Raw genomic sequence first — 57,671 nt, 5'->3', positions numbered from 1 at the left:
TCTATTATTTCTCCCTCAGTAATTTCTTCACATCTACATATTATTCTTCCATAAGTAGGTTGCTTTTTTATTAACTCATTCTTTTCAGATGATAATAAGTCTGTAAAACGAACATTTGTTCTTGCCCCGGTAAAACTATCATTTTTTATTAATTTCAGCCCAGAATTTAACAGTATTTTAACTACATCTTCAGCTATTGCAGGTGCTGATGATAATCCTGGAGATTTAATTCCTGCTATATCTATAAATCCTCTTACTTGACTATCTTCACCTATTATAAAATCATCTATATCTGAAGTAGCTCTAAGGCCTGAAAAATTTCTTATACTTTCTCTAAAATTAATCTTATTAGTAGTTTTTATTGAAGCCTTTCTTATATAAGACAATCCTTCACTTGTAGTGCTTAATGATTCCTTATCTTCTAAATCTACTGCATTTGGACCAACTAAAAGATTGCCATGTACTGTAGGTGTTACTAATATTCCTTTTCCTAATCTTGATGGGCATTGAAAAATTGTATGATTTACTATGGTTCCTTGACTCTTATCCATTACAAAATATTCGCCCTTTCTAGGAACAATTTTAAATTTTTCTTTACATATCATATTATGAATTTTATCCGCATAAACTCCAGCTGCATTTACAACATATCTACTTTTAATTTCTTTACCATCCTTAGTTTTAATAATAAAATTATTATTCTTAATTATAGAAACTACTTCACTTTCTAAAATTACTTCTCCACCATTTTGATAACCATTTTCCATAAGAGCTATAGTATATTCAAATGGTCCTACTATTCCTGATGTAGGCGCATATAAAGCGCCTATAATGTCTTTAGATATATTAGGTTCAAGTAATAATACTTCATCTCTACTTAATATTTTTAAATTCTTAACACCGTTATTTTTTCCATTGATGAAGAGGGTATTAATAAGATTTAGCTCTTCATTATTAAAAGCTAAAACTAATGATCCTATTCTCTTAAAAGGAACAGATAATTCTTTACAAAGACTTTCAAACATTTCATTACCTTTAACATTATATTTTGCCATTAAACTACCAACTCTTGGATCATAACCTGCATGTATAATTGCTGAATTTGCTTTAGTTGCTCCCATTGCCACATCATTTTCTTTTTCAACTACTGCAATCTTTAAATTATATTTAGTTAACTCTCTAAATATAGATGCACCTATAACCCCAGCTCCAATTATCACCACATCATACATAAAATTCACTCCCTTTTATAAATATATAAAACAAAAAAAATCAAGACAAAAACAAGAAGATTTAATCCTCTGTTTTTTGTCTTGACCTAAACTATTACACTTCTATTAATTTTATTTATATTATAATCCTTTTATGATTATTTGCTAATTATTCATCCCAATGTTGAGCTCTACTAACAGCCTTTTTCCATCCATTATATAACTTTTCTCTCTCTTCAACTTCCATATTAGGATTATAATTTTCACCTCCATACCAATTTTCTGATATTTCTTCAATAGTATTAAAATATCCCACCGCTAATCCTGCTAAATATGCAGCACCAAGGGCTGTAGTTTCTGTTATTATAGGCTTACATACCTCAATATTAGTTATATCTGATTGAAACTGCATTAACAACTTATTTTTACTAGCTCCACCATCAACTTTTAAAGTATTAATCTTAAATCCGGCATCCTCTTCCATTGCATTTATTAAATCTCTAACTTGATAAGCAATAGACTCAAGAGCTGCCCTAATTATATGATTCTTATTTGAACCTCTAGTTAATCCAAAAATAGATCCTCTTGCATACATATCCCAATAGGGAGCTCCAAGTCCTACAAATGCTGGAACTACATAAACTCCACCATTATTTTTTACCTTTTTAGCGAAATATTCAGAATCCTGGGCATCAGCTAACATTCCCATCTCATCTCTAAGCCACTGAATTATGGCACCTCCCATAAAAACCGAGCCTTCTAAAGCATAATTTACCTTACCATTTAATCCTATTGCTATAGTAGTTAAAAGGCCATTTTTACTTTCTACTAGCTCTTCCCCGGTATTCATCAACAAGAAACATCCTGTTCCATATGTATTTTTAGCATCCCCTTTATTAAAAGCTGCTTGACCAAAAAGAGCCGCTTGTTGATCTCCTGCTATTCCAGCTATAGGTACCTTAATATTATCCTCTCCACCTAAATTAACATATCCATATATTTCTGAAGAACTTCTTACTTCAGGTAACATAGACATTGGAATATTAAGCTTATCCAATATTTTTTTATCCCATTTTAACTCCTTAATATTAAAAAGCATAGTTCTTGAAGCATTAGTATAATCGGTTACATGAACTCTGCCATTTGTAAGTTTCCAAAGTAGCCAAGTATCAACAGTTCCAAAAAGCAATTGACCTTTTTCTGCTTTTGCTCTAGCACCCTCTACATTATCTAATATCCATTTAACCTTTGTTGCTGAAAAATATGCATCTATTAATAATCCTGTATTTTCTTTAATATATTTATCAAATCCATCACTCTTTAATTTTTCACAAATATCTGCAGTTCGTCTACATTGCCAAACTATAGCATTATATATAGGTTCGCCAGTTTGTTTGTCCCAAACTATTGCAGTTTCTCTCTGATTAGTTATTCCTATTGCTGCGATCTGTTCTGGTGTTATATTAGTTTTAGCTAAAACCTCTTGTAAAACACCATATTGCGATGCCCAAATTTCCATTGGATCATGTTCAACCCACCCCTCTTTAGGATATATTTGATTAAATTCCTTTTGAGCCATTCCATATATATTTTGTTCTTTATCAAATATTATTGCTCTTGAACTTGTAGTACCTTGATCTAAAGCTAAAACGTATCTTTCCATACCCTTACCTCCTAAGTAAATGCTAATACTGATAATAATAGCATATTTTTATTTTTCTATAAAGTTTTATTAAATATAACTTTATAATACTAAAGACTATATTATTTTATTTTACTTTAACTTAAAGTCTTTCAAATAAATTAATATAGCCTCTTATAATCTTATTTTTTTAAGTTATCTATATTTTTTAAATTACTTAAATTTATATCTAATATATTAATTCTAAATTCAAAACATCCGTTACTAGTATTTAATGTACTAATGTCTAATTTTTCTAATTTAATTCCATATGTGTCAGTACAATAAACTTGAACTATCTTTTCAATATCAATTGTTAACACTTTATTCTTTAAATTCATACCTTCAATATCATTTATAGATTTAGTTAAAAGTGCTATAGAACCTTTAACTAATGGATTGGAAGAACTCTTATTAGAAATTTGGAAACTATTAATATCGATATAAATTATATTATTCTTAAAGCTAGATATTGTCATTGAAGTATCAAAGTCAATATTTAATCCAACTAACTTGTACACTCCACTAATATTAATTGTATTTCCTAAATCTATTTTTTTTATTATTGTTTTATCCTGTAAAGTAATTAGATTTAATATATCATCTTTTGATAAATTTAATACTAAATTCTTTAATTTCATTTATTTTATCCCTCTAAATAATAAAATTTATTCATAAAATTATATTCTTTAGTTAAAATTTAATTCCTACATTTTTACAATATATATTTACACATCTTTATAAGATAAAAATAAACTATTATATATACCTTTTCTTTTTAAACAATAAGGGGATGATACATTGGAAAACTTTAAAGACTTGACTCTAAATGATAAAGATTTATTTACTAGTTATTTAAGGAATTTTTACAATAAATCTTATGAATACTCCTTTACTGCTCTATATTTATGGCGAGATTTATGTAAAACTAAATACTCTATAATAAATAACTGCTTAATAATAAAAAAAGAAACTAATTATGGGACATTTTTTATGATGCCAATAGGCTATAAAACTTCAACACTTCAAAATCTAATTCTTAAATTAAAAGACTTATCTACTAATGATAATATCTATTTATTAGGAGATATAGAAGATAGTTTTATTTATGATTTAAAAGCATTTACTAATTTACCTTTTAAAATCATTGAAAATAGAGATACATTCGAATATATATATTTAACCAATGATTTATTAAATTTAGAAGGTAAAAAATATCATCAGAAAAAAAATCATTATAATGCTTTTATAAAATCCTATAATTACACAATTACTTCTATTGATAATAAGGAAAAAATAAATGATTGCTTAGAGCTACTATCAAACTGGCATTCAAAAAAAGCTTCTCTATGTAATGAACTTCAAATAGAAACTAAGGAAATAACTGACTTACTCTATAACCTTAAATATCTAAATTTGTATTCTATCGCTGTTTATGTTGAAAATTCCTTAGTTGGATTTTCAATTGGTGAAATTTTAAAAGATACTGCTATAATTCACATTGAAAGATGTAATATTGATTATAAAGGAGTCTATGCATTTATAAATAGAGAGTTTATAAAAAAATATTTTTCAAAAACAATCTATATAAATAGACAAGAAGATTGTGGTTGTATAGGTTTAAGAAAATCTAAACTTTCGTATAAACCATTATATTTATTAAAAAAATCTTTAATAATAATTTAAAAGGAAGCTGATATTTTCAGCTTCCTAAATATATATTAATTATCTTAAAACAGCTCCTAATTTGTGCTCTAAAGCTTTAAGAATTTTATCATGAACTTTAGATATATCTTTATCTTCTAAAGTTTTCTTTTCATCTCTATATGCAATTGCATAAGCTATTGATTTCTTTCCTTCTGGTATTTGAGCACCTTTGTATATATCAAATAACTGAACCTTTTCTACTAAGTTTCCACCAGCTTTTCTTATTGTTTCTTCTATTTCGGCAACTAATATAGAATCATCGCAAAGTAAGGCAATATCTCTAGTTACAGCTGGGAACTTTGGTAATGGTTTATAAGTTTTTACTGTAGTTGAAGCTTCAAATAAAGCATCTAAATCTAATTCAGCTACATAGCAATCTACATCTATTCCATAGTTTTCTATTACATCTGGATGAACTTCTCCAAATACTCCAGCTTTCTTATTTCTTACCATAAGAGCAGCTGTTTTTCCTGGATGATAGCTTGGGTTTTCACTTTCTCTAATATATTTAGCCTTAGCTATTCCTAATCCATCAATTATATTTTCAACTATTCCTTTAAGATCTAAGTAATCGCAATCACCATAAATACCTATAGTTAAAACATTCTTCTCAGTAGGTAATTGTTTTTCATCTTCATTTGGTAAATATACTCTACCAATCTCAAATAATCTTACATAGTCGTTATTTCTTGAATAATTTCTTCCTAAGGATTCCATCATTGAAGGTAATGTAGTTGTTCTCATTACACTATAATCTTCTCCTAGTGGATTCTTTATTTTAACAACATTTCTAAGTTCACTATCTGCTGGTATGTTAACTTTATCAAATACCTTAGGAGATACAAATGAGTAACTAATAGATTGGTTAACACCGCTACCTACCATTATTTCTATAACTTTATCAGTTAATAATTCATTTTTATATTTTGGTTCTCTTTCTGTTGAAACCTTAAATATAGTAGTAGGAATCTTATCATATCCATAAATTCTAGCAATTTCTTCTGCTATATCTTCCTTTATAGCAATATCTATTCTAAATGTTGGAATAGTTATATTTAAATCATCACCATTTAATTCAGTTTTTAAATCTAATGAATCTAAAGCTTCCTTCATTTCTTCCTTAGATATATCTGTTCCTAAGAATTTATTTATCCATGTAGAGTTTACAGTTATAGAACCTTCTTCTTTTATAGAATTATAAACATCGATAGTTCCTTCCATAACTTCACCGCAACCTAATTCACATATTAATGCACAAGCTCTATCTATTGCAAGTTTAGCTAAATTTGGATCTATATCTTTATCAAATCTTGAAGAACTTTCTGATCTTAAGTTTAACTTTTTAGAGCTAACTCTTATATTAGTTCCTTCAAAGTTTGCAGATTCAAATATTACTTCTGTAGTATCATCTTGAATTTCAGAATTTAATCCACCCATTATTCCAGCTATAGCTACAGACTTAGAACCATCTTTTATCATTAAGATACTTGAATCTAATTCTCTTTCTATTTCATCTAAAGTTGTAAACTTTTCTCCATCTTGAGCTCTTTCAACAACTATAGTCTTACTTTCTATTTGTCTTGCATCAAAAGCGTGCATTGGTTGACCTAGTTCTAACATAACAAAGTTAGTTATATCAACTATATTATTTATAGGTCTAACTCCTGCTTCTAAAAGTCTTTCTTGCATCCATCCTGGTGATTGCTCAACCTTAACATTTTTAACACCTTTAGCCATGTATCTTCTACATAACTCATCTTTAATCTCAACTTTTAATTCATGATTAATATTAGCAGAGCATTTAGTTACGTAATTAAAGTTTGGCATCTTGTAAGATGTTCTTAAAGTTGCAGCTGTTTCTCTAGCCATTCCTACCATGCTTAAACAATCTGGTCTATTAGATGTTATTTCAAAATCTAATATTGCCTTATTTAATCCTAAGTATTCTTTAATATCCATTCCTAATGGAGCATCAGCCGGTAAAATCATTAAGCCATGTACTGGTTCATCTCCAGCAATTCCAAGTTCTTCTTCAGAACAGAACATACCATTAGATACTACACCTCTCATTTTACCCTTCTTAATTTCAGTCCCATCAGCTAAAATAGACTTATGAAGAGCAACTGGTACTATATCTTGTTCTTTCATATTAGTTGCAGCTGTAACTATTTGGATTTCTTCTTCTTGACCTATATTAACTTGACAAACATTTAATCTATCTGCATCTGGATGCTTTTCTATTTTTGTAATTTTACCAGTAACAACATTTTTTATATTATCACCTTGTATAATAACCTCTTCTAGCGCTGATCCTGAAAGAGTTAATTTATCTCCTAATGTATGTGGATCTACGTTTACTTCAGCGTAGTCCTTTAGCCAATTATATGGTACTTTCATCTTACTTTACCTCCTAATTAAAATTGATTTAAAAATCTCATATCACTTTCGTATAATGCTCTTATATCATCAATACCATACTTAAGCATAACCATTCTATCTACACCAAATCCAAAAGCAAATCCGCTATAAACTTCTGGATCAATTCCACAATTTCTTAAAACATTAGGGTGAACCATTCCACATCCTAATATTTCAATCCAACCGCTTCCTTTACATACTCTACAACCTTTTCCTTCACAAACGAAGCAAGTTGCATCCATTTCAGCTGAAGGTTCAGTAAATGGGAAGTGGTGTGGTCTAAACTTAGTTACAACCTTATCCCCAAACATTTTTTTAGCAAATAACTCTAATGTTCCTTTTAAATCTGCAAAAGTAACTCCCTTGTCAATTACTAATCCTTCCATTTGATAGAATATTGGTGAATGTGTAGCATCTACAGCATCTGATCTATAAACCTTACCTGGAGATATCATCTTTATTGGAGGTTCTTGATTTTCCATTGTTCTAATTTGAATTGGAGAAGTTTGAGTTCTTAAAACTATATTATCATTTATATAGAAAGTATCTTGCTCACTTCTTGCTGGATGATCCTTAGGTATATTTAAAGCTTCAAAATTATAATGATCTAATTCAACCTCAGGACCATCTTCTACTGTGAATCCCATTGAAATAAATATCTCTTTCATGCTTTCTAGTGTTAAATCTAAAGGATGTCTCTTACCAATAACATTTCTTTTACCAGGAAGAGATATATCTATAACTTCACTTGCAAGTTTAGCATTTTTTTCTATTTCCTTTATTTTCTTAATAGCTTCCTCTAATTTCTCTTCAACTTCGCTTTTTGCTTCATTAACTAGCTTCCCAACTACTGGTCTTTCTTCTGGACTTAATGATCCCATTCCTCTTAATATTGTAGTAAGTTCACCTTTTTTTCCAAGATATTTTACTCTTATTTCTTCTAATGCTCCACTGTTTTCTGCAGCAGATATTTCATTAAAAGCAGCTTCTTTAATTGCTAATAATTTTTCTTGCATTTTTGTTCTCCCTTCTTATTAATTCTTAATTTTAATGGGGCTATTTCATCTGATATTAAAGATACACCAATTATAATATAACAACCTTTCCCAATCATTCATTAACATGTAAGTATCCTTTTGAAATTTGGTATAAAAAAAGGATATTCAGCCCCACAAAGGGACGGAATATCCGCGTTACCACCCTAATTGATATTCTATATAATAATAAAATACCCATCTTAATTAAATAACGGCTTTAACCGCTAACTACTACTATAATTTCACAGTTAGGACTCCTGAGGGAACTTCAATATAACTTTATATAAAAAGACTTCCAGTCTAAGGCCTTTTCTCCCTGTATACTCCACTATATCTACTTTCTCATTCACTGTCTTTCAATATTTATTTACAATTTATTATACAAATAACCAATATTTTTTTCAATACCTTATTTTAAATTTATTTTATAATAAACTTTGTCTTACTTTCTCGAATAATATTATAGAAGTTGCAACACCTACATTTAATGATTCTGCTCCACCAGGCATAGGAATTTTTACCTTTTTATCTGCAAGTTCAAAAATCTCTTTACTTATACCATTTCCTTCATTTCCAACAGATAATATAACCTTTCCTTTTAAATCTTCATCAAAAAAATTCTTTGACTCATCTAAAGATGTAGCTACTAAACTAAACCCTTCACCTTTTAACCTTTTTAATAAACTTAAATCATTATCATAAATTATTGGTATATAAAATATAGATCCCATTGTTGATCTAATTGTTTTATCATTATATATATCAACTGTACCTTTTGTTAAAATAATTGCATTTACTCCAGCTGCATGAGCCGTTCTAATGATAGTTCCTAAATTTCCTGGGTCCTGAACTTTATCACATAGCAAATAAAAATCTCCATTCATATCACTTATTGAATTATTTATATTAGCTATTGCAACTATTCCTTGAGTATTTTCCGTTGAAGATAATTGAGAAAATAATTCATTTTTCATTTCATATATTTTAATGTTATCCATATATTCATTTAGATAATCTTCTACTTTCTCTTTTCCACTTTCATTTACTATTATATAATCTATATTACAATTTGCTTTAAATGCTTCTTGAACTAATCTAAAACCTTCTATAATATATTTATTTTCCTTTGTTCTATGCTTTCTCTCCTTTAACTTCTTTGTATATTTAAATAATGTGTTGTCTTTACTTTCAATGACTATCAAATTTTCACCTCTTATTTTTTTCTAATTAAAATATCTTCTAAATTACTTAAATCATCAGCAGATCCAATAGCAACTATAATATCGTCCTCAGACAATATATCCTCAGCCTTTGGAGAAATATCTATATCTTCTCCTCTTTTTATTGCCATAATATTAATTCCATAACTACTTCTTAATTTAAGCTCTTTTAATGTTTTACCATTCCATTCGTTAAGTACCCTTAGCTCCATAATACTATAATCAGGAGATAATTCAATAAAGTCTAAAATACTAGCTGAAACTAGATTGTGAGCTACTCTTACTCCCATATCTTTTTCAGGTAATACAACTCTATCTGCACCTATTTTATATAATACCTTTGCATGTAAGTCACTTTGACCTTTTGCAATTATATACTTAACTCCTAACTCCTTAACTAATAAAGTTATCATTACACTTGCTTGTATATTAGATCCAATAGTAACTACAGCAACATCAAAATTTCTTAACCCTAAAGTTTTTAATGCACTTTCATCAGTTGCATCCATTTGGACTGCATGAGTTACAGAATCTGAGATTTCTTGTACAGAATCTTCATCCATATCAATTGCTAAAACATCATGACCTAAAGAGTATAAAGTCTTTGCAACTGATTCTCCAAATCTACCTAATCCAATAACTACAAACTGTTTATTATTTGCCATGCTTATTCCCCTAACCTATCAAAATTTTTCCTTCTGGATATTTAATACCTGTATTTCTTTTCTTTCTTGTTATAGATAATACTACAGTTAATGGACCAACTCTTCCTAAATACATCATAAAAATTATTAATACTTTTCCTATATTACTTAATTCAGAAGTTAGACCTAATGTTAATCCTGCAGTTCCGAAAGCCGATACAGTTTCGTAAAATAATGCTATAAAACTTACTCCTTTTTCCGTATAAGATAATAACATAGTCACTACTATTACTAAACTTAATCCAATAAATATTAATGTAAATGCTTTATACACTAAATCCTTACTAAATCTTCTTTTAAATACCTCTGCATCTTCTCTTCCTTGAATTACACATACTATAGTTACAATTAAAATTCCTATAGTAGTTGTCTTTATTCCACCAGCAGTTGATCCTGGTGAACCACCAATAAACATTAAAATTATAGTTAAAAACTTTCCAGCTGTAGTCATACCATCTGTAGGAATACTATTAAATCCAGCTGTTCTTGGTGTAACTGATGCAAAAAATGAATTCATAACCTTATCAATAAAAGACATATCTGCTATAGTGTTAATATTATTATTTTCAAATAAAAACATCAATAAAGTTCCACCTACTACTAACACTACAGTCATTAATATTACCATTTTTGAATGAAGAGAAACCTTTCTTAAACTTTTACTGCTATATAATTCACTCCATACAGTAAATCCTAATCCACCAATTATAATTAATGCTGACGCTACCAGTATTACAACTGCATTAGAATTATAAGATGTTAAACTATTAAATTTGCCTAGAATATCAAATCCTGCATTACAGAATGCAGATATAGAATGAAATATACTATAAAATATTCCTTTTCCTAATCCATATTCTGGAACAAATTGAGTAGAAAACAATAATGCGCCAAAAAACTGAACAGAAACTGTAAATATTAATACATATCGCACCATTTTAACTAATCCCTGTATATTAAATGTGTTCATAGCATCTTGTAATATTAATCTTTCCCTTAAGGTAATCTTTTTCCCTAAAATAATAGCAATTAATGTTGTAAAAGACATAAATCCTAACCCACCAATTTCTATTAATATCATTATAACCGTTTGTCCAAATGCATTCCAATACGTACCTGTGTCTACTACTATTAACCCAGTAACACAAACAGCTGATGTAGCAGTAAATAACGCATCTAAAAAGTTAGTACTTTCTCCTTTAGTTGTAGAGATAGGCAAAGTTAAGATTAATGCCCCTACTAATATTACTCCTAAGAATCCTAACGCTAAAATTTGAACTCCTCTAAGTTTAACATTCTTTTTAAAGTTCCAATTCATTGCATCACCTCCTAATTACAATAACTCTTATACTATTTTGTTCTTTTTCCCGTTTTTTATTATAATGAAGTTCACCATGTATTTTACCATCTTTACATCTATTTTCATAGATATTCCATATTAAAATGTAAAAATTCCAATATATCATATTAAATTATAAAAGGGTTGTTTATAATTTATAACAACCCTAATTTTTTCAAATTTATTATATTTATTTAAATTTTAATTTTAGATTGTATGCAATTTTCACAACCTGCACAATAAAAAACCCTATCACCAAATACATTAACTATAGTTTCGATAAATTCTGTATTTATGCAATTTTCTTTGTGATGTATTATTATTTGCTTTGGTGCATTGGTTATCAATCCACTTATTATTATATCTTCTATCTTAGCTTCAGTATCTATTCTACACTCTGATAATTCCTTCATAAATTCCTCAAAAACGTCATTCCCATAACCATCTTTTAATACATAGCCTCCACCTTCGTGAATATAAATATTAATTTTTTCTATTTTACTTTCTTGAATATCAACAAAATACTTTAATAACTTTACAAATTCTTTATACTCTTTTTCAACCATATATTCTTCTACAACTTTATCAACAATATCTTCTATATCTTCTGTAAGCTCCTTCATTCTAAAGGTTATAAATCCCTTTATGTTTATTTCTTCATTTTCTTCTAAACAAGTTTTTATTTTCTCTATTATAGAATTTATTTTACCTATACAATATATCATTTTTTCATTTTTTAAATTTTCTTCACTTCTTAGAACCTTCATAATCATATCTTCTACTTCTATTATTTCATCTTGTTTTAAAAAGAAATAAGTTTCAGTTAAAAAATTAAAAAGTTCTTTTTTCCTATATTTTTCGATTACTATATTATATAAAATATTGCTTATATATAAATATATCATTTTTCTAACTTTTTCATTATAACAATCTTTTTCGCACATAATTTTTATTAAATGTGAATCACCCTCACCGCTCTCTACAAGACCAATAGTGATATTTTTTTTCTTTAACAACTCTCTAAGCTCTTGTAATTCATTTACTAAGTCTAAATCATTATTATGCACTAATCTTATCACAAGCATGGATTTCACTCCTTTCTTAATATTAGTATGTATTAATTTTTTTTCTATATACTAATCTTACTGTACACTTATTAATAAAATATTGATTTTTTTATGAATATTTTATATGTTAGAAGAAATATATTTAAAAGAGGAGAAAATTAATGATATGTTTTATTGATTATAGAACCAGTAAAAGTGAAATAAATTCGCTAAAAAAACTAAATTATGAAATAATAAAAATCCCCAAGGATAGCAATCTATATGAAGCAATAAATGGTCATACAGATATTCAGTTAAATATACTTAATAATCATAGTAAGACTGTAATTATTAATAAGAACATAGATTTATCCTTTAAAAAACTTTTAAAAGAAAAAAATATAAATTTTATAGAAAGTGATAGCACTCTATCATCTAAATATCCTAATAATATATCTCTGAATGCATATATTACTGATAATTACTTAATACATAATTTAGATTTTACTGATAAAAAAATTTTAGATTACTGTAAAAACAAAAAAACTATAAATGTAAAACAAGGTTACACTAAATGCTCTATATTACCAGTAAAAGAAAATGCAATTATAACTAATGATAAAGGCATATATGATACATTAAAAAATGAAAACTTTGACATTTTACTATTACCTTTCGGTGACATAGAATTAAGTGGTTTTAATTATGGCTTTATCGGTGGTGTTGGTGGCATGATTTCAGATAATTCTATGGCTTTTTTTGGTTCACTAGATAACTATATTTTTGGTAATGAAGTGAAAAAATTTTTGTATAAATATGATGTTAAACCAATATATCTTAATAATACAAAACTAATAGATAGAGGGAGTTTACTTGTTTTGTAATCCCTTATATCATACGTATCCATCAAGTAATTGTTGATTAGTATTTATATTTTTCTTCAAATATTAAGCTATAAAAATAAAGTAGGCTGTCTTTTAAAGCTAGCCTACTTTATTTTTTATAAATTATTCAGATTTACTTGAATTAGCTAATAATCTTCCTATTTCCTCTGGAGTAAATACATATGTCTTATTACAGAAGTGGCATTTTAACTCTTCATTTTTGCCATCTTCATATATTTCTCTTAAATCCTTTTCTCCTATAGAAATTAAAGCTTTTTCAACTTTTTCTCTTGAACAATTACAAGAGAATTCTGGTTTTATTTCCTCTAATATCTTTAAATCCATATCTCCAAATATATAATCTAGTATATCATCCATACTCTTTCCTTCATTTAACATAGTTGTTAAAGATGGAATTTCTTCTAATCTATAAGTTATAATATCTGCTAAGAATTCATCAGCATCTGGTAACATTTGAATTATAAATCCTCCAGCTACCTTAATTGAATAATCTTTATCTACTAAAACTCCTAATGATACCGCTGATGGAGTTTGTTCAGATACAGTAAAGTAATAAGCTAAATCCTCTGCTATTTCTCCTGAATGTATTGGAACTTGACCTACATAAGGATCCTTCATTCCTAAGTCCTTTATAACCATTAAATTACCATTTTTACCTATATATCCACCAACATCTAATTTACCATTTGAATTTAAAGGCATATCCCCATATGGATTTCCAATATATCCTTTAACTTTAGCTCCTTCATATGCTGTAACAACTACTCCATTAGCGTCTCCACCACCATTAATTCTTAAAGTCATTACTTCATTTGATGATTTTAAAGTAGCTCCTAAAAGAGCACCAGCTGTTAACATTCTTCCAAGTGCTGCAGATGCAACTGGAGTACACTCATGTATTACTCTAGCATCCTCAACTAAATCTGTTGTAATCCCAGCTATTATTCTTACCATTCCATTTTTCGCAACTGCTCTAATAATCTTATCGCTCATATTTTCCTCCAACTATTACTTTTTCTTTATTCTATTACTTTTTCTTTATTAAATATACTATTCTTTCAGTATTTGCTTGTACATAATTTTTAGTATATCCGTCAAACTTTGCTATAACTTCTAAGTTTGCATTTTCCAATTCTTTTTCTAATTCTTGCTCAGTATAAGCCCTTTCTAGATGCTCTTCTTCAAATCTTTCGTAGAGCTCACCCTTCTTAACAAAAAACGTTAAAAACATAGATAGTAAATTATCTTCAAAAACATTTTCCCACGTATAAAAAACTTCTTCTTCACTATATGTATAGATATTATTTCCTAATATCTCTGATAACTTATAATATGAATTAACATCAAAAATAAATAATCCATTTGATTTTAAATGAGTATGTACTCCTTTAAAATAATTTTTAAGGCCATTTAAATCTGTTATATAATTCGTAGAATCTAATACTGATGTTATTAAATCAAATTCCTTATTAAGAGAAAGTTCTGTCATATCTTGGCAAATTATTTTTCCTTTTATTCTTGCTTCCTTAAATTTATCAAAAGCTTCTCTTAACATATCTTCTGATAAATCGACCCCATAAATATTTTTAAAATGCTTAGCTATTCTTATAGTTACATTTCCAGTGCCACAAGCAATATCTAAGTAATCATTTAATTCTATATTATACGAGTTACATATTTCTAAAATACGCTCTACCATTTCATCATAGTTAATATCTTCGTTTATTAACTCATCATATATTTTTGCGAATTCACCATACGCCATGATATTCCCCCTATCCTATTGTAATTCTAAATTAAAAAAATACAAATTAATGTAGTTCTTCCTATACTGAAATAAATTTCTAAGTTTTATAATACTATGTAATAGAATATTAAGTCAATCTATTATTTTCTTCCTAGAATTTGGTCGTTAGTTGGTAGCTTTAACTCTTTTTTTCTTTTAGTCATTATACCACCTATTCGCCCTGTTTCTTCTGCTGTTAATCCTCCCCATCCGTATTCATCGACCTTGTCACTTAATCCTAACTCCTCTGCAATTTCGTATTTAATCTTTTCACGCATTTTTTCTTCAGGTGTAAGTTCCTTGTTAGTCTTTATTTTTGATTTTATTATTTTTTTCAACGGTGTTTTACTCATAAAAATTCCCCCTAGTGAATTTATATAAATATTTTCTCCGATATCTTTATATTTATACCCAAAATACTTTGTTGCACTTTTAATTATCATTCATATAATAAAACTAAGTATATAATATTATTTTATAAATATTCCTTGAAAGTTTGATACATACAAGGTATAATCATAATCATATAGATTTATAAATGGATAGAGGTGCGGTACTTATTAGTATTATTATGGATTAAAGCGTGTTAAAATAATAAGAAAGGACTTATCGCCGAAGTATATAGCCTAAGCTTTACAGCTATATAACTGGGGGTATACATAATATGTATATTTCTGTCACATAATTTATGTGGTGAGCTATCATTTAAGGATTTTTTATATATTTTGATGTATATATACCTTGAGTGATAACTCAAGGTTTTTTTAATATTATATTTAAATTAAACCTTAGAATGTATATACAAATTTAATTAAAAATTTAAATATATTCACATCATATTATAAAACAGAACATTCTATAAATAATTAAATTTATAAAATCTATTTTCTTTAAAGAATAAAAAAGGGGGAACCAATATGTATAATGTAGCAATAGTTGGTAGTACAGGTAATGTAGGTAGAAAATTTTTAGAAATTTTAGAAGAAAGAAACTTTCCAATAAAGAATCTTTATCTTTTTGCTTCAAAAAGATCTGCAGGTTCTTATTTAAAATTTAAGGGGCAAGAATATTTAGTTGAGGAAACATGTGAAGATACTATAAAAAACAAAAAGATAGATATTGCATTATTTTCTGCAGGTGGAGATACAAGTTTAAAATTTGCTCCAATATTCTCATCTTATGGAGCTGTAGTAATAGATAATTCAAGTGCATGGAGAATGAATAAAGACGTTCCCTTAGTAGTTCCTGAAGTAAACCCAGAAGATTTAAAAAATCATAATGGAATTATTGCTAACCCAAATTGTTCTACAATACAAGCAATGGTACCATTAAAGGTTTTATTAGATAATTACGGAATAAAGAGAATTGTATATTCAACATACCAAGCAGTTTCAGGTGCTGGAATGCAAGGTATTAAGGATTTAGAGGATGGATTAAAAGGGTTAGAGCCTAAAAAATTCCCTTACCAAATAGCAGGAAATTGTCTTCCTCATATAGATGTATTTCTAGAAAATGGCTATACAAAAGAAGAAATGAAAATGATTGAAGAAACTAAAAAAATACTTCATTCAAATGATCTTAAAATCACTGCTACTACTGTAAGAGTTCCAGTTTTAAATAGTCATAGTGAAAGTATTAACGTTGAATTAAACAGCCCATTCGAATTAGAAGATATATTTAAATTATTTGAAAAAACAGAAGGTTTAACAGTTTATGATAATTTAACTGAGTTAAAATATCCAACTGCGTTAGATGTTTCTGGAAAAGATGATGTATATGTTGGAAGAATAAGACGTGATTTCAGCTTAGATAACGGTTTGAATTTATGGGTTGTTGCTGATAACATAAGAAAAGGAGCAGCTTTAAACGCTGTACAAATTGCAGAAGTTTTAATAAAAAATGAATGGCTTTAGGAGGATAAAATGTCAATATTTAAAGGCTCTGGTGTAGCTATAATTACACCTTTTAACGAAGATGGTATAGATTATGAAAAATTAAGAGAATTACTTGAATGGCATATAAAGGAATCCACAGATGCTATTATAATTTGTGGTACTACAGGTGAAGCTACTACAATGACTGAGCAAGAAAAAAAGGATGCCATTAAATTCACTGTAGATGTTGTAAATAAAAGAATACCTGTAATTGCAGGAACTGGTGGTAATAACACAAAAACATCTATTGAAATGAGTCTTTATGCAGAAAGTGTTGGTGTAGATGGACTTTTAGTTATTACACCATATTATAACAAAACAAATGCAGAAGGTTTAATAATGCATTTTAAAGCTATAAATGATGCTGTTAAAACTCCTATTATTTTATATAATGTTCCAAGTAGAACTAATATGAATATTACTCCACAAACATTATTAAAACTAACACAACTTAATAATGTAGTTGCTATTAAAGAAGCTAGTGGTGATATTAGTCAAGTTGCTAAAATGAAAGCTTTATGTGGAGATAAAATAGATATTTATTCAGGAAATGATGATCAAATAATGCCTATTTTATCTTTAGGTGGTATTGGAGTTATATCTGTTGCTGCTAATATAATCCCTAAAACAGTTCATGATATGTGCTATTTATATTTAAATGGTGATTGTCTTAAAGCAAGTAAATTACAATTAGATTATTTACAATTAATAAATGATTTATTTATAGAAACTAATCCTATTCCAGTCAAAACTGCTATGAATATTATGGGAATGAATGTTGGTGAATTAAGATTACCACTTTATAAAATGAATGATAAAAATAAAGAAGCTTTAGTGAATACACTAAAGAAACACAATTTAATTTAAAAGGAGTTTATCATATGATTAAAATACTATTAAGCGGTTGTTGTGGAAAAATGGGAACTACTATCTCAAATTTAGTTAGCGAATTCCCTAATTTAGAAATTATTGGTGGTATAGATAAATTCCCTAGAGAATTAAATTATCCAGTATTCACTACACCTGATGATGTAAATATAGAGTATGATGTACTTTTAGATTTTTCTAATGTCAGTACATTACACAAACTATTAGAATTAACAGAAAGAACAAAAAAACCATTAGTTATCTGTTCTACTGGTTATTCACAAGAAGATTTAGATTTAATTAATGAAAAAAGTAAAACATTACCATTATTTAAATCTGCTAATATGTCCTTAGGTATAAATTTAATTAATTCACTTTTAAGAAAAGTAACTCCATTATTATATGGAAATTATGATATAGAAATAATAGAAAAGCATCACAACCAAAAATTAGATTCACCAAGTGGTACTGCACTTCTTCTTGCAGACACAATAAAAGATTCTATTTCTGAAGAAACTTATTATGTTCATGGTAGAGATGGACATAAAAAGAGAGATAAAAATGAAATAGGTATTCATGCTGTTAGAGGTGGCTCTATCGTTGGTGACCACGATGTCATTTTTGCTGGAACTGGTGAAGTTATTGAATTATCACACAAAGCAATATCAAGAGACGTATTTGCAATAGGTGCATTAAAAGCATGCGAATACATGGCTACAATTAATGTTGCTGGACTTTATAATATGGATGATGTTTTAGGACTATAATAAAAAGAGAGCTTATATGCTCTCTTTTTTACTAGAAATATTCAGAATAAATATATATGAAAAGTACATACTAAGATTGTACATTTTTATATTTTAGGAGGATTTATATAATGCCAAAAGATAGTCAACCAGATAATAAACAAGCTAGAATGGAAAAGTGCAATTATCAAACTCCAATAACTGAAGAAGGTCATAATCATAATCCAAACGCTAAACATAAATCAATAAAAAGAGAAGGTGTTTCTAGCCAACATTATAATCCTGCTGGAAATTAATAAAAGAGAGTCAAACTTTGACTCTCTTTTATTAATTATTCTTTATATGCATGTTTGAAAGATATTTTTCCTAATGTAGAAATTTGAACACCTTTAACATTTTCATTTGCAGCTGTTACTGTAGTATAGTAATAGATAGGTAAAATCGGCATTTCATCCATTAATATATCTTCAGCTTTTCTTAACATTTCAAGTCTCTTAGCAGAATCTGTTTCAACTTTAGCAGCAGCAATTAATTCATCATATTCAGCATTACTAAATCCACAGTCATTATTTCCACCATTAGTTACCCATAAATCTAAGAATGTCATTGGATCTACATAATCTCCAATCCAACCATGTCTAGCAATTTGATAATCACCTTGTTGTCTTGTATTTAAGAATACAGCCCATTCTTGGTTAGTTAATTCAACATTAACACCAATTTCTTCCCAGTTTTGTTGGATAATTTGACAAATATCTTTATGTGCACCTTCAGAGTTATACATTAATTCAATTGTTGGAAGACCTTTACCATTTTCGTATCCAGCTTCCTTTAATAACTCTTTAGCTTTTTCTTTATTACCTTCCATATCTGATGGATCATAATATTCTTTTGAAGCAAATTCATTACCATTTTCATCAATAATACCTTGTGGAACAAAACTGTATGCAGGAACTTGTTCTGCCTTACCAACATTATCAATTATTTCTTGTCTATCAATAGCAAGATTTAATGCTTGTCTAACTAACTTATTACTTAATGCTTTTTTAACATCTTCGTTTAATGTATCTTGTTTTCCAACATTAATTGCAAAGTAATATGTTCCTAATTTAGAATTAACATGAACTAATCCTTCTTCTATACCTGGTTCAATTTCATTTGTTGGTACAGAATTAACCATATCAAAGTTTCCTGCTTTTAATTCTGAATATGCAGTAGTATCATCTGAAACTAATTTAAAAGTTAAAGTATCTAATTTAACACTATCTTTATCCCAGTAGTTTTCATTTTTTTCGAAAACTAATTGATCTTTCATATCCCATTCAACTAATTTGAATGCCCCATTAGAAATATAAGTTTCTGGCTTAGTAGCCCATCCTTCTGGATTAGCAGATACTATATCTTCTCTTAAAGGAACATAAGTTGTAAATGCACATAATTGTAAGAAATATGATGTTGGAGTTTCTAAAGTTACTTCTAATGTATAATCATCAATTACTTTAATTCCAACTTCTTCAGCTGAAGCTTCACCATTATAGAACTTTTCTGCATTCTTAATGTAGAATAACTGATAAGCATATTCAGCTGCAGTTTCTTTATTTAATGCTCTTAACCAAGAATACTTAAAGTTATCAGCTACTACAGCTTCTCCATCAGACCATTTACCATCTTGTCTTAATTTGAAAGTATAAACTAATCCATCTTCTGAAACTTCATAACTTTCAGCTGCACCTTCTACTGGTTGGTCATTTTCATTAAGTACCATTAAACCTTCAAAAGCATTTAAAATCATTGTTCCTGCACCTGAAGAATTATTTAATGTTGGATCCATTGTTTCTGGATCTTCTCCTAGATTAAATACTAAGTTTTGATTTGATGCTGAACTACTTCCACCACTAGTTGATTTATCACCACAACCAATGAATAAAGAAGTAGCCAATGTTGCAGCTAAAACAACTGCACATAACTTCTTTAATTTTGAACTTTTCATTTCAATTTTCCCCCTAGTTTTTTTATTTATTTAAATTGCTTAATGCAATTAATGACTTAACTTTTAAATCTTAATTTAAATAACAAATTTCTAAAGATTCTTGTGTTTTTATATTTTTAACGTAAGTAACTAAAACATATTCCTTAATCTGACTATTATTAGTCAGATTAAGTTAACTATTTATATAAGTGACATGCAACAAAATGTCCTGGTTCAACTTCTTTAAGCTCTGGATTAACTTCACCACAAATCTTCATTGCTTCTTTACATCTACCTTTGAATCTACATCCTGGTGGTGGATCTATAGGCGATGGAATATCACCTTCTAAAACTATTCTCTTATTAGATTTTGCTATCTTTGGATCTGGTATTGGAACTGCAGATAATAACGCTTTAGTATACGGATGTTTAGGTTTCGTATATACATCATCGGCTGGTCCTTTTTCAACCATTTGCCCTAAATACATAACTCCTATATGAGTTGATATATGCTTAACCATAGAAAGGTCATGAGCAATAAATAAATATGTTAATCCAAATTCTTCTTGTAACTCTTCAAGCATATTTATTACTTGAGCTTGAATAGATACATCTAAAGCTGAAATTGGTTCATCACATACTATAAAATCTGGTTGAACTGCAAGTGCTCTTGCAATACCAATTCTTTGTCTTTGTCCACCTGAGAATTCATGAGCATATCTATTGATGTGACTTCCATTTAGTCCAACTTTATCTAATAAATATCTTATTCTCTCTTCTCTTTCTTTTCCTTTGAAAAGACCATGAATATCAATTGCTTCACCAATAATATCTCCAACGGTCATTCTTGGATTAAGAGATGCATATGGATCTTGAAAAATCATTTGCATACTTTTTCTTAAAGATACCATTTTCTTTTCACTTAATCCTGTAATATCTTGTCCATTAAAAATTATTTGACCTGATGTTGGTTCATATAACTTTAATATAGTTCTTCCAGTAGTAGTTTTACCACAACCTGATTCCCCTACTAACCCTAAAGTTTCTCCCCTCTTAATAGAGAATGAAACATTATCTACTGCTTTAACAAAGCTCTTCTTAGAAAATAATCCTTTGTTTGCAGGGAAGTATTTACAAAGGTTTTTAACCTCTAAAATAACGTCATTTTTATTTTCCATTATTCTTCCCCCTTTATTGGTGATTCAACTTTTGGTGCATTTTTATGACATAGCCAACATGCGGCTCTATGACCTTCTGCTATTTCAAATAATGGTGGTTGTTTTTCTTTACATATTCTCATAGCATAATCACATCTTGCTGTAAATGGACATCCAACTGGTGGTTTTAATAAATCTGGTGGTTGCCCCTCAATTGGAATTAATTTTTCTTTTAATTCACTTTTAGGATTAGGTACGCTTCTTAATAATCCCCATGTATATGGATGCTTTCCTCTATAAAAAATATCTTCTGTTGTACCTTCTTCAACAATAACTCCACCATACATAACATTAATTCTTGAACATAAATCTGCAACTACTCCAAGATCATGTGTAATTAATATAATTGATGTATCTAATTTTTCTTTTAAATCTTTCATTAAATCTAAAATTTGAGCTTGAATAGTAACATCTAATGCTGTAGTAGGTTCATCTGCAATTATAAGTTTAGGTTCACATATTAAACTCATTGCAATCATAACTCTTTGTCTCATACCACCAGAAAATTCATGAGGATATTGTTTTAATCTCTTTTCTGGACTAGGTATTCCAACCATATCAAGCATTTTAATCGCTTTTTCTTTTGCTTCCTTCTTAGATATTTTTTTATGTTTAATTAGGTGTTCTGTTAATTGATCACCTACTGTAAATAATGGATTCAACGATGTCATTGGATCTTGGAAAATCATTGACATATCATTTCCTCTTATAGTTTGCATTAATTTTTCAGTAGGCTTAGTTATATCTTTATTATCGAATGTAATAGTTTCTGCTTCTATTTTTGCATTCTCACCTAATAATCTCATTATCGTCATCATTGTAACTGACTTACCACATCCAGATTCACCAACAACTCCAAGAGCTTCTCCTTTATTTAAATGAAAAGATACTCCTCTAACAGATTGAACATCTCCAATATGAGTCTTAAATGATGTTTTTAAATTTTTAACTTCTAATAATTTACTCATCTGTTTCTCCTCCTATTTTTGATGCTTAGGATCTAAAGCTTCAGTTAATCCATCACCAAATAAGTTAAATGCTAAAATAATTAAACAAATCATAGCAGCTGGGAATAATAATTGATAAGGTTGTGTCGTTAATAAACCTTTAGCATCATTTGCTAATGTTCCTAACGATGCTAGTGGCGCATTTAAACCTAAACCAATATAACTTAAGAATGCTTCAGTAAATATAGCTGAAGGTACAAATAGTGTCATTGTTACTATAATTGATCCTAAACAGTTAGGAATTAAATGTCTTAATAAAATTCTTGTTTTAGAAGCTCCTAAAGTTTTTGCTGCTAAAACGAATTCTTGTTGTTTTAATTGAAGTATATCTCCTCTAACTATTCTAGCCATACCAACCCAAGACGAAATTGCCATTGCAACTATAATAGCAAACATTCCACTTGAACCTTCTGTCTTTAATACATTCATTAATAAAACAACATATATTAATGTAGGAATAGAATACAGTACATCTACTATTCTCATCATTATATTATCAACTTTTCCACCTAAGAACCCTGCAATTCCTCCATATAAAACTCCAATTACAAGATTTAATACAGATGCTGCAAATGCGATAATAAGTGAATATCTTGCTCCATACATAACCCTTACAAATAAATCTCTACCTAAATTATCAGTTCCAAACCAATGTTGTGCATTTGGCCATAAATTTGAAGCAGTTTTATCAGTAGATTTATACGTAAAACCAAAAAGTTTTTCAACTACAATAGGTCCAAATATTGCAAAAGCAATAATAACAATTATCATAATTAATGAAAATAATGCAACTTTATTTGCTTTTAATCTTCTCCATGCATTAGCCCAATATCCTACACTTGGTCTTACTATTTCATTAGCTTTTTTCTCTTCTGAACTTAAAGGAGAAAACAATTCACTATCTATATTTAAATCTAAATTTTCTACAACTACATTTTTCAATTAACTCTCCCCCTTTTATCCTTCTAGTTTAATTCTTGGATCCACTACTACATATAGTAAATCAACTACTAAATTACAAATAACTATAAATGTACAATAGAAGGCTAAAACTCCTAATAAGGCTGTATAATCTCTATTTGTTATTGTTAATGTAAATTCATTACCAAGCCCTGCTATTGCAAATATTTTTTCAACAACGAAGGAACCTGTAAGTACCCCAGCTGTTAAAGGCCCTAAATATGTTACAACAGGAATTAATGAATTTCTTAATGCATGTTTAAATATTACTGTTCCACCACTTAACCCCTTAGCCTTTGCTGTTCTTATATAGTCTGATTTTAAAACATCAATTAACTTATTTCTTGTTAATCTTGTTATAAATGCCATTGAACTTCCTGATAATGCTATCACAGGCATTATATAATTTGAAGGTTTGCTAAGACCAGTTGCTCCTAGTACACCTAATTTTACTGTAAATATAAATATTAATAAGGATCCTATTACAAAACTTGGGATAGTAATACCAAGTGTGGCTATTATCATACATATCCTATCAGGCCACTTATTTGCATTTAATGCAGCAACTACTCCTAATAAAATACCAACTACTACAGAAGCTATAATTGCAACTGCTCCAATTTGTGCTGATTTTGGGAATCCATTCTTTATAGTGTCTACAACTTGTCTACCTTTATATTTCATAGATTGTCCAAAATCACCTTTTAATAAACCTTTCATATAGATAACATATTGTTCTCCTACGGGTTTATCTAGCCCATACTTTTCATTTAATACTTCTTTCATCTCAGCAGTAATTTTTTCTCCTTCAAAAGGTCCTCCTGGCATTATTCTTACAAGAAAGAACACAATTGTAATAACTGCCCAAATTGTAACTATACTAGTTAAAATTCTTTTTCCAATATACTTTAGCATTTGTGTATAACCCCCATCTCATTTTTAAAATCTAAATTTTAATAAATTTATATTAATTATAATACATTTATTATTTTTGTCAAAATACATCGTTAATATTAAACAATTTTTCTTAATACTTTATTAATTATTTACACATATTTTTTTCAATATGTTAATGCAATAATATTTTTTAAGATAACGTTTACATTTACTGATTTAGCCATTTTATCCGCTTAAAGGTATAATTAATTTCCAATTCTAAAATACAAATTCTCTTAAGAATTTGTTAAATAAATATTTTTATCATCAATGTTTTAAACGGACATTTTTAACATTTTGTATTATCCTTCACGGACATTTTTTGGTAAAAAAAGAAATATATATTATTACAACTTAATAATATATATTTCAAGTTATTTTTTTAAAGTTTTGCTATAAATTTTTCTATTCTTTTTAATCCCTCTATCAACTCATCATCTGAATAGCAATATGATAATCTTAAATAGCCTTCTCCACCTACACCAAATGCAGTTCCTGGTACACAAGCAACTTTTTCTTCATGTAGTAATCTCAAAGCAAACTCTTCTGAAGGAATATTAAATTTTTTTATTGATGGGAATACATAAAATGCTCCTTGTGGTATAACAACATCTAGCCCCATATCTTTAAGTTTACTTACAACAAAATTCTTTCTTTTATTAAAGACTTCCTTCATATAACTTACATCTTGCAATCCATATTTTAATCCATTATAAACAGCCCACTGACAAATAGATGGAGCACAAGATACATTATATTGATGAATCTTTATAATTTCATTCATTAACTTCTCACAACATGCATAATATCCAACTCTTAATCCAGTCATTGAAAACATTTTTGAAAATCCACCTACATAAATTATCTTATCTTTAATTTCATTGCATTGAGCAACACTATGATACTCATCATAACATAAAGATTCATATATCTCATCTGTAATAACAATTACATCATTTTCTTTAATTAACTGTACTAACTTATTTTTTTCTTCTTTCGATAATATTGCACCAGTAGGATTACTTGGTAAAGATAATACTAAATACTTTATATTCATATCTTTTATTTTATTCTTTATATCTTCTATATCAATTTTAAATTCATTATCTAATGAATAATTTACAACAGTTCCACCTAATATTGTAACTATACTCTCATATGCTGGATATGCTGGTGTTGGAATTAAAACTTTATCGCCTTTATTTAATAAGGCTGTAAATATATTAAATAAAGCTTCACTACCACCAACAGTAATGCAAATTTCATCGGCCTTATAAGAAATATCTTTCTTTAAAAGATATTTACTTATTTCTTCTCTTAATTCAACTATTCCTAAATTACTTGTATATGTAGTCTTATTTTCATTTATTGCTTTTATTAACCCTTCTTCAATAGATACTGGCAACTTAAAATCTGGTTGTCCTAATGTTAATGAAATTGCTCCATCTACCTTCTGTACTTCATTATAAAATTTTCTAATTCCTGATATTTTAACATTACTTAAATTTTCATTCATATTTATTGCCCCTTTATTTTATTATTAAATCTCAATTAACCCTGAAATAATTTTATAGCAAATGTATTATGCAGTAAAGTTTTTTCTACTATTTTACTATTGTCTCTTTAAAATACCTAATAATTCTATTATAATATAAATGCTTAAATAAAAATTGGGGCAAATGAAGAAAGGATGATTTTATGAATTATAATTTAACTGATCCATATGAAATCGCAAGATTTATTAAAGAATCAAAGAAAACAACTCCAGTAAAAGTTTATGTTAATGGAGACCTAAGTGATGCTTCACTAAATAATATTGAACATTATGGAGACAATAATTTTTACATATTATTTGGAGAAAGTGATGTAATTACTGAAATAATATTAGAAAATAAGCACAAAATAAATTCTTTCAGAGTTGAAAATGATAGAAGAAACTCTGCTATACCAATGCTAGATCTTTTATCAATAGATGCAAGAATAGAACCAGGTGCAATAATTAGAGATAGAGTTTCTATTGGTAAAAATGCTGTAATTATGATGGGTGCTGTAATAAATATCGGCGCTGAAATCGGTGAAGGTACTATGGTAGATATGAATGCTGTAATTGGAGCTAGAGGCCAATTAGGTAAAAGAGTTCATTTAGGAGCTGGTGCTGTTGTTGCTGGCGTTTTAGAACCACCTAGTAAGGAACCTTGTCAAATCGGTGACGACGCTATGATAGGTGCTAATTCAGTTATCTTAGAAGGTGTAAAAATAGGAGCTGGTGCTGTTGTTGCCGCTGGTTCTGTTGTTACTGAAGATGTTCCAGCTGGTGTTGTTGTTGCTGGTTCACCTGCAAGAATAATTAAAAATGTTGATGATAAAACAAAAGATAAAACACAAATCTTAGATGATTTAAGAAAATAAAAAAACTCCCTCTCGGGAGTTTTTTTTATTATTATTTACTATACTGCACCTTCTTGGTGGTTAGTATTAGTATTGTGTGCAGTTTCTTCTGCAGACACCTTTTCCATTTTAGAAATTGACACTTCATAAGCAACCTTTTTAACTACTTCAGTCTCGCTTATCTTTTTTTGGTATTCTCTACTTTGTAATCTTCCCCATACCCTAATATTGTCGCCGACTTCTAATGTTTGACAAAATCTTGAATTTCTTCCCCACGCAATTGTTGGAATATAATCTGACTTATTGTAAGCTCTATTTACAGCTAATAATACATCTGCAATTTCTCTTCCAAATGGTGTTTTTCTATATACTGGTTCCTTACATATATAACCATCTAAGAATATTTCATTTGGGTTCTTGCTTTTTTCTATGCATGGTTCTATGTTTCTAGCAAAAACTGTTAATATTAACTTATTTGCTCCATCTACAAATTTATTATAAGATCTTAATTGACCTAATACTACTATTTCTTTACCTATAGATAAATCCATATTACTAATAAGTCTTTCGGATACCGTAATGTTTAATAAATCTACAGAATCACTTAATCTTGTTACCTCCATTAGGAAAGTATAAAAACCTTCCCCATACATTTCATGACTAAACTCCATACCACTTACAATTTTTCCTTCAAGATAAATCTTGTTATTTAACATCAAATTGTCCATCTTTACCCCTCTCTCCCTTAGTAATTAATAAAATTCTTATTGCTGTTATAAAAATATCAAGGATTTATTTCCATTATAATACAAAAACCTCATAACTTTCAATATTTTTCTAATATTTATTTTTTTATTTGTTCACCTTTTTCATTTATATAGTAATTATCATCATAAATAAGTTCACTTACAGTAACAAATTCATATCCTTCCTTAGTTAATTGAGTGATAATTTTACTTAAATTTTCTGGTGTATATTTTGCATTATTATGAAAAAGAACTATTGATCCTTCTTTAATATTTTTCATTACTCTATTATATTCAACTTCCGCACCTGACTCTTTATAATCTATTGAATCAACATCCCATTGAATACATTCATAACCTAAACTTCTAACATACTTTAAAGCATCTTCATTATAATCTCCACTTGGAAACCTAAATACTTTAATTTTGATACCTGTTGCAGCATAAATAATATCTTCTGTCTTTTTTATTTCATCAGCCATTCTTTCATGGCTGATTTTAGTAAAACTTGGATGGATATAACTATGATTTCCCATTTCATGTCCACCTTCATTTATTTTCATAAGTTTTTCCCTATTTTCATCTGAATAATTTACCCATCCACCCATAATAAAAAAAGTACCTTTTGCATTATTTTCATTTAATACATCTAATATATCGTATATGTATTCATTCTCTGCCCAATTTATATCAAAAGTTAATGCCACTTTTTTCTCTTCAGTTAAAACTCTATATATGGGCAGCTCCTTAGCTTCACTAGCTACAGTATTTTTGATTTTACCAGTATAAACTATAGATACAATAATCACCATAAATATTATAAAAATATTGATATTGATTTTTTTGCTAATTTTCATTGCTTTACTCCTAAACTTAATTTTTATTAATTTATATTCTTAATTTATAATATTATGACTACAATATTCCATCTAACAAATTTTATGTTATAATTAAATAGACACTTTCATATTGGAGGTTTAATATGTACGAAACTTCAGCTGAACTAGCAGAAAATAAACTTTTAGTACTATACGTTATAAAATCCTTAAGACAACCTATTTCTAAAACACAACTTACTGAAATAATTCTTGAAAATAATTTTATTAATTATTTTACTCTTCAACAATATATTAGTGAATTAGAAATCGCTGAATTTGTTGAATATATTGAAAAGAATAATAAGAAATTAATAACTATAACCACTAAAGGAGAAAATGTTCTTTCAATATTCAATGACAGAATTTCTCCAATAAAAAGAGATATAATCGATAATTATATCTCTAAAGCAATAGACAATATAAAAAAGGAATTAACTATTCATAGTGATTACACTATAGAAAAGAATAACTCCTTTATTGTTAATTTAAAGGCTCTTGAGGATGAAACACTACTTATAGATCTAAAAATTTCTGTTCCAACTAAAAAGCAAGCAACATCGCTTTGCAATAGATGGAAAGAAAATCCTTCAGATATTTATACTAAAATAGTTCAAGTACTTTTTTCTGATGAAAACTAAAATAAAATCATAGCATTGGGTTCTGACTCGATTGCTATGATTTTTTTTACCTTATCTCCCTCAACAACAATCAATCTTCCCTTCAAATAATCACCTATATAAATTCTATTATCTTTCTTTAATATACCTTTTGGCATTCCACCTATATATATGGTTTTAACTAATTTAAATATTCTTTTATCTATTATGCTTATACTACCTTCAGTAAAGTTTGAAACATAAATATCATTATTATCTTCATACATATCAATAGGTGATGTTCCAACTTCAATTCTTGCTATTCTATCAAATGTTTCTATAGAAAATACATCTAAGTAACCATTATCATCACTACCTAAATAACTTTCGCATATATAGATATTCTTTTTATCATTTGATACTTTTACTTTTGTAGGATATTCTGGAGTTAAGAGGGTTTTAACAATCTGATAATCGTGTAAATCTATAATTTTAGTGCAATTTTCTTCTAAATTTGATACAAATAATAATTCTTTTTTATCACAATAATCAATGCTATGAGGCCAATTACCTGTATTAAGCTCCCATAACACCCTATTTTGATTTAAATCATAAGCAACTATAGCATTGGATTCTCCACAAATTGTATAAACTTTATCCCTCACTTTTACTAGATCATTTGGTTTAGGTCCAATTTTAATATTTCGTACTTCTTCAAAATTATCTCCTGAAAAAATGGATATAGAGTCACTATAATTGTTGGCAGTTATAATTTCATTATCATATTTTCTTATCCCATGAGGCCCAACTGGTTTTTCAGATAAGTTAAATATTATTTTTTTTACCTCAAATGTATCTAAATCAATTTTAGAAAGTGAATCTGCACCTGTATTGCATAAAACAATAGAACCCATTAACTACACCCCCCTTAAAACTTCTATGTATTTTAATATATGCAAATTGCAATAAGTTGGCTACTATTACATTATTTTTTGTTTTTCTTTATTTTTCTACAAATTCAATATATAATTATAAGGGAAATCATTACTTATATATTAGGGGGAGTACAAATGTTTGTTTATAAAACATCTGGAGTATGTTCTACAGAAATACATGTAGAAGTTAAGGATAACGTTATTGAAAATGTTGAATTTGTAAGGGGATGTCCTGGTAATCTGTTTGGTATTTCACTTCTTGTAAAAGGTATGAATATTGATGAAGCAATTCAAAGATTACAAGGAATTGATTGCAGGGGAAAAGGAACTTCTTGCCCTGATCAATTATCAAAAGCTTTAATAGAATATAAAAATACTAATAACTAATATTATTCTAGTAAAAAATGACAAGCTTAGGCTTGTCATTTTTTCATCACTCTATTTAATTAATTCTAATGCAATTTCCATCATATCTGTAAAAGTATTTTGTCTTTCTTCTGGTGATGTCTCTTCACCCTTAAAAATATGATCTGATATTGTTAATATAGATAATGCTTCAACGCCATTTTTCGCTGCTAATGTATATAATTCTGCAGTTTCCATTTCTACTGCTAAAACTCCATAGTCAGCCCAAGTTTTTAATGAAAAATGATTGGTATCATCATAAAATAAATCGCTTGATAGTACATTTCCTACCTTAACATTAGCTCCCTTTGCTTTTGCTACATTATATGCATTATATAATAAATCAAAATTTGCACTTGGTGCATAATCAAGACCATTAAATCTTCTCTTATTAATTCCTGAATTAGTAGATGCACTTTGAGCAAGAACAATATCTCTAACATTAACATCATCGCTACAAGATCCCGCTGAACCTATTCTTATAAGTCTTTTAGCTCCATAAAATTGAATTAATTCATTTACATAAATTGAATGTGAAGGTAGTCCCATACCAGTTCCTTGTATAGAAACCCTTTTCCCCTTATATGTTCCAGTATATCCATACATACCTCTAACTTCATTATAGCAAACTGCATCTTCTAAAAAGTTTTCTGCTATGAATTTAGCTCTTAATGGGTCTCCTGGTAATAGTACTGTTTCTGCAATAGCTCCTTCTGGCGCCATAATATGTAAATGTTTTGACATAAACATTACCTCCTTTATTTTATTATTTATTAGTATAGTATATTATTTAACAATAGTAAATAATTAGCTTTTAAATATATCTAATATTTTAGGATATTTTTTCTTTTTATTTTATCATCATTTACGAGTATTTTATTTTAGTGTATAGTTTAAATAGTTTATTTACTTAGATGCTTATATTCAAAAGAAAAGAGCTGCATATAGCAACTCTTTACTTAATTATAGTCTTATTAATTATTCTTCTCATATCTCCAATCATATATAATGATCCACTTGCTAATACAAGATCATTTTCATCTGCATTATTTAATGCACTTAAATATGCTTCTTTATAATCATCATAAGCTTGACAATTTTCATTATATTTAATTATTTCATTTTTTAAATCTTCTGCTAATTCAGCTCTTATTGAATTAGGTGTAACTGCATATACCTTTTTAGCCATTGGTGTTATTACTTTAACCATTTCATCAACATCTTTATCTGCTAATATTCCTAGAATTAAATATAAATTATTATATTTAAAATATTTCTTTATATTTCTACTTAATGTTTCTATTCCTTGTATATTATGCGCACCATCAATAACTACATATGGATTATTTGATAAAACTTCTAAACGGCCTTTCCAAGTAACATTTTTTATACTTTTTACTATGCTACCAACTGATATATCTGTTATATTTCTATTATTTAAAACTTCGATCGCTTTCATTGCAACACTTAAATTAATTATTTGATGTTCTCCAAGTAAAGGTAATAATATATCAATTTCATTATTATATTTTAATAATTGATACGGCTTATCCCTGTTTACCACATTTTCAAATTTTAGATTTTCATTATTGGCAATATAGAGATCAGAACCCATTTCAAGGCACTTATTTTTAATAACCTTCAATGCCTCTTCTTGTTGAGGATATATTACTGTAGGAATTTCTTTTTTAATAATTCCAGCTTTTTCTCCAGCTATTTCTTCTAATGTATTCCCTAAAAGATTAGTATGATCAAAGCTTATTGATGTTATAACTTGAAGTATTGGTGTAATAACATTAGTAGAATCTAACGTTCCTCCTAAACCTACTTCTATAACTCCAAAATCTATATTTTCTTTTTTAAAATATAAAAGCATCAAAACAGTAATTATTTCGAATTCCGTAGGGTGATTATATCCATCTTCTATTACTTTATCTACTGCTATTTTAATCTCATCCATTAGAGTAGCTAAGATTTCTTTCGGAATATTATTTCTATTAATTTGAATTCTTTCTTCAAACTCTTCTATAAATGGTGAAGTGTACATTCCAACCTTGTATCCTGCCCCAATTAATATTTCTGTTATCATTGAAGTTGTAGAACCTTTTCCATTTGTTCCTGCAATATGTATAAGCTTTAAATCCTTTTCTGGATTATCTAAATACTCTAATAATTTATATGTTCTTTCTAATCCATAGTTTGAACCAAAATTACCAACTTCAGTGATGTATTTCATTGCTTCTTCGTATTTCATAACTTACCTCATCTTATTTTTTAATTTATACTATTAAATATAAATTATATTTAATTAAAATGCAAAATTATCTAACATTTTAGCTAGTTTAATATTGTATACTCATTATAATAAAGAGTTAATTATTAATTTTATAACGTTTTTTAATTTATAAAAAAATAACGCCTAAAAAGCTTATTTAAACTTTATTAGACGTTATTTTGTATCAATTAATATTAAACTAATTTAAAATTAGAATTTGTCAAATTTCGCATTATGCTCATTTGCTAAATTAACCTTAGTCTTCTTTAGACATAGATGATAAATTATTTCCTTCAGTTTCATCAGGTTTAGTTCTTAAATATTCTTCACCCTTCCTAGAATGAGCAATAATTACACCATCAATTTGCCCATTTTTAGCCATTTCAACTCCTTGCGCCTTTTCAACTGTTTGACCACTTTCTAATACATATTGCATAATTTCGCCACTACTATTTTTAATTGTTTCTACTATTTTATTACTCATATTAGTCACCTCTTAACATTATTTTTCACGAACTGAATAATTTTATTCATTTTTCTTTACAAAAATAACCGTTACAATTAAAGTTAATAATTCTCCTATAGGTACACTAAGCCAAACACCATTAATACCAATAAATAATGGTAATACAAAGACACAAATAGAAACAAATAGAAGTCCCCTACAAAAAGTAATAATAATAAAAATGGCAGGTGACAAAGCCTATAAACTTGTCACTTGCCAAAATGTTAACTTAAAACTATTTTAAAGTATCTATTCTAACTAATACTGCATCAAGCATTTCTTGATACTTAACTAGCTTTTCTTTTTCACCATTTATTACTGCTTCTGGAGCTTTAGCTACAAATCCTGCATTAGAAAGTTTCTTTTCTATTCTTGTTACTTCACCTTCTAATTTTTTCTTTTCTTTATTTAATCTTTCAAGTTCCTTTTCCTTATCAACTAAGTCTAAAAGTGGCATAAATAATTCTCCACCCTTAACTACTAATGATACTGCATTTTCAGGAACTAATGATTTATCAGCTATAAATTCAACTTCTGAAGCTGAACCTAGTTTTTCCATATAAGGAATACCAGCAGTAAATGCATCTTTAGCTTTATCAGAAATATAGCAAATTACTTTTGCTTTTCTTGATGGTGGAACATTCATTTCAGCTCTTACATTTCTTAATCCCTTAATAGCTTCAATAACAAATTCCATATCCTTTTCTGCCTTGCTATCTGCTAAATCTTCAGCATATTCTGGCCATGAAGAAATTGTTATAGATTCTCCATCTGTTAAAGTAGTATAAATTTCTTCTGTAATGAATGGCATTACTGGGTGTAATAATTTTAATCCTGTAGTTAATACAGTGTATAATACATTATAAACTACTCCCTTAGCTTTTTCATCATCACTAAAGAATACTGGTTTAACAAGTTCTATATACCAGTCACAGAATTCAGTCCACATAAAGTCATAAACCTTTTGAAGAGCAATACCTAACTCGTATTTTTCCATGTTTTCAGTTACTTCTTTAACTAAAGTATTCATTTGAGATAATATCCATCTATCAGCTAAGCTGTACTCTTTGCAATCAGCATATTTATTCATTACTTCTTTATCTAAGTTCATCATAACGAATCTTGATGCATTCCACATCTTGTTAGCAAAGTTTCTTGCTGCTTCAACTCTTTCTGGAATATATCTTATATCATTACCTGGAGAGTTACCAGTAACAAGCATGAATCTTAATGCATCTGCACCATATTCATCAATAACTTCTAATGGATCAACACCATTTCCTAAAGACTTACTCATCTTTCTTCCTTCAGCATCTCTTATAATACCGTGGATTAATACTGTATCAAATGGAGTTTCATCCATATTGTGTATTCCTGAGAATATCATTCTAGCAACCCAGAAGAATATGATGTCATATCCAGTAACTAAAACATTAGTTGGATAGAAGAAATCTAAGTCTTCTGTTTTTTCTGGCCAACCTAAAGTTGAGAAAGGCCATAATGCAGATGAGAACCAAGTATCAAGTACATCTTCATCTTGTCTTAAGTTTTCAGAACCACATTTTGAACACTTACATGGTGCATCAACTTCAACCATCATATGATTACAGTCATTACAGTAGAATACAGGTATTCTATGTCCCCACCATAATTGTCTTGAAATACACCAGTCTTGAATATTTTCCATCCAGTTGTAATATATTTTATCAAATCTTTCTGGAACGAACTTAGTCTTTCCATTTCTAACTACATCAATAGCAGGTTTTGCTAAAGATTCCATCTTAACATACCATTGTTTTGAAACTATTGGCTCAACAACAGTTCCACATCTATCATGTGTTCCAACATTGTGAGTATGAGGTTTAACTTTAACAAGTAATCCTTGCTCATCTAAATCCTTAACCATTTGCTTTCTAGCTTCATATCTATCTAAACCTTGATATTTTCCACCTAATTCATTAATTACACCATGGTCATCCATTACTCTGATTATTGGAAGGTTATGTCTCTTACCAACTTCAAAATCGTTAGGATCATGTGCTGGAGTTATTTTAACTGCTCCTGTTCCAAATTCTATATCAACATATTCATCACCAACTACTGGTATTTCTCTATCAGTTAGCGGTAATTTTAATGTTTTACCTATTAAATGTTTAAATCTATCATCATTTGGATTAACAGCAACTGCAGTATCTCCAAGTAATGTTTCTGGTCTTGTAGTCGCTATTTCTAAGAATCCTGAACCATCAGCTAGTGGATAATTAATGTGCCAGAAGCTACCTTCTTTTTCTTCGTATTCAATTTCTGCATCTGATAATGCTGTTGTACATTTTGGACACCAGTTTGTTATTCTATTTCCTTGGTATATAAGTCCTTCGTTGTATAACTTAACAAATACAGTTCTTACAGCTTTATTTAAGTTTTCATCCATTGTGAAAGCTTCTCTTGAAAAATCAGCAGAAACACCCATCTTTTTAAGTTGCTCTCTTATATGACCTCTATATTCATCAGACCATTCCCAAACTTTTTCTAGGAATGCTTCTCTTCCCATTTCTTTCTTAACTAAACCTTGCTTTAATAATTCATTTTCAACTTTAACTTCAGTTGCTATAGAAGCATGGTCTTGCCCTGGTAACCATAAAGTACAGTAACCTTGCATTCTCTTAAATCTTATAAGCATATCTTGAAGTGTATTATCAAGAGCATGCCCTAAATGAAGTCTACCAGTTATATTTGGTGGTGGCATTACAATTGAAAATGGCTTCTTAGTTTTATCAACAACAGGAGTGAAATATTTCTTTTCTTCCCATGTTTTATAAATTCTTTCTTCAAATTCTTTTGGATTATACGTTGTGGCTAAATTTTTCTTTTCTTCCATCAATAAAACCTCCTGAATAGTTTTTTATATTTAAAGTTCTTATATTAAGACCACTTTACAAATTTAAAATAAATATTTAAATTACTATTTCATTCAATAAAATAAATACAAAATAATATTACTTTAATTATACTATCCATAATTTTATTTTTAAGTCTATATCAATACCATCATAATTTTATATTTTTATAGACATAAAAAAAAGCCTTAGTCCTAAAAAGGACGAAGACTCGTGGTACCACCTTTATTCCTAAGTGACTCTCCAAACCTTGATTTGAATAAATGAGCTTACATCTACGAAAAATAAGTAGATACTTCATTTTAAACAACTTAGATCTTATTTTAATAACGACTATAAAGCCGTCTTTGACTACTACTATTTCACCAAAGAAACTCAAAAGCTACCTTCAGGATATTTCATATAGAAGGCTTACACCCTAGACCTTCCTCTCTTAATACGTCCTATTCCTTACTCCTCTTTATCACTGTTTTTAAATATTTATTTGTTCTTATATTATGATATTTTTTTCTCTTTGTCAACAAATGTGTTATAAATTTAAAATTATTTCTAATATAAACTATTTTTCTATAGTTTCAACAAACTCATCATAACTTTCTGGTTTACCATTCCCAAAAATAACTTTAAATTCATTAGTTTCTATATTTCTATAGTTAATATAAGTCTTATTCATATCCAATCTAGATATATCTTTAAAGTTAAACATATTTAATACTTCTTCTTCACTTAAATTTTCACCTAATGTTCCTGACTTTGCAATTCCACTTAAAGTTACTAATTTATAGGCTCCACATGGATTTAAATACTCTGTTTCAATTATAATATCACTACATTCATCAAATTTATATTTCTCTTCATTATTTAGCTTTTCTTTATTATAGTAATACCCACAACAAGTACAAACCTTACTTAGACCATAAATATTATTTTCTACTCTTACTAATCCACCACAAATTTTACATTTTTCAATATTCAATATGTTATCCATTTTTTACCCCCATATATTCTTAATTATAATTATTTATATTATTTATAATCAGAACATATGAGGTTATTTAATAAGTTGAACTAAAATTTATATAATATTATTTATAAATAAATTTATTATCCTTAACATCTAAAGTTATTTCTCCCCCCTTATTTAAGCTTCCAAATAATATTTCATCAACTAGCATAGGTTTAATCTCTTGGTTTATAATTCTTATTATTTCTCTTGCACCATATTCCTGAGAAACACCTTTATTAGCTACAAAAGAAATACACTTATCATCAAAATTCACTTTAACATTTTTCTTTAACAGTTGTTCATTAAATTTATTAAGTTCTTTTCTGGCAATATCTAATGCCATTTCATTATTTAAATGATTAAACACAACTATTTTATCAAGTCTATTTCTAAATTCAGGGCTGAAGAATTTTTTGACTTCTTCCATTATAGCTTCACCTTTAATTACTCTTTCTCCAAATCCAATAACACTCTTACCAATATTTTTTGCACCAGCATTAGAAGTCATAATTAATACTACATTTCTAAAGTCAGCTTTTCTTCCCTGATTATCACTCAAAGTAGCATAATCCATAACTTGAAGTAAGACATTTAATATATCTGGATGTGCTTTTTCAACTTCATCTAACAATAAAACACAATATGGATTTTTTCTAATTGTATCAGTTAAAAGTCCTCCCTCCTCATATCCAACATATCCTGGAGGCGCTCCTATAAGCTTTGCAGCTGCATGCTTTTCTGAATATTCACTCATATCAAATCTTATAAGCTTAACACCTAAGCTTTCTGCTAAAGTTTTAGAAAGTTGAGTCTTTCCAACTCCAGTAGGTCCAACAAATAGAAGTGAGCTTATAGGCTTGTTTTCTTCATTAAGTCCAGCTCTAGACATTTTAATGCATCTTACAACTTCATGAATTGCTTTATTTTGTCCAAAAATATTTTTTTCCAAATTATCTTCTAGTTCTTTTAAAGATGAAATTTCATCTTTCTCAACTGTATTCTTTGGTATATGACATACTTTTGATATAACTTCTTCAATTGTTTTTTCATCAATTATCTTTTCATTTGAATCCTTTCTATTCATAGAAATATAGGATCCAGCTTCATCAATAATATCTATTGCCTTATCTGGTAAAAATCTATCATTTATATATTTACTACTTAATTCAACAGCTACCTTAATTGCTTCATTAGTATATTTTACATTATGATAAGTTTCATAATTACTCTTAAGACCTTCTATTATTTTAATTGTTTCTTCTACCGAAGTTTCTTTAACCTCTATTGTTTGAAATCTTCTACTTAATGCTTTATCTTTTTCAAAATACTTCTTATATTCATCAAATGTTGTAGCTCCTATAAACTTTATCTTTCCATCCATTAAATATGGTTTTAAAAGATTAGATGTATCTAAAGAGCCACCACCAATTGCACCTGCTCCTACAATTGTATGGATTTCATCAATATAAACTATAGGATTTTCATGATTGCTAATTTCATTTAGCACCTTTTTTATTCTTTCTTCAAAATCTCCTCTATATTTAGTTCCAGCTAAAGTTGCTCCTATATCTAATGAAAAAATTTCTGCATTTTTTATCTTTTCAGGAACTTTTCCTTCATTTATAAGTCTTGCTAATCCAAGAGTTATAGCTGTTTTTCCTACACCCGGCTCACCTACATGTATAGGATTGTTTTTAGTTCTTCTACAAAGAATTTGTATTGTTCTATTTAATATTTCATCTCTACCTATAAGTGGATCAGTATACTCATTTTTAACATATTCATTTAAATTGCTAGTTAAACTTTTAATAAGTGGTTCCTTTTTTTGACTTTCTCTTTCCTTATTATCTAAATCTTCATTATCATCTTTATCATCATTAATATAGTAAGTATCATCAATCTGATCATGACAAAGCTTATACAGTAATTCTCTTTTTTCTATTCCTTGTTCTAATAAATAATACTGTGCATAACTATGTTCTAAATCATAAATTGCTGATATAATATGCTCCATTGAAATGCTATTACTACTTGCATAAATAGATTGTTCACTTGCTCTTAAAATAACTTGTTGAAAATTATAACTTTCTTGTATTTTTCCACTTTCATCTATTTCAATATAATTATTTAAGTAATCTAATAAATCCCTTCTAAGTTTATCAATATCACCTTCTAATTCTTTTATAACTTCAATAAATCTTTCTTCAAATGTCATTGCATATAATATATGCTCTGCAGTTACAAATTCATGATTATTCTTTTTAGCAAATTCGTATGCCTCAACTAAAATATTATTTACCTCTCTTGTTATTTCCATGAACTAAGCCTCCTCAATAGTTATATTAAAAGGAAAGCCTTCTTCCTTCGCCATATCTAACGCCATTGCTACCTTAGTAGTTGCAATATCATAAGGATAAACTCCAACTATTCCTCTTCCTAATTTGTGAACATCCATCATTATTTTATTTGATGTATTTATATCTTTCTTAAAAATTGTCATTAATATATTAACTACAAATTCCATAGTTGTAAAATCATCATTATGCATAACAACTTTATATTGTTTCGGCTTTTTTATTTTAACTTTTTCTTTTTTTTCTGCTATGATTTTAGTTTCCATTATTATCCCACCTTAATTTTAAATTTAGACAAGTATATATTTTAGAAATTTTCAACTTATCAAAAAAATTTCTCTCTATATTTCATATGTTTTATATGGTAATTATAGTAATGAAACTTTATAATATCAAGTTTTTAATTTTTATAATACAGCTTTTTTATTGTATCTTCATAATATAATAAATAAAAGGCTATACATTTGTTTTGTATAACCTTTTTAACTTTATATATGATTTTTATTTATCTTGCATCCATTCATAGGTTTTATAGTTCTTTTTATTATGTGCATGAGCACCTATTCTTTCTCCATTTTCTATTCCAACTTCTGAATTTCCAGTTGGGTCAATTTTTCTTAACTCATTTTTAGACTTAGGTCTATCCTTCATTCTATTTTTATTATTATCCATAAATTTTACCTCATATTCTAATAATTAAATTTACTTTTTACTGCATTAAATACAGTTTTAAAATCCTCTTCATTTTCATCAAATAATTTAATTAATTCTTCCTTGGCTTTAATATATTTAGGGTCATTTTCTTCATATTTTACAATGGCCCCAGATTCTTTATGAAATTTCATAAAAATTATAGGATGTTTTTTAGCAAAGTGTTCCATTTCATCAATATGACGTTCTGGTTTTGATGCATTTTTTAACCATCTAAATATATAATCATATTTATCCATATATTTATAACTCCTATTTAAATATTAAAGTCAGTTGGGTCATATGTTTTTGCTTTAGGCTCTCCAAAACATGCTTTTACACTTTCTACTTGTGGATTATGATTTATATTTTTATGTTGATGTTTTGTCTTTTTCATTTTATTTCCCATAATATCACCTCATTAATATTCTTTCCTTCTCTTTGTCTATTATCCTATTAGATGTTTTCCATTTGTTCTTGTTTTTAGTTTAATACTCATTTACGAGTATATTAAATAGAAGTATAATTTGTATTTTTGTTATTATTCACCCTTTGTATATCTACTCATATTATGTACTATATAGTATTTACACAAATGATTAAACTAGGAAATGGTAACATGTCAAAATGTGAAAAAATTAATCCTCCTCCAAATTTAAGAACTGTTAAATATAGTCTTAAAAAAGCATTGCAAACTTATTTCATTAAATTAATGCATAAAAACCACAGTATAAAATTTAAAAGTTTTATACTGTGGTTTCATATTTCTTAATCTATTTTCTTATAAAACTTATTGTATATTTCTTTTGTATATCCATAATCAATTAACACTAATTTATCTTTAATTTTACCCCAACTAGTAAATTTATATAAATCTGCCCAAACTAAATTATATTTATCATGAACTTCTTTAATATCTTCATTACTTTTTAACTGCTTTTTATTTTGAATTTTAAAATAATTTAAAAGTTCTTTTTCACTTTTAATACCATTAGCTTTTTCCATAATTAAATATTTATAATCATCAGATAAAAAGTAAACTTTTGCAAATAAAGAAGATTCATCATCATTTGAAATCAAAAATTCAGCTTCATTTTGAGCTATTCCTTTAATATTTCTAGCAATTTTTATTACAAACCCATTATTTAAATCATAAACTTTTCTAGCTGAACCTGCTCCTATATATCTATACATTCCACATTCTATTCCATATAAAATATGATAAATATCAATATACATATCAAGTACCTACTCTTTTGTATAAAATTAGAGTACTTATTATAAGTACTCTACATATTTATATTATTCAATTATTACTTAATAGGTTCTTAGATTATTAATTATAAATTTCTAACATATTCTTACTAGCATCTCGCCTTCTGGCATATTTACAATTCTTCTTCCACCAATATTAGTTTTTAAGTATAACTTATTTTTTCCATCATCTATTGCTTTTCCTAATAAAACAGAATCCTTTCCCACTGGGTTATTTTTCATTATATTTAGTACATTATTTACATCACTTTCATCTACTATTACCACTAATTTACCTTCATTTGCAATAAATAATGGATCAAGTCCTAAAATTTCACACATAGCGGCTACTTCTGGCTTTACTGGTATAAAATCTTCTTCTATTTCCATACTAATATTACTATGTTCTATAATTTCATTTAAAGTAGTTGCTAATCCACCTCTAGTTGGATCTCTTAACACTTTAACCTTATTACTAACAGATAATATATCTTCTATTAATTTATTTAATAAACAACAATCACTTTTAATACTACTTTCAAAACCTAGGTTTTCTCTCTTATTCATAATACACATACCATGATCACCTAATGTACCACTTATTATTATCATATCCCCATCTTTTACATTATCTCCGCTTAAGTAAGTGTTATTACTTTCAACTACTCCTATACCTGTAGTATTAATATAGATTTTATCACAACTACCCTTTTCAACTACCTTTGTATCACCTGTAACAATCTTAATGCCAGCTTCCTTAGCAGTTTTAGACATAGATTGTACAATCTTTTCAAGATCATTAATAGGTAGCCCTTCTTCTATTATAAATCCAACCGATATATATAAAGGCTTTGCACCACTCATACATATATCATTTATAGTACCACAAATAGCTAATTTCCCTATATCTCCACCTTCAAAAAATATTGGATTTATTACAAAAGAATCTGTAGACATTGCTATTCTTCCATTTATAAATGGCAAAACACTTGAATCATTCTTTTGCAATAAAATTTCATTATTAAAATATTTATAAAATAAGTTATTTATTAATTTGTTAGTTGCCTTACCTCCACTACCATGTGATAAAGTTATTATCTCCATATAAAACACCTCTTACATCTATCTATATTTATAAAATGCTGAACAAGTACCCTCCTCTGATACCATACATGCTCCGATAGGATTTAACGGAGTACACACACTTCCAAACAATTTACATTCTGTTGGTTCTTTAATTCCTATTAACACATCTCCACAGGAACATCCATTATTTTCATAGTTTTCCTTCATACTTATTTTAAATTTATATAAAACATCAAAATTTCTATATTCATTATTTATTTTTAATCCAGCATTATTAACTTTTCCCAATCCTCTCCAGGTACTTTCAGTTAAATCAAAAATACTACTTAGTAATTTCTTTGCTTCTTTATTTCCCTCTTTCTTCACTAACCTACTGTATAAATTTACTAAACCATATTCATTCTTTTCTTTCATTTCAATTAACATGTATATAGATGCTAAAATATCATTTACCTCAAATCCACTAATAACCATTGGAATTTTATACTTATTAGCTATATCTGCAAAAGGTTTTTCTCCTATTATAGTAGCAACATTACCTGGGCATAAAAATCCATCTATCTTAACATCAGGATTTAATACTAAAGATTCCATTGCCTCTGGCATTGTCTTTAAACTATTTAATACTGAATAATTTTTTATACCTTTCTCTTTTGCTATTTTTATACTAAGAGCTATAATAGGTGCAGTGGTCTCAAATCCAATTGATAAAAACACTATCTCTTTTTCACTATTTTCTTCTGCTATTTTTATACTATCTAAAGGCGAATATACAACTCTTATATCTCTTCCTTCAGCCTTCTCTTTAGCTAAGTTGCTCTTACTACCTGGAACTCTAATCAAATCTCCAAATGTAGTTATTATTACATCTTTTCTTTTAGCCAAATCTATAGCAGTATCTATATATCCCTGTGGTGTCACACAAACCGGACATCCTGGTCCATTTATAAGCTTAATATTATTATTTAAAACATCTTTTAATCCACTTTTTAATATTACATTTGTATGTGTTCCACAAACCTCCATAATAGAAACTTCCAAGTTGAATTTACTATTTATATTTTTTAATAAATTTTGAGATATATTACTATTTTTCAACTCTTTTAATATTTCCATTAAATTTACACTCCTCTATAGCATAACTTAACTCCTTAAATATATCTAAAGTTTCTTTTGCATAATTTTCATCAATTTTTTGAATTGCACATCCTGCATGAACCAATACATAATCCCCTATTTTTGGATTTTCAATAAACATTATATTAACTTTAACCTTAACTCCATTGTAGTTTACAATAGCATCATTTCCTAGTATGTCTTCAATATTTGCTGGAACAGCTATGCACATGATTCTCCCCCCTAAATTCTTCTTTTAATAATTCATTAGCAATTATTAATTGCCCTAAACTTACTCCACTATCATTGCAAGGAATTATTTTATGAGTTGCTACATTAAATTTATGTCTTTCTAGTCCCTTAACAACACCTTTAAATAATATTTGATTTTGAAAAACACCTCCACTAATAACAACAGTATTGATATTAGTTTTTTCTCTAATATATATTGCTATTTCAATAGTACTTTTTATTATAGTATTATGAAATTTCCTTGCTATAATATTAATATTAATTTTACTATCAATATCACAAATAATACCTTTTATAATATGACTAAAATCTAAAATAAATTTTTCTTCAATTTCTTTAATTTTAAATTCATAACTTTCATTGTTTTTTTCAGAACATATATTTTCAAGACTAATTGCAGCCTCTCCTTCAAAAGTAACTGCTTTACTAAATCCTAATATAGCAGAAATTCCATCAAAGAATCTTCCCATACTAGATGTCTTTGGAGAATTTATTTTTCTATCAATCATAGCTCTTATTATGTTATACTCCTTATCTTTTAAATGTTTAGGAATAAACTGATTAAAATCCTCCTTAAACACCTTATAAATTAATGAAAGCCCTATTCTCCATGGTTCCTTAATTGCCTTATCTCCACCTGGTAAATAAAATTCATCTAAATATCCTACTCTTTTAAACTTACTCTTATTGCATATTAAGAATTCTCCTCCCCATATACTTTTATCTTCTCCATATCCAGTTCCGTCAAATGCAATTCCAATAACATCTGTATTTATATTATTTTCAGCCATACAACTTACAATATGACTATGATGATGTTGAGTCTCTATTATCCTAATATCCTTATTTAAATTTAAAAGCGTTCCTAACTTAATCTTCCTATATTCAAAATCTGGATGCTTATCATATACTAAAACTCTTGGAATAACATCATATATTTTACTAAAATGTTCTATTACCTTTTCTAATGAATTTATTGTTTCAATATTCTTTAAATCTCCTATATATTGGCTAATAAAAATATCATTTTTATTACTTAGAGAAATTGTGTTTTTAAGCTCTGTTCCTAATGCTAGTATTTTAGTAACGGTATTTATATTTAAGGTATATGGTGCATAGCCTCTTCCCAGCCTAATAAGCCTCTCTTCATCTAAAATAATATTACTTACTGAATCATCAACACTAATATAAATATCTCTATTATGAATTAAAAAATAGTCCACAATATTATTTAACTTTTTAATTGCATCATCATTTTTATATATAATTGGTTCTCCACTAATATTAGCACTAGTCATAACTAAACTATCTAATTCATCATCAAATAACAGATAATGTAATGGTGTATATGGTAACATAACCCCTACCTTTCTATTATTAGGTGATAAGTTTTCTGGAAAGATATTTTTATCTCTTTTCTCCAAAAGAACAATAGGTTTTTTATTACTTTTTAATAATTTCTCCTGGTCCTTATTTAAAATACAATATTTTTTTACTGTTTCTATATCTTTTATCATTACTGCTAATGGTTTACTAGGTCTATGCTTTCTTTCTCTTAATATTTTGATTGTTTTTTCATTTTTGCTATCACAGACTAAATTAAAACCACCTATTCCCTTAATAGCAAATATATTACCTTGCTTTAGTAAACTTATTACTTTACTGAAATAATCAGTACATTTTATTTCATTATTATATTTATCTATAATATATACTCTTGGACCGCATTCAGGACATGCATTTGGTTCTGCATGAAATCTTCTATTACTTGGATTATTATATTCATTTTTACATTTATTACACATTTTAAAATCATACATCGTAGTAGAAACTCTATCATAGGGTAATGATTTTATTATTGAAAATCTTGGTCCACAGTTTGTACAATTAGTAAAAGGATATCTATATCGTCTATTATTTTTATCAAATATTTCCTCCTTACATTGTGGGCATATTGAATAATCTGGTGAAATATATGTTGTTGCATTTAACTTATTATTACTCTCTTTTATAATAAAATTTTTATATCCTACAATCTCCATATTCATTATATTAATTGAAGTAATTTTTGATAAAAGAGGTGGATTGTTATTTAATTCATCTATGAAACTATTAAGATTCTTTTCATCACCTTCGATATCTATCATTACACCTTTACTTGTATTATTTACCCATCCAACTAAATTATTTAATTTTGCTAATTTATAAACAAATGGTCTAAAACCTACTCCTTGAACTATTCCTTTTACCTCAATAAACTTTCTATTCTGGTTCATATTACCTCATCCTTTAATACTTCAGCTTAATTTCTAATTATAGTTACAAAATAATTATATCACTTTTTTGATATTTTTACATTTTAAGGAAATTGGCTGTAAAAAATAAGACCTATTAGTTATCATACTGGTTCTTAAACTTTTAATGATATCTAATAAGTCTTATTATTTTTTAGTTTTCTCTCCACTTTGTTCTATTAACTAAGTCTTCAACTAATTCATGACTAATTTTCGGATTTATTGTTTCCTCATGAGTAATTGTTATTATTGACATGGCAACTGAATATTTAAGTGTATCCTTAATATTTAAGTTATTCATATATCCATACCCTATTCCAGCTACAAAAGAATCTCCAGCCCCAGTTACATTTTTTACCTCTATTGCCTCACAACAAGCTAATGTTCCTTCTTCACCTTCACTAGTTATATAATATATTCCATCTGCATCTAGACTAATAAATACATTTTTCACACCTTGTTCTATAAAGAATCTACCTGCTTTTTTTAAATCATCATTAGTTTCAATTTTAAATCCACATAAAGCTTCTGTTTCAAATCTATTTGGCTTTATAGTATGGAAGTATTTTATTAAATGACGAATCTTTTTTGCTTTCTTTGCAGATACAGGATCTAAGATAAATTTACTTTTACCTTGGTATTTTTTTAATATGTACTCTAATAAAGCTGGATTATCTGAATCAACAATTGTATATTCAGCATTTTCAAAAACTTCATGCTTTTCATCTACAAATCTTTCATCCATCTTATTTAAACTTTCCATATCTACAACTGCAGATTCCATCTCCCCTTGATGGTTTAAGATTGCTAGATATGTAGGAGTGCTTTCCCCTTCTAAGAAAAGAGAATTCTCCATATTATATCCAAATTTTTTAGAGTGCTCTAAAATACTCTTTCCATTTTCATCGTCTCCTAAGGTAGAAATAAACTGTGTATTTACTCCAACTCTTGCTAGATTTTCAGCAATATTTCTACAAACGCCCCCAAAAGATATTTTTATATGCCCTGGAATTGAATCTCTTTGTGCATAGCTTCTTCCACAAAAACCAAAAATATCAACTATTGATGCCCCTAAAACTAATATATATGGATTATTATCATTCATACTATCTCTCCTGCTACAAATTTAACGTATTAAAATATAAATACATTATATTAAAGACAAGAAAAAAAATAAAGAGGAAAATAAAAAAATGTCGAATTTTTTATTTCTCTTTATTTTTATACTTCGTATTCTATATATTATTAGTTCTTAAAGTATTTATATCTATTTTTATTTCATCACTACACTTATATCCTGATTGTGTTACATTCATATTTTTAAATGCAACTGACATCATTAATTTAATTCTATTTAATTGATTAACCTCTGATGCTCCTGGATCATAATCTACTGCTATAATATTAGCAAATGGATATTTAGCTTTTAATGCTTTTATCATACCTTTTCCTGTAACATGGTTAGGTAAACAAGCAAATGGCTGAATACATACTATATTATTTACATCACTTTCAATTAATTCAATCATCTCTCCTGTAAGTAACCAGCCCTCACCAGTTTGATTTCCTAATGAAACTACTTGTGATGCCTTTTCCGCAAGATTGCTTATTGAAGTTGGACTTCCAAACCTTTCGCTTTTTTGTAGCTCTCTTATTACAATCTTTCTAAATGATTCAATATAAGTGATAGCTATATTACAGGCAGTTTTAACAATATTACTTCTAGATAAATATTTGCTTTTAAATTCAGAGTTATAACAACAATATAAAAAGAAATCTAATAGTTCAGGAACTACGACTTCTGCACCTTCACTTTCTAAAACATCAACAATATTATTATTTGCTGTTGGATGATATTTAACTAGTATTTCTCCTACAACTCCAACTTTAGGTTTTTTAATATTATTTATTTCTAATTTATCAAATGCTTCTACTATGTTTTTTATATTTTCATTCATTTCTCTCTTGTTTCCATTAGAAACATTTTCAAATGCTTTTTCTCTCCAAAATTCATATAACTTATTTGCAGATCCTGGAACCTTCTCATATGGTCTTACTCTATAAAGTACTCTCATAAACAAATCTCCATATATAATTCCCATCATAAGCCTTTTTATAAGAGAATAACTTATAGTAAACCCTGGTTGCTTTTCCATTCCTATTACGTTTAATGATATTATAGGTACATCTTCAAATCCTGCTTCTCTTAACCCCTTCTTTAAAAAGCCTATATAATTGGTTGCTCTACATCCACCACCAGTTTGACTTATTATTACAGCTGTTTTTTTCGGATCATACTTGCCAGATTTTAATGCATTTATCATTTGTCCTATTACTAAAATGGATGGATAACATGCATCATTATTAACATACTTTACACCTTCTTCTATAGCTTCTTTATCATTTGCAGGTAATACATCAAGATTATATCCCTCTGCCCTAGCTGCCCTTTCTATAAATTGAAAATGTATTGGAGACATTTGAGGAGCAAGAATTGTCCAATCCTTCTTCATCTCCTTAGTAAATAAAACCTTGTTATACTTGTTATCAACTGCTTTAGGCTCTATTTTATTTTTTTCTCTTTCTTCCATAGCAGCTTTTAAAGATCTAACTCTGATTTTTACTGCTCCTAAATTACTTCCCTCATCTATTTTTATTAGTGTATACATCTTACCATTTGATGCTAATATCTCTGAAACCTGATCACTTGTTACAGCATCTAATCCACAACCAAAGGAAGTAAGTTGTACTAATTCTAAGTCGTTTCTCTCTTTAACAAAAGCTGCTGCTCTATAAAGCCTAGTATGGTACATCCATTGATCTACAACTCTAATAGGTCTATCTAGATTTCCTAAGTGTGCTACACTATCTTCAGTAAATACAGCCATATTATATGAAGTAATTATATCTGTTAAACCATGGTTTATTTCTTGATCTATATGATAAGGTCTACCACTTAAAACTATTCCCTTCATATTATTTTCTTCAATATACTTTAATGTTTCCTCACCTTTTTTTCTTATATCTTTTATTACTTGTTCTCTTTCATTAAATGCAGCATCTACAGCTATTTTAGCTTCTTTCATAGTTATATTATAATCCTTAAATACATCATAAATTATCTTATATAACTTTTCCTTATTATCTAGTGATAAAAATGGCGAAATATATTTTATACCTTCTATATTCAACTCATCTATATTATTCTTTATAACTTGAGGATATGATGTAACAATTGGACAATTATAATGATTATTTGCTTTATTATCTTCTTTATATTCATAAGGTATACAAGGATAGAATATAGTCTTTATTCCTTTATTTATCAATGACATTATATGACCATGACTTAGTTTTGCTGGATAACATACTGATTCGGATGGTATTGTCTCTATTCCTAAATTAAATATTTTTTTACTTGAAAATGGAGAAATTATAACTCTAAATTTTAGTTTTGTTAAAAGTGTAAACCAAAATGGATAATTTTCATAAATATTTAAAGCCCTTGGTATACCAATTTCACCTCTAATTGCTTCAGCTTTTGATAATGGTTTATAATTAAAAATTCTTGATAATTTATATTTATATAAATTAGGAACCTCTAATTTCTTAGCACTATTACCTAATGGCCTTTCACATCTATTTCCTGTAATATATTTTTCTTCATTATCAAACTTATTGATAGTCAATAAACAGTTATTACCACACCCCCCACATCTAGAACAAGTGGTTTTAAAGTGAAATTTTTCTAGCTTATCCTCGCCTATTAAAGTAGATACCTCACCTTCTTTATAGTTTTCTTTACTAATTAATGCAGCTCCATAAGCACCCATTAATCCAGCTATATCCGGTCTCATAACATTAGCACCTGTTAACTTTTCAAAACTTCTTAATACACCATCGTTATAAAAGGTTCCACCTTGTACAATTATATTTTTACCCAATTCATCAAAATTTCTAATTTTTATAACTTTATATAGTGCATTTTTTATAACTGAATAACATAGGCCTGCTGAGATATCTCCAACACTAGCACCTTCTTTTTGAACTTGCTTTACTTTAGAATTCATAAATACCGTACACCTAGAACCTAAATCAACTGGCTTTTTAGCTTTAATTGAAAGCTTTGCAAATTCATCTATTGAAATATTTAACGATTTACTAAATCCTTCTATAAATGAACCACACCCTGATGAGCATGCTTCATTTAATAAAATATTGTTTATTACTCCATCCTTAATCATTAAAGCCTTCATATCTTGTCCACCAATATCTAAAATAAAATCTACATTGGGCATAAATGATTTAGCACCCTTAAAATGACAAACTGTTTCTATCTCTCCTATATCTACTCCTAAAGCTGCTTTTATTAATCCTTCTCCATATCCAGTTACTGTAACCTTACCTATAGTTATGTTATTACTAAGCTTTTTATATAAATCTTTCAATATATCAACTGTTTTATTTAATGGACTTCCTTCATTATTGTTATAGCTAGAATATAATAATTCATTATTTTCACCTATTACTGCTAACTTAGTAGTTGTAGAACCTGCATCTATACCAATAAACACATTTCCCCTATAATTTGATATTTCCCCTCTTTTTACCCTATTACCCGAATGCCTATTTAAAAATTCTAAGTATTCTTTTTCATCTTCAAATAATGGTGGTAAATTATCATGTACTATATCTTTATAATTAACCTTATCTAAATTTTCTATTAACTGAGCTAATGTTATTGTTTCTTTAGTATCTGCTAATAGTGCTGCGCCAATAGCAACATATAACTCTGAATTTTTAGGTATAATATATTCACCTTTCTTTAAATTCAAAGTTTCTATAAATCTTTTTGTTAACCCATCAAGAAAATGTAATGGACCTCCTAAAAAAGCTACATTTCCACGTATTGGTTTACCGCATGCTAGTCCACTTATTGTTTGATTTACAACAGCTTGAAAAATAGAAGCAGCAATATCACTTCTCTTTGCCCCTTCATTAATAAGCGGTTGAACATCTGTCTTTGCAAATACACCACATCTTGACGCTATTGGATATATAATAGTTGAATCTTTTGATAGCTCATTTAATCCCTTTGCATCTGTATTCAATAATATTGCCATTTGATCAATAAATGCACCTGTTCCACCAGCACAAGTTCCATTCATTCTTTGATCTACTCCATCTTTTAAGTATGTTATTTTTGCATCTTCACCTCCAAGTTCAATTACAACATCAGTTTTATGTAAAAACTCTTCAACAGCTTTTGTACAAGATATAACTTCTTGTTGAAAGTCAGCCTTTAACCACTCTGATGCTGCAATTCCTCCTGAACCTGTAACAGTTACTCTTAAATTAACATTACCTATTTTATCAATACATTCTTTTAATGCTTGTTTTAAAGCAGTTTTAATATCTGAAAAGTGTCTTTTATAATCACTATATATTACTTTATTGTAATAATTTAAAACTACGACTTTTATTGTTGTTGAACCTACATCTACTCCTAATTTAAAACATTTCATTCTTACCACTCTTCCTAATCTTTTTTACACATGACTATTATACCATATTTTTACTTTTATTCCATATTGTTAACATAAGAATTTTTTATGAATAATATTATATTTTATAGACAATAATTAAAATAATACAGTAACTACTTAGGAGGGTATTATGAGCTACTTCAATGAAGGAAATAAATATTATAATAATAAAGATTATTCTAAAGCAATTGAAAACTATATAGAATCAATTGAGGCTGGTGAAAATGAAAGTTGTGCTTATTATAATGCTGGTGTATGCTATATAAAACTTAAAGATTTTAACTCTGCTATAGATATGTTAAAAAAAGCATTAAGCATACAAAAGGAAAGTAAATACTATTTTAATTTAGCATACTGCTACGCAATGCTAGAAAATACTAATAAAGCATTAATTTATTTTAATAGAGCGTGGGCTTTAGATGCTTCAGATAAGGATTGTGAAAAAGCAATAAACTTAATAATGTCTAAAAATAAAAAAGCGCTATAAAAGCGCTTTTACTTTACCACTCTCCTGCAATACTATCAATAATATGGTCTTCATAAAAATCATCATTATTAAAATAATCACCTGCATAGTAAAAAGTAGTATCTAATGGTATCCATTTATCAATTTCACTTATATATACTTCATTCCATGCATGTGGTCCGTATTGTGATCCATCATATGCAGTTCCTGTTAATAATCTAACCTTTAAGTCTACTGCCCTTGCCATGGCTACATAAAGACATGAATAATCAAAGCAAATTCCACTTCTATTATTAAAGGCTGTTATTGCTCCACTATCCTCTACCTTTTCATTATTTAATGCTTTTTCTGCCCTATCATAATCATACTGCAAATTGCTACCTATCCACGAATATAATATTCGTGCTTTATCAATATCATTGGTAACATTTTTAGTTAATTCCATTGCCATAGTGTCAATTTTATCAGTAGATTTAATTCCCTCTTCTAATGTTACTCCATTATAATATATCACTATATTACTAGCTGGAAGAAAATTCTCAACTATTTCTTCTGTAAGCTTACTTGTATTTCTTGCCAATATATCTGCTAATCCATCATATATCTTATTTTCATTAAATATTTCTACTTTATTATAAATTCCTATTGTATTATTATAAGTAATTATACCTACAAAAATAATTGATAAAAATATGATACCCTTTATAACTCCTAAAGTAGATGATAATAATACCAGTAAAATGCTATTTTGTCTATTTAACTTCGAAAACATAGGCATTAAAATTATCTTTAAAATCTTATATAAAATAATCTGAATCATAAAGAATAAGACTACAAGTAATGTAATTTTAAAAATATCATTATATATTCCATTTAAGTTACTGCTTATCATAGCTATTTTAGTAATACTTTCAAGTATTACATCTATTTTTAAAGCTATCACTAAAATACTTACCAATATAGAAAAATAATAAAGAACCCGTTCTAATGAAAAATTTACTGTTCGTCTTTTAAATGTTTTTTCCACGCTACTAGTAATTCCTAATATCATTATACCTAAACATATTGCATAAGAGAGCATTTCCTTCATTAAGATTTCTCCTTTATTCCAAATCTGCTGATTTGACTACAGACTTAACAACATCTTTAATCAAATCATAATCATACCCCTTCCCCATTAAAAATCTAAATAATTTCTGTGATAATTTATAATTATCATTTTCTCTTTTACATAAAATCTTGTATTTTTTTAATGCCATCTCATGTACAACTTCTTTTATTTCATCTGTATCTAATTTTTCTAGTTCTTCCTCAATTATGTTTTCATCTATTCCTTTTTGCATAAGTGTATATTTAATCTTCTTTTTCCCTTGATTTTTAGATCTATCTTTTACATACATCTTTGCATAAGTTATGTCATTTAATAAATTATACTCTCTCAAGAAATTTATTGTTCGTTTAATTATATGGTCCTCATAACCCTTTAATGCTAACTTATCTCTTAGCTCCTTCTCACTTTTATAAGTTCTTTCAATTATTCTAAGTGCCGAATTTTTACACTTTATATAATTATCTTCATCCGCTAGTTTTTTCAAACTTTCAACATTAATTTTATCCTTAACTTTCAAGTTTTCCTTATAAACTAATTCTGCACTTATAGAAAAAGCATATTCTTCATCAATATAAATATTTACTCTCTCTTTATTTCTTTTGCCTAATTCAATTTTAGTTATTATATTCATAATTATTGCCACCTTATGAAGATTTTAATATATGAATAGTAGGATTATTTAATACTTTATTTGCTACCTCATATATTTCATCAGCAGTTATTGTATTTAAACTATCCATATCTTTTAAAAATTCAAATATATCTTCACCTTCTAAGCTTTGACTTAATATATAGCTGCATAACTCAACTGAATCTTCTAATGTAGATATAACTGCAGTTTTATGAACTTTCTTCATTATATTTAAATCATTCTCTCCAATTATTATTTTTCTAAACTTAATATTCTCAAAAATATCTTCAATTGCGCTAGCAGCATCATCAATATCTTCTTCGTCAACAGCAGTATATACATATAATGTTCTTACATTTTGAGTAATATCTAAATGTGAATATATATCATATGCTAATCCTCTATTTTCTCTTATTTCTCTAAACAATAGCGAATTAGCACTCTCCCCTAATCTATGATTTAATATTCTTAAAGGTAATTCATATTTTTTATCTAAATCATAAAATGTAAATAAATAAATTATAGTGCAAAGTTCTATATTATCTTTAGTTGTTACCTTTTTTATATTTCTATTTTTTTCATCTTCAACTACTAATTCAACACTTTCTCTTGGTTCCCATTTACTAAAGTGCTTTGATATTTCTTCAAAAGCCTCTTCATGAGATAACGATGATACCATGGTTACTAATGAATTATTAGGTATATAGTACTTTTTATAATATTCATATAGGTCCTTTTTAGTAAAAGCTTTTACATTTTCATCTAAACCTGCAACATCATATCTTAAAGCACTTTTCTTAAATGCTACTTCATTTATTTTTTTAAAACTAAAATCCTCTACACTATCTTTGCTTGATCTTATTTCTGCTAATATTACCCCTCTTTCCTTTTCAACCTCTTCTTCTGGAAATTTAGAGCAAATTAACATATCACTTAATATTTCTATAGCACTTTTTAATTCTTCTTCTAAGCAACTTATAGAATATACTGTTTGAGAAAAATCTGTATACGCATTGTATTCTCCACCTAAAGCTTCTAAATCATCATTTAACTTTTGGAATGTTCTGTTTTTTGTTCCCTTAAATAACATGTGCTCTATATAATGAGAAATTCCCTTTTCACTCAAATTCTCATTTAAAGCTCCAACTTTTACACCTATGTTAATTGATGAGATTTGGGTATCTTTCTTTACTGTTATCACTTCTAAACCATTCTCTAATTTATGCTTTTTTACGTCAAAATTTATTTTTACCATCGCATCTACCTTCCCCCATCTATATAATTCTATCTAGAATTATAATATAATATGTTTGATATGTAATTACAACCTAATAATATTTCCACACTCTATATAATTTCTTATAATATAGTTTTTATATGAATTATTTTGTATCATAGTTTATAATTAAATAATAATGTTTTATAATTTATGTAATAAACTTAGTTCTAAAGGAGGCATTATGAACAAAACAATATTAATAATAGAAGATGAATTAAAAATAAGATTTCTTTTAAGAGATTATTTAAAAACAGAAGGCTTTAATGTTTTAGAAGCTTCTGATGGTGATGAGGGATTATTTGTTTTTAAAAACAATAAAGTTGATCTTATACTTTTAGATATAATGATGCCTAAAATTGATGGAATAACAGTATTAGAAACTATTAGAACAGTATCTAATCTTCCAATAATTCTATTAACAGCTAAGGGTCAAGAAGAGGATAAGCTATTTGGATATGAAATGGGTGCTGATGATTATGTAACAAAGCCCTTCTCTCCTAAGATATTAATCGCAAAAATTAAAGCTTTATTAAAGAGAACAGTTTCTGATGAAGATAACTTTAATCCCTCTCAAAACTATAATGGTTTAACTATAAATAAATTAGCTCATGAAGTAAAAATTAATAACGAACCTCTAACACTTTCTCCAAAGGAGTTTGAACTTTTAGTTTACCTATCTGATAATATGGGAATAGCTTTAAGTAGAGATACAATACTAGATAATGTTTGGGGAATAGATTACTATGGTGATTTACGAACTGTAGATACAAATATTAAAAGACTACGTGAAAAACTTGGTGAAAAATCTAATTATATTATAACAGTTAGAGGAAGTGGATATAAATTTGAGGTTCAAAATGAAAAGTAGTATTTCAAAAAGAATAACCATAATAACATTTGGTCTTATATCAATGGTATTTTTGCTTACTTTTCTATTTCAAAATATGTTTTTTGAAGAATTTTATTTATCTAAAAAGACCGAATCATTGATACTAGATGTTAAGAGAATTAAAACCCTGTATTCTTATCAAAATTTCGCTACAAATAATTTAAGTAATGCATTATTAAACTATGAAGAAAAAAACAACTCACGTATTGCTCTCTTTTCCTTAGATGGTAGTATTGAATATTTATCATACTTTGATAAAAATAATATTGAAGATATGAAATCACTTACACACTTTTGCTCTGAACTATTGTCTAATACTGAGTTAATTAAAGAAGTTCTTTCAACAGATAAAATTCAAAGTACTATTTTTACTAATAAATATAGTACTTATAAAAAGATAGGTATAATATCATCAATGTCGCTTAAAAGTGAAAATGACTCTATACTTATTTCAGTATCCTCTGTTCAACCTATAAAAGAAGCGTCAAGTGTAATTCGTAGTTTTTATATTTATTTATTTATAGGATTTTTAATTTTAGCTATTTTCTTATCTAGAATCTATTCAAAATTAATAAGTAAACCTCTTATTAATCTAAATAATGTTGCTAAACGAATGTCTACTCTTGATTTTGAGGCTAAATGTGAAGTAAATTCTGATGATGAAATTGGAAACTTAGCTAGTACGCTTAATTTCTTATCATCAAATCTTGAACATTCACTTCAAACATTACAAGAAAAAAATAATCAATTAGAAAGAGATATTGAAAAAGAAAGAAACCTTGAAAATATGAGAAAAGACTTTGTATCTAGTGTTAGTCATGATTTAAAAACACCACTTGGAATAATTATTGGTTATGCAGAAGGGTTAAAAGATGGAATTGTTTCTGGTAAAGATGCAGAAGTTTATCTTGAAACAATAATAGATGAGGCAACTAAAATGAATCTTCTTTTAACAAACATGCTTGATTTATCAAAACTTGAATCAGATACTATTAATTTAAATTTAGAATCTTTTAATATAGTAAGACTACTTCAGGGAATGGTGAAGAGATTTTCATTAGAATTACAAAATAAAGACCTAAAGATTATATTTAATTTACCTGAATATGCTTATGTAGAGGGCGATATAATAACATTAGAAAGAGTCGTTCAAAATTTACTATCTAATGCAATAAAATATACTCCTAGAGGAAATGAAATTATTATATCTGTTGTTGAAAGTGAAAAAACATATTTAATTTCATTTGAAAATAAAGGAATTACTATTCCTACTAAAGAGCTTGATAATGTTTTTGTAAAATTTTATAGACTTGATAAGTCTGGTGATAGAACTAAAAATAGTTATGGCCTTGGATTAGCTACAGTAAAAAGAATTTTAACAC

Annotated in this window: 53 protein-coding genes, 1 riboswitch and 2 other annotated features (2 of these 56 cut by a window edge); of the genes, 12 read left to right on the top strand and 41 right to left on the bottom strand. The window is 27.7% G+C overall.

The genetic code is table 11. From position 1 onward, the window contains the following. From Q0G30_RS00535 to Q0G30_RS00525, 3 genes are all read right to left on the bottom strand, one after another. Positions 1–1,232, bottom strand: partial view of an NAD(P)/FAD-dependent oxidoreductase gene (locus Q0G30_RS00535; protein ID WP_294385117.1) — the 5' portion only. 196 nt of this gene lie to the left of the window's left edge; the window shows 1,232 of its 1,428 coding nt (coding positions 1–1,232); the start codon lies at positions 1,230–1,232; its stop codon lies off the left edge, out of view. Positions 1,233–1,380: 148 nt separating this feature from the next. Further along, positions 1,381–2,874, bottom strand: coding sequence for a glycerol kinase GlpK (gene glpK, locus Q0G30_RS00530; RefSeq protein ID WP_294385113.1), 1,494 nt, complete (start codon positions 2,872–2,874; stop codon positions 1,381–1,383). A 161-nt stretch (positions 2,875–3,035) separates the two neighbouring features. After that, positions 3,036–3,533, bottom strand: coding sequence for a hypothetical protein (locus tag Q0G30_RS00525; protein WP_294385111.1), 498 nt, complete (start codon positions 3,531–3,533; stop codon positions 3,036–3,038). Positions 3,534–3,693: 160 nt separating this feature from the next. On the opposite strand from Q0G30_RS00525, the gene Q0G30_RS00520 reads away from it, so the two are divergent. Beyond that, positions 3,694–4,578 (top strand): phosphatidylglycerol lysyltransferase domain-containing protein, encoded by an 885-nt coding sequence (locus Q0G30_RS00520; RefSeq protein WP_294385109.1) that lies wholly within the window; start codon positions 3,694–3,696, stop codon positions 4,576–4,578. Between the two features lie 39 nt (positions 4,579–4,617). Here the strand turns inward: Q0G30_RS00520 and pheT are convergent, their stop codons facing one another. The 6 genes from pheT to ytxC form a co-directional block, all read right to left on the bottom strand. Further along, on the bottom strand, positions 4,618–6,996 hold the full coding sequence (gene pheT / locus Q0G30_RS00515) for a phenylalanine--tRNA ligase subunit beta (RefSeq protein WP_294385107.1): 2,379 nt from the start codon (positions 6,994–6,996) through the stop codon (positions 4,618–4,620). A gap of 17 nt (positions 6,997–7,013) precedes the next feature. Continuing rightward, on the bottom strand, positions 7,014–8,033 hold the full coding sequence (gene pheS / locus Q0G30_RS00510; RefSeq protein WP_294385102.1) for a phenylalanine--tRNA ligase subunit alpha: 1,020 nt from the start codon (positions 8,031–8,033) through the stop codon (positions 7,014–7,016). Between the two features lie 156 nt (positions 8,034–8,189). Beyond that, positions 8,190–8,413: a binding site (T-box leader), on the bottom strand. A gap of 66 nt (positions 8,414–8,479) precedes the next feature. Then, complete coding sequence (locus tag Q0G30_RS00505; protein ID WP_294385100.1) at positions 8,480–9,256, bottom strand: RNA methyltransferase; 777 nt, start codon at positions 9,254–9,256, stop codon at positions 8,480–8,482. 11 nt (positions 9,257–9,267) lie between these two features. Continuing rightward, positions 9,268–9,939 carry a TrkA family potassium uptake protein gene (locus Q0G30_RS00500; protein WP_294385099.1) on the bottom strand — a complete coding sequence of 224 codons (672 nt, stop codon included), beginning with the start codon at positions 9,937–9,939 and terminating at the stop codon, positions 9,268–9,270. 10 nt (positions 9,940–9,949) lie between these two features. Then, positions 9,950–11,296 (bottom strand): TrkH family potassium uptake protein, encoded by a 1,347-nt coding sequence (locus Q0G30_RS00495; RefSeq protein WP_294385098.1) that lies wholly within the window; start codon positions 11,294–11,296, stop codon positions 9,950–9,952. Positions 11,297–11,511: 215 nt separating this feature from the next. Beyond that, a complete protein-coding gene (ytxC, locus tag Q0G30_RS00490) occupies positions 11,512–12,402 on the bottom strand; it encodes a putative sporulation protein YtxC (RefSeq protein WP_294385095.1) in 891 nt (296 codons plus the stop codon). Positions 12,403–12,545: 143 nt separating this feature from the next. Here ytxC and Q0G30_RS00485 point away from each other — a divergent pair, with 143 nt between their 5' ends. Continuing rightward, complete coding sequence (locus Q0G30_RS00485) at positions 12,546–13,247, top strand: DUF6873 family GME fold protein (protein WP_294385093.1); 702 nt, start codon at positions 12,546–12,548, stop codon at positions 13,245–13,247. Between the two features lie 123 nt (positions 13,248–13,370). On the opposite strand, the gene hslO is transcribed toward Q0G30_RS00485, so the two are convergent. From hslO to Q0G30_RS00470, 3 genes are all read right to left on the bottom strand, one after another. Continuing rightward, positions 13,371–14,261 (bottom strand): Hsp33 family molecular chaperone HslO, encoded by an 891-nt coding sequence (hslO, locus tag Q0G30_RS00480; protein ID WP_294385091.1) that lies wholly within the window; start codon positions 14,259–14,261, stop codon positions 13,371–13,373. 34 nt (positions 14,262–14,295) lie between these two features. Continuing rightward, positions 14,296–15,033 carry a class I SAM-dependent methyltransferase gene (locus Q0G30_RS00475; protein WP_294385090.1) on the bottom strand — a complete coding sequence of 246 codons (738 nt, stop codon included), beginning with the start codon at positions 15,031–15,033 and terminating at the stop codon, positions 14,296–14,298. A 122-nt stretch (positions 15,034–15,155) separates the two neighbouring features. Then, a complete protein-coding gene (locus Q0G30_RS00470) occupies positions 15,156–15,407 on the bottom strand; it encodes a small, acid-soluble spore protein, alpha/beta type (protein WP_294385089.1) in 252 nt (83 codons plus the stop codon). Between the two features lie 182 nt (positions 15,408–15,589). Beyond that, positions 15,590–15,763, top strand: a riboswitch (Lysine riboswitch). Between the two features lie 208 nt (positions 15,764–15,971). Here Q0G30_RS00470 and Q0G30_RS00465 point away from each other — a divergent pair. The 4 genes from Q0G30_RS00465 to Q0G30_RS00450 all read left to right on the top strand — a co-directional run bounded on the left by Q0G30_RS00465 (position 15,972) and on the right by Q0G30_RS00450 (position 18,897). Next, on the top strand, positions 15,972–16,967 hold the full coding sequence (locus tag Q0G30_RS00465; RefSeq protein ID WP_294385088.1) for an aspartate-semialdehyde dehydrogenase: 996 nt from the start codon (positions 15,972–15,974) through the stop codon (positions 16,965–16,967). A gap of 9 nt (positions 16,968–16,976) precedes the next feature. Continuing rightward, a complete protein-coding gene (dapA, locus tag Q0G30_RS00460; protein WP_294385087.1) occupies positions 16,977–17,855 on the top strand; it encodes a 4-hydroxy-tetrahydrodipicolinate synthase in 879 nt (292 codons plus the stop codon). A gap of 14 nt (positions 17,856–17,869) precedes the next feature. Continuing rightward, complete coding sequence (gene dapB / locus Q0G30_RS00455) at positions 17,870–18,622, top strand: 4-hydroxy-tetrahydrodipicolinate reductase (RefSeq protein ID WP_294385084.1); 753 nt, start codon at positions 17,870–17,872, stop codon at positions 18,620–18,622. Between the two features lie 110 nt (positions 18,623–18,732). Further along, entirely contained in the window at positions 18,733–18,897 is a 165-nt protein-coding gene (locus Q0G30_RS00450; protein WP_294128945.1) for a hypothetical protein, read from the top strand. A gap of 35 nt (positions 18,898–18,932) precedes the next feature. On the opposite strand, the gene Q0G30_RS00445 is transcribed toward Q0G30_RS00450, so the two are convergent. From Q0G30_RS00445 to Q0G30_RS00420, 6 genes are all read right to left on the bottom strand, one after another. Beyond that, positions 18,933–20,591, bottom strand: coding sequence for a peptide ABC transporter substrate-binding protein (locus tag Q0G30_RS00445; RefSeq protein WP_294385083.1), 1,659 nt, complete (start codon positions 20,589–20,591; stop codon positions 18,933–18,935). Positions 20,592–20,767: 176 nt separating this feature from the next. Then, the gene (locus tag Q0G30_RS00440; RefSeq protein WP_291655903.1) at positions 20,768–21,748 is read right to left on the bottom strand and encodes a dipeptide ABC transporter ATP-binding protein; all 981 of its coding nucleotides are present in this window, start codon (positions 21,746–21,748) and stop codon (positions 20,768–20,770) included. Next, positions 21,748–22,755: an ABC transporter ATP-binding protein gene (locus Q0G30_RS00435; RefSeq protein ID WP_195467616.1), complete on the bottom strand. Its 1,008-nt coding sequence runs from the start codon at positions 22,753–22,755 to the stop codon at positions 21,748–21,750. Before Q0G30_RS00435 ends, Q0G30_RS00440 begins: the two co-directional genes overlap by 1 nt. Before the next feature lie 12 nt (positions 22,756–22,767). Beyond that, a complete protein-coding gene (locus Q0G30_RS00430; protein WP_294128952.1) occupies positions 22,768–23,736 on the bottom strand; it encodes an ABC transporter permease in 969 nt (322 codons plus the stop codon). 15 nt (positions 23,737–23,751) lie between these two features. Further along, a complete protein-coding gene (locus Q0G30_RS00425) occupies positions 23,752–24,669 on the bottom strand; it encodes an ABC transporter permease (protein WP_294385081.1) in 918 nt (305 codons plus the stop codon). Between the two features lie 403 nt (positions 24,670–25,072). Next, positions 25,073–26,206 carry an aminotransferase class I/II-fold pyridoxal phosphate-dependent enzyme gene (locus Q0G30_RS00420; protein ID WP_294385079.1) on the bottom strand — a complete coding sequence of 378 codons (1,134 nt, stop codon included), beginning with the start codon at positions 26,204–26,206 and terminating at the stop codon, positions 25,073–25,075. Positions 26,207–26,388: 182 nt separating this feature from the next. On the opposite strand from Q0G30_RS00420, the gene dapD reads away from it, so the two are divergent. Next, positions 26,389–27,099, top strand: coding sequence for a 2,3,4,5-tetrahydropyridine-2,6-dicarboxylate N-acetyltransferase (gene dapD, locus Q0G30_RS00415; protein WP_294385078.1), 711 nt, complete (start codon positions 26,389–26,391; stop codon positions 27,097–27,099). Between the two features lie 38 nt (positions 27,100–27,137). Here the strand turns inward: dapD and Q0G30_RS00410 are convergent, their stop codons facing one another. Both Q0G30_RS00410 and Q0G30_RS00405 read right to left on the bottom strand, forming a co-directional pair. After that, the gene (locus Q0G30_RS00410; RefSeq protein WP_294128961.1) at positions 27,138–27,806 is read right to left on the bottom strand and encodes a single-stranded DNA-binding protein; all 669 of its coding nucleotides are present in this window, start codon (positions 27,804–27,806) and stop codon (positions 27,138–27,140) included. A 116-nt stretch (positions 27,807–27,922) separates the two neighbouring features. Beyond that, positions 27,923–28,681, bottom strand: a complete 759-nt coding sequence (locus tag Q0G30_RS00405) for a polysaccharide deacetylase family protein (RefSeq protein WP_294128963.1) — start codon at positions 28,679–28,681, stop codon at positions 27,923–27,925. A 125-nt stretch (positions 28,682–28,806) separates the two neighbouring features. Between Q0G30_RS00405 and Q0G30_RS00400 the strand changes: the two genes are divergently transcribed. Then, positions 28,807–29,340 (top strand): DUF4364 family protein, encoded by a 534-nt coding sequence (locus tag Q0G30_RS00400; RefSeq protein ID WP_294385077.1) that lies wholly within the window; start codon positions 28,807–28,809, stop codon positions 29,338–29,340. Here the strand turns inward: Q0G30_RS00400 and Q0G30_RS00395 are convergent. Next, positions 29,337–30,212 carry a YncE family protein gene (locus Q0G30_RS00395; RefSeq protein ID WP_294385076.1) on the bottom strand — a complete coding sequence of 292 codons (876 nt, stop codon included), beginning with the start codon at positions 30,210–30,212 and terminating at the stop codon, positions 29,337–29,339. The two genes, Q0G30_RS00400 and Q0G30_RS00395, sit on opposite strands and share 4 nt — an antisense overlap. A gap of 156 nt (positions 30,213–30,368) precedes the next feature. Here Q0G30_RS00395 and Q0G30_RS00390 point away from each other — a divergent pair, with 156 nt between their 5' ends. After that, positions 30,369–30,620, top strand: a complete 252-nt coding sequence (locus Q0G30_RS00390; protein WP_294385075.1) for a TIGR03905 family TSCPD domain-containing protein — start codon at positions 30,369–30,371, stop codon at positions 30,618–30,620. Between the two features lie 51 nt (positions 30,621–30,671). Here the strand turns inward: Q0G30_RS00390 and deoD are convergent, their stop codons facing one another. The 17 genes from deoD to Q0G30_RS00305 all read right to left on the bottom strand — a co-directional run bounded on the left by deoD (position 30,672) and on the right by Q0G30_RS00305 (position 51,892). Then, on the bottom strand, positions 30,672–31,382 hold the full coding sequence (gene deoD, locus Q0G30_RS00385) for a purine-nucleoside phosphorylase (protein ID WP_294385074.1): 711 nt from the start codon (positions 31,380–31,382) through the stop codon (positions 30,672–30,674). Positions 31,383–31,593: 211 nt separating this feature from the next. Beyond that, the gene (locus Q0G30_RS00380) at positions 31,594–32,892 is read right to left on the bottom strand and encodes a folylpolyglutamate synthase/dihydrofolate synthase family protein (RefSeq protein ID WP_294385072.1); all 1,299 of its coding nucleotides are present in this window, start codon (positions 32,890–32,892) and stop codon (positions 31,594–31,596) included. Positions 32,893–33,169: 277 nt separating this feature from the next. Beyond that, positions 33,170–33,397, bottom strand: coding sequence for a DUF3892 domain-containing protein (locus Q0G30_RS00375; protein ID WP_294385071.1), 228 nt, complete (start codon positions 33,395–33,397; stop codon positions 33,170–33,172). Positions 33,398–33,653: 256 nt separating this feature from the next. Next, positions 33,654–36,296 carry a valine--tRNA ligase gene (locus tag Q0G30_RS00370; protein ID WP_294385069.1) on the bottom strand — a complete coding sequence of 881 codons (2,643 nt, stop codon included), beginning with the start codon at positions 36,294–36,296 and terminating at the stop codon, positions 33,654–33,656. 215 nt (positions 36,297–36,511) lie between these two features. After that, positions 36,512–36,791 (bottom strand) — a binding site (T-box leader). An 83-nt stretch (positions 36,792–36,874) separates the two neighbouring features. Further along, positions 36,875–37,303 carry a hypothetical protein gene (locus Q0G30_RS00365; RefSeq protein ID WP_294385067.1) on the bottom strand — a complete coding sequence of 143 codons (429 nt, stop codon included), beginning with the start codon at positions 37,301–37,303 and terminating at the stop codon, positions 36,875–36,877. 97 nt (positions 37,304–37,400) lie between these two features. Further along, positions 37,401–39,638, bottom strand: a complete 2,238-nt coding sequence (gene clpA, locus Q0G30_RS00360) for an ATP-dependent Clp protease ATP-binding subunit ClpA (protein WP_294385066.1) — start codon at positions 39,636–39,638, stop codon at positions 37,401–37,403. 3 nt (positions 39,639–39,641) lie between these two features. Beyond that, positions 39,642–39,941: an ATP-dependent Clp protease adaptor ClpS gene (locus Q0G30_RS00355; RefSeq protein ID WP_291656711.1), complete on the bottom strand. Its 300-nt coding sequence runs from the start codon at positions 39,939–39,941 to the stop codon at positions 39,642–39,644. A gap of 235 nt (positions 39,942–40,176) precedes the next feature. Then, positions 40,177–40,347, bottom strand: a complete 171-nt coding sequence (locus Q0G30_RS00350) for a hypothetical protein (RefSeq protein WP_195467638.1) — start codon at positions 40,345–40,347, stop codon at positions 40,177–40,179. Between the two features lie 17 nt (positions 40,348–40,364). Further along, positions 40,365–40,625, bottom strand: a complete 261-nt coding sequence (locus Q0G30_RS00345; RefSeq protein ID WP_195467639.1) for a hypothetical protein — start codon at positions 40,623–40,625, stop codon at positions 40,365–40,367. Between the two features lie 17 nt (positions 40,626–40,642). Further along, complete coding sequence (locus Q0G30_RS00340) at positions 40,643–40,774, bottom strand: CPC_1213 family protein (RefSeq protein ID WP_294385064.1); 132 nt, start codon at positions 40,772–40,774, stop codon at positions 40,643–40,645. 359 nt (positions 40,775–41,133) lie between these two features. Beyond that, a complete protein-coding gene (locus tag Q0G30_RS00335) occupies positions 41,134–41,604 on the bottom strand; it encodes a hypothetical protein (protein WP_294385063.1) in 471 nt (156 codons plus the stop codon). Between the two features lie 111 nt (positions 41,605–41,715). Then, entirely contained in the window at positions 41,716–42,723 is a 1,008-nt protein-coding gene (gene hypE / locus Q0G30_RS00330; protein ID WP_294385061.1) for a hydrogenase expression/formation protein HypE, read from the bottom strand. A gap of 18 nt (positions 42,724–42,741) precedes the next feature. Beyond that, entirely contained in the window at positions 42,742–43,821 is a 1,080-nt protein-coding gene (gene hypD / locus Q0G30_RS00325; RefSeq protein ID WP_294385059.1) for a hydrogenase formation protein HypD, read from the bottom strand. Then, positions 43,793–44,053, bottom strand: a complete 261-nt coding sequence (locus Q0G30_RS00320) for a HypC/HybG/HupF family hydrogenase formation chaperone (protein ID WP_294385058.1) — start codon at positions 44,051–44,053, stop codon at positions 43,793–43,795. The genes hypD and Q0G30_RS00320 overlap by 29 nt, the downstream gene beginning before the upstream one ends. Next, positions 44,025–46,349, bottom strand: coding sequence for a carbamoyltransferase HypF (gene hypF, locus Q0G30_RS00315; protein WP_294385057.1), 2,325 nt, complete (start codon positions 46,347–46,349; stop codon positions 44,025–44,027). Before hypF ends, Q0G30_RS00320 begins: the two co-directional genes overlap by 29 nt. A 172-nt stretch (positions 46,350–46,521) precedes the next feature. Next, complete coding sequence (locus Q0G30_RS00310) at positions 46,522–47,472, bottom strand: carbohydrate kinase family protein (RefSeq protein WP_294385055.1); 951 nt, start codon at positions 47,470–47,472, stop codon at positions 46,522–46,524. Between the two features lie 130 nt (positions 47,473–47,602). Further along, the gene (locus tag Q0G30_RS00305; protein ID WP_294385053.1) at positions 47,603–51,892 is read right to left on the bottom strand and encodes a 2-hydroxyacyl-CoA dehydratase; all 4,290 of its coding nucleotides are present in this window, start codon (positions 51,890–51,892) and stop codon (positions 47,603–47,605) included. Positions 51,893–52,043: 151 nt separating this feature from the next. Here Q0G30_RS00305 and Q0G30_RS00300 point away from each other — a divergent pair, with 151 nt between their 5' ends. Further along, the gene (locus tag Q0G30_RS00300) at positions 52,044–52,400 is read left to right on the top strand and encodes a tetratricopeptide repeat protein (protein ID WP_195467647.1); all 357 of its coding nucleotides are present in this window, start codon (positions 52,044–52,046) and stop codon (positions 52,398–52,400) included. Between the two features lie 13 nt (positions 52,401–52,413). Here the strand turns inward: Q0G30_RS00300 and Q0G30_RS00295 are convergent, their stop codons facing one another. From Q0G30_RS00295 to Q0G30_RS00285, 3 genes are read right to left on the bottom strand one after another with little or no spacing between them, the layout of a single operon-like run. Then, entirely contained in the window at positions 52,414–53,469 is a 1,056-nt protein-coding gene (locus tag Q0G30_RS00295; RefSeq protein WP_294385050.1) for a transglutaminase-like domain-containing protein, read from the bottom strand. Positions 53,470–53,482: 13 nt separating this feature from the next. Then, the gene (gene recX / locus Q0G30_RS00290) at positions 53,483–54,121 is read right to left on the bottom strand and encodes a recombination regulator RecX (protein WP_294385048.1); all 639 of its coding nucleotides are present in this window, start codon (positions 54,119–54,121) and stop codon (positions 53,483–53,485) included. 13 nt (positions 54,122–54,134) lie between these two features. Further along, a complete protein-coding gene (locus Q0G30_RS00285; protein WP_294385044.1) occupies positions 54,135–55,376 on the bottom strand; it encodes a pitrilysin family protein in 1,242 nt (413 codons plus the stop codon). Positions 55,377–55,581: 205 nt separating this feature from the next. Between Q0G30_RS00285 and Q0G30_RS00280 the strand changes: the two genes are divergently transcribed. Together Q0G30_RS00280 and Q0G30_RS00275 are read left to right on the top strand one after the other, a co-directional pair. After that, positions 55,582–56,268, top strand: a complete 687-nt coding sequence (locus Q0G30_RS00280) for a response regulator transcription factor (protein WP_294385042.1) — start codon at positions 55,582–55,584, stop codon at positions 56,266–56,268. Continuing rightward, positions 56,258–57,671: the 5' portion of a HAMP domain-containing sensor histidine kinase gene (locus Q0G30_RS00275; protein WP_294385039.1), read on the top strand. It continues 101 nt past the right edge of the window; the window shows 1,414 of its 1,515 coding nt (coding positions 1–1,414); its start codon is at positions 56,258–56,260; its stop codon lies beyond the right edge, outside the window. Before Q0G30_RS00280 ends, Q0G30_RS00275 begins: the two co-directional genes overlap by 11 nt.

Source organism: uncultured Clostridium sp., assembly GCF_934754925.1.
Classification (GTDB): Bacteria; Bacillota; Clostridia; order Clostridiales; family Clostridiaceae; genus Clostridium.
The sequence above is the reverse complement of the archived record's forward strand: the minus strand, read 5'-3'. Positions and strand labels throughout refer to the sequence as shown.

What these genes read in the sequence shown, in the direction of transcription:
- hypF (WP_294385057.1), bottom strand. Translation starts at nt 46,349, where the DNA reads ATGAACCAGAATAGAAAGTTTATTGAGGTAAAAGGAATAGTTCAAGGA.
- Q0G30_RS00350 (WP_195467638.1), bottom strand. Translation starts at nt 40,347, where the DNA reads ATGGATAATAATAAAAATAGAATGAAGGATAGACCTAAGTCTAAAAAT.
- dapA (WP_294385087.1), top strand. Translation starts at nt 16,977, where the DNA reads ATGTCAATATTTAAAGGCTCTGGTGTAGCTATAATTACACCTTTTAAC.
- Q0G30_RS00375 (WP_294385071.1), bottom strand. Translation starts at nt 33,397, where the DNA reads ATGAGTAATAAAATAGTAGAAACAATTAAAAATAGTAGTGGCGAAATT.
- Q0G30_RS00475 (WP_294385090.1), bottom strand. Translation starts at nt 15,033, where the DNA reads ATGGCGTATGGTGAATTCGCAAAAATATATGATGAGTTAATAAACGAA.
- pheS (WP_294385102.1), bottom strand. Translation starts at nt 8,033, where the DNA reads ATGCAAGAAAAATTATTAGCAATTAAAGAAGCTGCTTTTAATGAAATA.
- Q0G30_RS00355 (WP_291656711.1), bottom strand. Translation starts at nt 39,941, where the DNA reads ATGGAAACTAAAATCATAGCAGAAAAAAAAGAAAAAGTTAAAATAAAA.
- Q0G30_RS00345 (WP_195467639.1), bottom strand. Translation starts at nt 40,625, where the DNA reads ATGGATAAATATGATTATATATTTAGATGGTTAAAAAATGCATCAAAA.
- Q0G30_RS00425 (WP_294385081.1), bottom strand. Translation starts at nt 24,669, where the DNA reads ATGCTAAAGTATATTGGAAAAAGAATTTTAACTAGTATAGTTACAATT.
- dapD (WP_294385078.1), top strand. Translation starts at nt 26,389, where the DNA reads ATGAATTATAATTTAACTGATCCATATGAAATCGCAAGATTTATTAAA.
- Q0G30_RS00285 (WP_294385044.1), bottom strand. Translation starts at nt 55,376, where the DNA reads ATGGTAAAAATAAATTTTGACGTAAAAAAGCATAAATTAGAGAATGGT.
- Q0G30_RS00525 (WP_294385111.1), bottom strand. Translation starts at nt 3,533, where the DNA reads ATGAAATTAAAGAATTTAGTATTAAATTTATCAAAAGATGATATATTA.
- recX (WP_294385048.1), bottom strand. Translation starts at nt 54,121, where the DNA reads ATGAATATAATAACTAAAATTGAATTAGGCAAAAGAAATAAAGAGAGA.
- pheT (WP_294385107.1), bottom strand. Translation starts at nt 6,996, where the DNA reads ATGAAAGTACCATATAATTGGCTAAAGGACTACGCTGAAGTAAACGTA.
- hypD (WP_294385059.1), bottom strand. Translation starts at nt 43,821, where the DNA reads ATGGAAATATTAAAAGAGTTGAAAAATAGTAATATATCTCAAAATTTA.
- Q0G30_RS00400 (WP_294385077.1), top strand. Translation starts at nt 28,807, where the DNA reads ATGTACGAAACTTCAGCTGAACTAGCAGAAAATAAACTTTTAGTACTA.
- Q0G30_RS00340 (WP_294385064.1), bottom strand. Translation starts at nt 40,774, where the DNA reads ATGGGAAATAAAATGAAAAAGACAAAACATCAACATAAAAATATAAAT.
- deoD (WP_294385074.1), bottom strand. Translation starts at nt 31,382, where the DNA reads ATGTCAAAACATTTACATATTATGGCGCCAGAAGGAGCTATTGCAGAA.
- Q0G30_RS00305 (WP_294385053.1), bottom strand. Translation starts at nt 51,892, where the DNA reads ATGAAATGTTTTAAATTAGGAGTAGATGTAGGTTCAACAACAATAAAA.
- Q0G30_RS00495 (WP_294385098.1), bottom strand. Translation starts at nt 11,296, where the DNA reads ATGAATTGGAACTTTAAAAAGAATGTTAAACTTAGAGGAGTTCAAATT.
- Q0G30_RS00310 (WP_294385055.1), bottom strand. Translation starts at nt 47,472, where the DNA reads ATGAATGATAATAATCCATATATATTAGTTTTAGGGGCATCAATAGTT.
- Q0G30_RS00420 (WP_294385079.1), bottom strand. Translation starts at nt 26,206, where the DNA reads ATGAATGAAAATTTAAGTAATGTTAAAATATCAGGAATTAGAAAATTT.
- Q0G30_RS00295 (WP_294385050.1), bottom strand. Translation starts at nt 53,469, where the DNA reads ATGAAGGAAATGCTCTCTTATGCAATATGTTTAGGTATAATGATATTA.
- Q0G30_RS00320 (WP_294385058.1), bottom strand. Translation starts at nt 44,053, where the DNA reads ATGTGCATAGCTGTTCCAGCAAATATTGAAGACATACTAGGAAATGAT.
- Q0G30_RS00410 (WP_294128961.1), bottom strand. Translation starts at nt 27,806, where the DNA reads ATGGACAATTTGATGTTAAATAACAAGATTTATCTTGAAGGAAAAATT.
- Q0G30_RS00380 (WP_294385072.1), bottom strand. Translation starts at nt 32,892, where the DNA reads ATGAAATACGAAGAAGCAATGAAATACATCACTGAAGTTGGTAATTTT.
- hslO (WP_294385091.1), bottom strand. Translation starts at nt 14,261, where the DNA reads ATGAGCGATAAGATTATTAGAGCAGTTGCGAAAAATGGAATGGTAAGA.
- Q0G30_RS00470 (WP_294385089.1), bottom strand. Translation starts at nt 15,407, where the DNA reads ATGAGTAAAACACCGTTGAAAAAAATAATAAAATCAAAAATAAAGACT.
- hypE (WP_294385061.1), bottom strand. Translation starts at nt 42,723, where the DNA reads ATGGAGATAATAACTTTATCACATGGTAGTGGAGGTAAGGCAACTAAC.
- ytxC (WP_294385095.1), bottom strand. Translation starts at nt 12,402, where the DNA reads ATGCTTGTGATAAGATTAGTGCATAATAATGATTTAGACTTAGTAAAT.
- Q0G30_RS00500 (WP_294385099.1), bottom strand. Translation starts at nt 9,939, where the DNA reads ATGGCAAATAATAAACAGTTTGTAGTTATTGGATTAGGTAGATTTGGA.
- Q0G30_RS00405 (WP_294128963.1), bottom strand. Translation starts at nt 28,681, where the DNA reads ATGAAAATTAGCAAAAAAATCAATATCAATATTTTTATAATATTTATG.
- clpA (WP_294385066.1), bottom strand. Translation starts at nt 39,638, where the DNA reads ATGGAAATAACAAGAGAGGTAAATAATATTTTAGTTGAGGCATACGAA.
- Q0G30_RS00300 (WP_195467647.1), top strand. Translation starts at nt 52,044, where the DNA reads ATGAGCTACTTCAATGAAGGAAATAAATATTATAATAATAAAGATTAT.
- Q0G30_RS00280 (WP_294385042.1), top strand. Translation starts at nt 55,582, where the DNA reads ATGAACAAAACAATATTAATAATAGAAGATGAATTAAAAATAAGATTT.
- Q0G30_RS00370 (WP_294385069.1), bottom strand. Translation starts at nt 36,296, where the DNA reads ATGGAAGAAAAGAAAAATTTAGCCACAACGTATAATCCAAAAGAATTT.
- Q0G30_RS00445 (WP_294385083.1), bottom strand. Translation starts at nt 20,591, where the DNA reads ATGAAAAGTTCAAAATTAAAGAAGTTATGTGCAGTTGTTTTAGCTGCA.
- Q0G30_RS00465 (WP_294385088.1), top strand. Translation starts at nt 15,972, where the DNA reads ATGTATAATGTAGCAATAGTTGGTAGTACAGGTAATGTAGGTAGAAAA.
- dapB (WP_294385084.1), top strand. Translation starts at nt 17,870, where the DNA reads ATGATTAAAATACTATTAAGCGGTTGTTGTGGAAAAATGGGAACTACT.
- Q0G30_RS00365 (WP_294385067.1), bottom strand. Translation starts at nt 37,303, where the DNA reads ATGGATAACATATTGAATATTGAAAAATGTAAAATTTGTGGTGGATTA.
- Q0G30_RS00435 (WP_195467616.1), bottom strand. Translation starts at nt 22,755, where the DNA reads ATGAGTAAATTATTAGAAGTTAAAAATTTAAAAACATCATTTAAGACT.
- Q0G30_RS00390 (WP_294385075.1), top strand. Translation starts at nt 30,369, where the DNA reads ATGTTTGTTTATAAAACATCTGGAGTATGTTCTACAGAAATACATGTA.
- Q0G30_RS00450 (WP_294128945.1), top strand. Translation starts at nt 18,733, where the DNA reads ATGCCAAAAGATAGTCAACCAGATAATAAACAAGCTAGAATGGAAAAG.
- glpK (WP_294385113.1), bottom strand. Translation starts at nt 2,874, where the DNA reads ATGGAAAGATACGTTTTAGCTTTAGATCAAGGTACTACAAGTTCAAGA.
- Q0G30_RS00485 (WP_294385093.1), top strand. Translation starts at nt 12,546, where the DNA reads ATGATATGTTTTATTGATTATAGAACCAGTAAAAGTGAAATAAATTCG.
- Q0G30_RS00440 (WP_291655903.1), bottom strand. Translation starts at nt 21,748, where the DNA reads ATGGAAAATAAAAATGACGTTATTTTAGAGGTTAAAAACCTTTGTAAA.
- Q0G30_RS00395 (WP_294385076.1), bottom strand. Translation starts at nt 30,212, where the DNA reads ATGGGTTCTATTGTTTTATGCAATACAGGTGCAGATTCACTTTCTAAA.
- Q0G30_RS00335 (WP_294385063.1), bottom strand. Translation starts at nt 41,604, where the DNA reads ATGTATATTGATATTTATCATATTTTATATGGAATAGAATGTGGAATG.